Source organism: Flavobacterium gyeonganense, assembly GCF_029625295.1.
GTDB classification, from domain to species: Bacteria; Bacteroidota; Bacteroidia; order Flavobacteriales; family Flavobacteriaceae; genus Flavobacterium; species Flavobacterium gyeonganense.
This window is the reverse complement of the sequence record NZ_CP121112.1, coordinates 1,845,484-1,903,154: the sequence shown is the minus strand read 5'-3', so window position 1 is coordinate 1,903,154 and position 57,671 is coordinate 1,845,484. Positions and strand designations below refer to the sequence as shown.

Below are 57,671 nucleotides of genomic sequence, written 5' to 3'. Positions count from 1 at the left end.
TATAGCAGGCGAATTTACTATTTCAATAGATCAGGTTGATGGAATGCTTACAAATCAAGCTGTTTATTTAGAAGATAAATTAACAAATACTATTAATGATTTAAGACAACATGCCTATACTTTTACTACTGCTACAGGGGTGTTTAACAATAGGTTTGTTTTAAGATATACTAATAAAACCCTAAATACAGATGATTTCGAAGCTGTAAATGATGTTGTATCAATTGGCATTAAGAATCAAATAATTTCTGTAAACTCAACTTTTGAAAATATAGATAAAATTTCTGTTTATAATATTTCAGGTCAGCAATTATTAAATCAGGAAAATATCCGGGATAAACAGTCAATAATTCAGGATTTACCTTCTGCGCAACAAATTTTATTAGTAAAAGTGGTGTTAGAAAACGGAAAATCTATTACAAAAAAAGCATTATTTAAATGATATAGTACTACTCTTTAAAAAATCCGACAAATTGTTTTGTCGGATTTTATGTAAAATCCAGTTTATAAATTATTCACATTTATTTAAAATCAAATTTAAATAGATCGATTTGCCAAGTATATAATATTCTAAAATATTTTTTGAGGTAATCTTTAATTTATTCAAGTTAAATTTTAGTATTGATTAGCAGTACTTTAGGTTGTGTTTTAGTAATGCTAAATTAAGATTTTTAAGTCATAAATGCATTTTTATGATAGTTTATTGAGTAGGAAACGACTTAACCTAATTAACTTAAATATAAATTAAAATGAAAAACATATACATTGCTTTAGGTCTCTTTTTAATTTTTATATACTCATATGGGCAATCGGCAAGTAATTATACTTTTACGTCAATCCAGGGAAATTATATTTCGCTTACAGGTGTTGCCGGAGTAAACGATACTTCAATTCCAGCCACAGCAGATGAAGGAATTTCTAACGCGATAACACTTCCTTTTACATTTACTTTTGCAGGAACAGCTTATACTTCTATAAGGGTTTCTCCTAATGGGTGGATATATTTAGGTTCAGGAACACCGGCTGAATCCAATGATAATACCCAGGCAAATGCAGAAATAAGAAAGCCAATTTTATTTCCATTATGGGATAATTTAAAATGTAATGTTGCACCGCGTTATGTAACAACCGGAATTGCTCCTCACAGAAGGTTTAAGGTAGAGTGGAGTCAGCAAAGCTGGAGTAATGGAGTTGCCGGAGATGTGATTTCATTTCAGTTGTGGTTATTTGAGACAACAAATGTAGTTGAATTTTTGTACAATCAGGGAGCTGTAGCAGCAAATACTGCGTCTTCCGGCGGAGCTTCAATAGGAATATATGATGGTTCCAGCAGATATTTGACATTAAATAATTCCAGCGGGGCACCTGTTGCCCAACCGGATGTTTTTACAACAAACATTAGTACAAAACCTGCAACAGGTCAAATTTATAGATTTACTCCACCAGTTACCGCAGGTTTAGAGGCTAACAATTACTGTTTTTCTGCAAGTTCAAGGACCTATGATAATTTATTGTCGGCTACAGATGTACCGGCTCTGGCTGCAAGTTCAGATGACGTACTTTCGAGTTCGGTTGCTTTACCTTTTACGTTCAATTTTGCAGGAGCTTTTTATTCTAATATAAGGGTTTCCAGTAATGGCTGGATTACATTTGCATCACCTACTCCAACAGCATCACAAAATTATACCAATAATATTGCGAATGCTAATATTATAAAACCGGCATTATTTCCATTGTGGGATGATATTGAACTTACCGTAATTCCAAAATACCAAGTTTCGGGTACAGCACCTAACAGAATTTTTAAACTTGAATTTTCGAAGCAAAAGTGGGATTATGCAGGAGCAACTGATGCCATTTCATTTCAGGTATGGCTGTATGAAAAAAGTAACGTTATAGAATACATTTATAAGCAGGGTGCGGGAGCATTGAGAAATCCAAGTGCTACTATAGGTATATATGATGCCAATGGAAAATATTTGCTTTTGAATAATGTGACCGCAAGTCCAACCACAACTTCAAGTTCTTTTATATTTACGCTTAATGCAAAACCAGCTACAGGACAGGTGTATCGATTTACACCTCCTCCAACAATTTCCTATCCCGGAAATGCTTTTATAGCAACAGGTACGGTAGCAGTTACTCAATCCGGAGATACAGGAGGTACTTATTCCGCAACTCCGTCTGGCTTGTCTTTTGTAAGTACATCAACAGGTGAGGTAAATTTAACAGCAAGCTTAGGAGGAACTTATACCATATCCTACAATGTTGGAGGCTGCGTAACTGCCACTACAGAGATGACAATTTTTCCTTTGTTACCACAGCCTGTAGGAACTGTAGGAGTTGCTTCTTGTGCCAGTGGAAGTGATGGTAGTATCACCATAACTAATATGAACAACAGTGTCAGATTTGTGGCGGCAGATAATGATTACATAGACTTGGGAAGTCAGATACTGTCTAATAGAGCAGCTTTTACTATGGGTGGGTGGATAAAGTTTAAGGCATCTGATATAACAGGCAGAATGAGTTTGTTTGGTCAGAATGATGCAATAGAATTTGGTTTTTCTTCTTCATCAACTTTTGAATTATGGACTTCTGTAACCGGACCTGTTACTGCTTCCTTTACTCCCGCTACATTAGGAAACGAAGCATGGCACCACATCGCAGTTACAGGTGATGGTGCCCGGATAAGGATTTATATTGATGGTATTAGCGTTCCGGTAACAGGGGGTGTAGTGAACACTTCCAATTATGGGGCATCGACTTTTACTACTAAAATAGGAAGCCGGGTTTTTTCTAATACAAATGGAGAAACTTTTACGGGAAGTATTTTAAAAGCAGCATTTTACAGTACTGCTCTTTCTGCATCAAGAATCGAGAGTCTTGCATTTGGTCCTACAGTATATTCCGGTTTTGAGCCGGGTATAATTGCCGGATATAATTTTTATGATGGTTCAGGAACGACTTTAACCTCTACACCTGCGGGATTCAATGGTACATTTCAGAATTCTCCCGAATGGGTCGATCCATATACCTATGCTTGGCAGAGGGTCGGTAATAATACAGTTATTGCCACTACAAAAAACCTAACGGGTTTGACTCCGGGGGATTACAGGGTTACAGTAGCACTTACAGGTGTAAGCAGTCCAAATGCTAAAGTTTTTACAGTTGGTTCAGCTGCAGAAGTTGTCGCAACTGCAGGAACAGGAGCCAATTGTACATCTATTATAACTGCAAATTGGAATGCAGTTGGGGGAACCACAAGTTATGTACTGGATGTGGCTACTGATGCTGCTTTTACTAATTTTGTTACAGGCTATAATGGCTTAAATGTTGGAACGTTTACAACTTATGCTGTAAACAATGTTCCTCCGGGAATTATATATTACAGGGTCCGAAGAAATACAAGTTGTGGTGTAAGTGCTAATTCTAATGTAATTCAGTATCAGACACTGCAGGTTAAAACTCCGGTTGCAACTGCTGCTGCTATATTATCCTGTACCAGTTTTAGAGCCAATTGGAATGCAGTTGACAGCGCTAATGCCTATTATTTAGACGTTTCTACAGATCCTGCTTTTGGCAGTTTTGTTACGGGTTATAATGGTTCAAATATGGGAAATGTAACGAGTGTTGACGTTACAGGGCTGAGTTCTAATACTACCTATTATTACAGAGTGCGTTCAGGAAATGCTTCCTGTGGCATGATGACAGCTTCGTCTAATACTATTTCAATATTAGTTAGTACAGGTCCTACAGCTCCTACTGTAGGTACAATAACTCAGGCCACATGTGCTAATCCAACCGCTAAAGTTGTATTGAATGGTCTTCCGGCCGGTGAATGGACATTACAATTTTCAACAGGCCAGACTTTTTCAGGAAGTGGGACAAGCGTTACTATATCTGACCTTGCTCCAGGAAGTTCCTTTACTGCTGCCGTTAAGACAAATACGTGTTATTCTCCTAATTCAGCTAATATTGTACTGAGTTCTTTAGTGGTTCCAACGTCAATCTGGAATGGTTCTGGCTGGTCAACCCCGCCAACAATTAATAATAATATTGTCTTTGCGGGTAATTATACTTCAACAGAAGATTTAAGTGGGTGTACGTGTACCGTAAATTCAGGTGTTTCAGTTGTAGTAAATTCCGGTCATACTTTTACTATAACCAATGCAGTTACAACCGGAGGAACGCTAACTTTTGAAAACAATGCAAGTCTTGTGCAGACTAATGATATCAGTAATACAGGTGATATTATATACAAAAGAATCTCTGAACCGATGGAAAATTTTGATTTTACATATTGGTCTTCTCCAATAGCCGGTCAGGTACTTAATGTTTTTTCACCCAATACATTGTATGATAAATATTTATCATATAACACCACTCTTATTAAATGGAAACAGGAATCTCCGTTAAGTCCTATGACACCAGGAAAAGGATATATAATCAGAACGCCTAAGGCTGGACTTTGGGCTAATGGAGAAAATGTAGTTTTTCCTTATGCTCAGCGAGTGAGGTTTGTTGGGGTTCCTAATAATGGAAGTATCTTTGCAGAAGAAGTAACTGCTCTTACAGCAACCCGTTACTTTTTGATAGGGAATCCTTATCCATCAGCCGTGGATGCAAATTTATTTTTATCAGCTAATAGTACAATTTTAGGCGGAACTATTTACTTTTGGACACATAATACGCCACTATCAGGTAATGGCTATACAGGAGATGATTATGCTTCTTATAACATAACAGGAGGTGTGGGTACTTCAGCAAAAAGTGACCCTGGCCATAGTGATATTCCTGCTTCGGATATGGGAAGGAAACCTAATGGAAAAATTGCTGCAGGTCAGTCATTTTTTATCGTTTCAAAAGCTCCCGGAACAATTGCTTTTACAAACAGCATGCGTATAGCAGGGAACAATAATCAGTTTTTTAAACAGGAAAAAACCGCAGATTCTGAAAGACATCGTGTATGGCTTGAATTAAGTAATAATAAAGAGGCCTATAAACAAACATTAATAGGCTACATTCAGGGAGCAACTAATAATTATGAAGATCAGTTTGACGGAATTACGCTAGATGGCCATAAATATGTAGATTTTTATAGTATAAATAACGATAAAAAGCTTGTTATTCAGGGCCGGGCATTACCTTTTGAAAATACTGATAGTGTTCATCTGGGGTATAAAACCACAATTTCTGGTAATTTCACAATAGGAATAAATCAGACAGACGGAAATTTATCCACTCAGCCTATATATCTTGAGGACAGACTGACCCAGACTGTACATAATCTGCAATCATCAAATTATATGTTTACTACTGCAGCCGGAACTTTTGATGATCGTTTTGTCCTGAGATACAGCGATTCAAATTTAGGTTCAGGTGATTTAGACAATAATAAAAATAATTTGATTGTTACAGTGAATCGTAAAGTCATTAACATTACATCTTTAAATGATGATAATATCAGTAAAGTCTTTTTATATGATATTTCCGGGAAATTGATTTATAAAAAAGATAAGATAAATAGCAATCAATTTTCAATCACACAGTTAAATGCAGCACAACAGGTTTTGCTTGTGAAAGTGTTTTTGGAAGACGATAACGAACAAACAAGAAAAATCATATTCAGGTAATAAGAATAATTGTTTTTTCATAAAAAAAATCCGATAGTAATCCTGTCGGATTTTTTTATGAACATAATTTATCTTAAAAAGGTTTTTAAGTCTGATAAGAAAATAAATTAATATCAAATAAATTTTAAAAATAGTAAGATTTTACATGTAAATATTTTTTTTATCTAATAAAGGGTTCTTTTTATCGCTTTTTTTTGCTTTTTATCGAATAGTTTAAAATTTGATAAAAAAACCATTCAGAACTGTTATTTTTGTTCTATAAATTAGCCCCAAATAATTTAGTATTTTGTTTTTAATTCTTATGTTTTGATTATCAGAACATCAATCTGTTTACAGGTTTAATACTAATTAAGTTTAGGGTATTATTAGTTGTTATTTGATAAAATTTGTCAAAAAAGCAATTTTAATAGAAATAAGTTTACTTTTTTTAAATTTAATCCGCCCCAAACATGATTAAAAAACTACAAATTCTTATTGGTTTATTTTTTTCAAAACAAAATCACAATATTCCAGAATTTTTATCATTTAACTTGTTTAACAATAATGTTAAATTGGTTTTTTTGCTTTTTTGATGTTTCAGATGGGCTATGGACAGACTTGTAATGTGGTTACTAATTCAACTTTTACAGGAAATGCCAATGGATGGACACTAGGAGGCTCTGGTACAGGCTGGTATTATGAAGCAACCTGGGCTCCAAATGAAATTTATATTGAAAAAGATGGTGCGGTTGATCAGTCATTAAAGCAAAGCGTAACAGGTCTTGTTAATAATTCGTTAACTCTTTCCTTCAAAATCAAGGGACAAAATGCCAATCGTTTGTCAACCTGTCCAACAACTGCTACATTAGTAATAAAATTAGGAGGTGTAACTTACATGACGATTAATAATGCTGCTGGTTCGGTAGGAAGTCCAAATACTCAAATAACAACAGCCAATATTACTACTTCTAATGGGGCCACTTATACACAATCAGGGTTCCCTTTAACAGTTGGGGGTGCAACTTCAGGCATAACTATAACACAAGGTACAATAACACTTACCATTCCATGGAATCCAGCAACCGCAACTACCGCGGATTTAGAGTTTGTTGCTACAACTTCAAGCACAGCCATCGGATCTTGTCTTGCCTGGGGAGGAGATGACTGGTTTTTGGATGATATCATGCTCTATACTTCTAATCCTGTAGCTTATAACATGACTGGAACAAGTATTTGTGAAGGAAATAGTACTACTATTGGTGTTAGTAATTCTCAGATTGGTGTTAATTACCAACTGTACCGTAACGGCTCAATAGCTGTTGGGAGTGCTCTTGCTGGAACAGGTTCGCCTATTTCATTTGGAATCCAAACTGTTACAGGTATTTATACAGCAGTAGCCAGAGCAGGAACTACAGGTTGTACTACACCAATGAACGGAAGTGTTTCAATTAATCCCAATCCGACATTAACAAATGCGACGCAACCTGCGGCACAGCCTGCCGTTTGTGCTGGTTCAGCAGCTACTATTAATCTAACAGGTTTATTACCAAGTACTACTTCGACAATAAATTATACTATTAATGGTGTTGCGCAAACACCAATTACAGGTGTTACTTCTGATGCTTCCGGAACAGGAAGTTTTACAACACCTGTATTAACGATTGGTAATAATGGTCAAATATTGCAAATAACAGCTATTACTAATACAAGCGCGACACCAAATTGTACATCCAGCTTTGCCAGAAATGTAACTCTGGCTGTTAATGCCACACCAACATTAACAGGAGCTTCACAACCAATAGCAACCTGTGTAGGATTTGGGGCTACAATTAATCTAACCGGATTATTGCCAAATGCTACTTCAACGATTAATTATAGTATTAACGGTGCTGCACAAACTGCTGTAACAGGTGTAGTTTCCGATGCTTCAGGTACAGCGAGTTTTAGTACAGTTGCTTTGACAGCAGCCAATAATGGTCAGCAACTACGTATAACAGGTGTTGCGACTACAAATACGACTCCTAATTGTTCTGCTGCTTTTACTCAAAACGTGACTTTATCTGTAAATCCTGCACCAACATTAACAGGAGCATCGCAAGCAGCAGCAGTATGTGCAGGTTCCGGAGCTTTGATAAATTTAACAGGATTGCCAGTAAATAGTACTTCTACCATAAATTATACTATCAATAGTGTTGCGCAGGCTGCAGTAACGGGTATTGTTGCTAATGGTTCCGGTGCGGCAAGTTTTACATCATCAGCTTTAACAGCTGCTAATAATGGCCAGCAGTTGAGAATTACAGAGGTTACTGTTACAAGCAGTACACCTAATTGTTCTGCTACTTTTACCCAAAACGTAACATTAGCTGTAAATCCTGTTTTGACAGCCTCAGTGAGTATTTCTAACTCACCCGCTGGAACTGTTTGTGCCGGAACAAATGTAACGTTTACTGCAACACCAACAAATCCGGGCACAACTCCGGTTTATCAATGGAAATTGAATGGAGTAAATGTTGGAAACAACTCAACAACGTATTCAAATAGTACTTTATTATTAAATAATGATGTAGTTACTTGTGAAATGACTTCGAACGCTTCTCCTTGTTTGGCAGGAAGTCCTGCTACTTCTAATGCCATTACGGTAGCATCTGCAGGTCCAACAACTACAGGGGTTACTGTTTGTACAAGTGATTCCGGATCGTTGAGCTCTTCGACAAATTGTGATCAAACTTTAAGTTCTAGTAGAAGTGCTGGTAATGGAACATCTGTAACAGGTGTTGGTACTTTGGCATGGTCAAATCCGGGGCGTATTACTGCTGATGATAATAGTAATACAAGTGCATCAAGGAATTCTAATGGAACCACAACAACAAATTATCTACAAGCCACAAATTTTGGATTTACTATACCTACAAATGCTACGATTACTGGTGTCACAGTTTCTGTGAATCGATACGCTTCAGCAAATAGCGGTTCTGATTATGTCAGAGATAATATTGTGAGTTTAATAAAGAGCGGGGCAGTTACTTCTACTAATAGAGGTTTTACAACAACTAATTGGATTGTAACAACAACTAATGCTGCATCTTATGGCGGAACAAATGATTTATGGGGTTCATCTTGGAATCCAGCAGATATCAACGCAACAAATTTTGGTGTTGCTTTATCTGCAACTATCACTAGGGGGAGTGGGAGTGGAACTGTAACGGCAAATGTTGATTATATGCAGATTACGGTTACTTATACTGTTCCAGGTTCTATAGATTGGTATACAGCTTCTTCAGGCGGTACATTACTAGGTTCCGGATCTTCTTTTAATCCGGTTGGTGTTGCGGGTTCAGGGTTAGCCAATACAAACACACCAGGAACAACAATTTTTTATGCAGCATGTTCTTCGAGTCCAAGTTGTAGAACACCTACAGCATTTGTTATAAATCCTAGACCATCCGTTACCAATACAACCTTAACACAGACCATTTGTTCCGGAAGAAGTTCTACTGCTGTTGTTCTTACTTCAGGAATTACAGGGACTACTTTTGCATGGACTGCAAGTGCAACAGCTGGAGTTTCAGGATTCACGGCAAGTGGATCAGGAAATATTCCTGTTCAAACGATTTCTACTACAGGAACCACTCAGGGAACAGTTACCTATGTTATTACACCAACAGTTAATGGCTGTTCGGGTACAGCAACTAATTATACCATATTAGTTGATCCTACACCAGCAACACCTACAGGTTCAGAATTTCAAACATTTTGTGCAGCAGGTTCACCAACAGTAGCAAATCTTACCGCCACAGGAACAGGTATAAAATGGTATGATGCACTAATAGGAGGAAATCAGCTGACAGCAGCAACGCCACTAATAAGTGGAAATCATTATTATGCTTCGCAAACTTCAGGATGTGAGAGTACAACGCGATTGGATGTTACGGTAATGTTAAATGCGACACCTGTAATTACACCTAATAAAGTTGATGAAACTTGTCCTTCTTCTAATAATGGAACTATTTCACCTTCGCTTTCAGGAGGGCTGACTAATATTCGATATATAAAATTAACTCAAAAATATGCTGATCATCAGCAAGTTCAGGAAATTCAGGCTTTTGAAATTTTTACTGGCAATAACGTTGCATTAGCTTCAAATGGTGCAACAGCTTCTGCAAGCTCAACTTATAGTAATGTAGCAACTTTTGGCCCACAACGGGCGATTGATGGAGATTATGCAGGATATAGCTTCTGGCATAGTGCATCCACAAATGCAGGAGAATATATTACAGTAGATTTGGCTTCGGCAAAAAACATTGATTATTTACGAATCTATAATAGAAGTGATTGTTGTCAGGACAGAGGACAAAATATGCTTTTAGAATTGTTTGATGCTTCAAATAATCTTGTATATGCAAAAACAATAGATCTTTGGGAGGGAGTGAATGGGGCTCATTATATAGATGTGAATTTGTTAGACGTTTCGTGGTCAGATGCTGCAACTACGTTAAACAGAACAGGATTAGATTCCGGAAGTTATACTTTAAATTATGCAGATGCTGCTGGCTGTTCTGCAAGTATGCCAATAAATATAACATCAGTAAATAATGTACCTACTATAGCTTCAATCTCTGCACCTTCAGCATTTTGTCCTGATGGATCTTTGAATCCTGCAGCACCTACTGTTACGACTAACGGTTCTGCTATTTCAGCTTCTGGCTGGCAATTAGAGACTGCAGTGGGAAGTGGTTCATATTCAAATTTGGTAGTTCCTTATACGGTTTCTTTCGCTGACAATGGAAAAAGAATCAGATATTATGCGACTAATGGGTGTGGAACGACAAATAGTAATAGTGAATCAATAATAGTAAATCAAAATCCAATAGCTCCTACTGTAGGGACAATAATCCATATTAGTTGTACAACAAATACCGGTAGTGTAGAATTACGAGATCTGCCAGCAGGTGATTGGACAATTAATCAAACAGGAGATACTGCTGCAACCTATGGCAATGCGGTTCCTAATACAACAAGCAGAACTATCTCAGGTCTATCAGCCGGGAGTTATACATTCACCGTAACTAATTCTAATGGATGTACTTCTGCAGCTAGTACAGTTACCATTTTTAATAATTCAAATATTTGGAATGGAAGCAGCTGGAGTAGAGGAGTACCGCCAAATGCGACTATGAATGTTATAATAGCTGCAGTAATTCCTAATTCTCCTTTTACAACAAATTTAGTAGGTTGCGCTTTGACAATTAACTCAGGTGTAGTGGCAACAGTACCATCAGGAGTTACATTAACTATAACCAATGAAGTAACAGTTAATGGTTCTTTGACATTTGAGAATAATGCCAGTTTGGTACAAATTAATAATGTCAATAATAACGTTGGTGTCATCACTTATAGGCGAAATTCCCAGCCGATGAAGAATTTCGATTTTACGTATTGGTCATCGCCTGTAGAAGGTCAGACGTTATACAATTTATCGCCTAATACGCTTTGGGACAAATACCAGTCTTATAGTGGAAGTGGCTGGAAAATCGAGACATCAACCAATGTTATGCAGCCAGGAATCGGTTATATCATCAGGGTGCCAAAGCCTTTTGCGTGGCCGGATCCTAATGCAGCCAGCTATGTACAGCCAGTGCAGTTTATAGGCAAGCCAAACAACGGGCACATCACCAGCAGCCAGCATATGGATAAAGGGAAATACTACCTGATCGGGAATCCTTATCCATCGGCCATACATGCAGATGATTTCTTGTTCAGCAATGTAAACAATAGAAATATTTTAGGGGGGACCATCTATTTCTGGACCCACAATACCGCTATTAAGGTTGTCAATTCTAAGCTTGCTTATGTTTCAGATGACTATGCCAGCTACAACCTGACAGGAGGAGTTGCTACTTCAGCTGTAAGTGATCCAGGGTATAATGATAACCCTTCATTGGATACAGGCAGAAAACCGACCGGCTATATAGCAGCAGGGCAATCATTTTTTACGATGGCTGAAGATGGTTCAGGCTATGTGGAGTTCAATAACTCGATGCGTTATGGAGGCACGAATAATTCCCAATTTTTCAAACCGGGCAAAACATCTAAATCCGCAGCGATTGAGAAACACCGCCTTTGGCTTAATCTGAGCAATACGGGAGGTGCATTCAAACAAACGCTGATTGGATATGTTGACGGTGCGACAAATGGTTATGATACAAATTTTGACGGAATGACTTATGACGGCAACAGTTATATTGATTTTTACAGTGTCAATGAAACTTCCAGGCTGACGATCCAGGGACGTGCCTTGCCATTCAGTGATTCAGATGTTGTTCCTTTGGGCTATCGTTCGACAATAGCGGGAGATTTTACCATTGCAATCGATCAGGCAGATGGCAGCCTTTCAAGCCAGAGAGTTTACCTTGAAGACAAGCAGACCGGAACAATAAACGAATTGACGGCGAAAAACTATACTTTTACGACCAAGGCAGGTGCATTCAACAATCGATTTGTACTGCGTTACAAGAACACAACATTAGGAACGGGAGATTTTGAAACGGTTGATGATGCTGTTTGGGTTGTTGCCCAAAACAAAACCATTACAGTAAATTCGACAACAGAAAATATTGATAAGGTGTTTATTTATGATGTTTCCGGAAAAGAGTTGTATAGTAAAGATAAGGTAAGCAATCTTGAATTTGTTCTTCAGAACCAGCCCTTTGCGCAACAGGTTTTACTGGTAAAAGTAGTGCTGGAGAATGGCTACCAGACGACTAAAAAAGTGATCTTTAAATAAAACTACAAACCATAAAACAAAAAATCCGATAGCGTAAGTTATCGGATTTTTTATTTTAATATCATATTAACCACTTTTAATTTTAAAAAACCTTTATGGTTAAAAGTGAATGATTTAATAGATTGAATATATTTTCATGTAGCTTTTTACCTATATAATTTTACATGTATAAAATACCCTGGTTCTACATCGGGTTTATATGCCTTTAATCGAATTTGTCTCATTTCAATTAAAATAAGTTACACAAAGGATTATTTTTGTGGCTTATATGCTTCTTAGTGTGGGTATTAAAAGGTATTTTTTTAATTGTTTTTAAATATTAGAACAGTGAAAAATTATTAGATATACATAATAAGAAGTATTTCCAAGACTAAGTTAATCTTTATAAGCCTATACAATGATTAGAAAATCACTTTTGATGAAACGTTCTTTATTTTTAAAGATTATTGTTTTATTTTTTTCACTCATTACTTCCAAAACATTAAGCCAAACTTCGGTAACAAGAATATATACCGATTGGAACACCTATTTCACATCCAATTCGGCAACTAATGTTGTTGCAAATCAGCCTAATACAGAAAATAATTTGCTTGCCTTTGACTGGCAGGGAAAAACGTATGCAACAGGCGCTAATAACGCTGTTTTGACTGCTAATTCTGTTAGTTTTGTGAATAGCCGTTTCAGAGCTTTAAAAATACAATCTTTACCATATGACCCATCCAGCTACTATTTGCAGGGTTCTAATATTGATGGCTCTTTAACGAATAGGATATTAACTCCTGCTCTTGGAGGAGCTTTATCAACGCCTGCTGAATTAGCTTATAGACTTACAGATGGTATTAATGGATTGGCTTTGGGTACAGGGATTGCAAATATAAAAGCCAATACTTTGGCTGAATTCAAAATAGGTACAAATAATATACAATTGGGAATAATTGGAGATGGTATCCCTGATATTATAGTCAGTCAGGTTGCTCAGCCAAATTCAGTAGTTGACAAATTCAGTTTTGTTAATGCATCAGGAGTTGTTATTGGTAATTCTGTTAACGTAGATTTTACTTCTAGTTCTATTCCGGCAGTTGGAACTTACAGACTGGATTTATTCAATACTAATAACGGAGCACCGGCCGCTGGTTTTAATGCAAATGACACCCGCGATATTCGCTTGCTCGCCTTTGATTTAAGTGCTTTTGGAATTACAGATGCAACTTCCTCACAGATAGATCGTTTTGTAGTTAATTTTTCAGGAAGTTCTGATTGTGCATTTATTGCTTTTAATACAAATTCGTTAAAAATAGCAACTTTAGCTTTAGTAAAAAAAGCGACATTGTTGGGGTGCGGAGTAGGGGGTAAAATTAGGTATACTTTTGAAGTTACCAATACAGGAGATGTTCCGTTAACAAATGTAGTAGTAACTGACCCTATGATTGGTACAATACCAGGTTCTCCTATTGCTTCCTTGGCTGTTGGTGCAACGACAACTTTAACTGCTGATTATACTATTACAGCAGCTGATGTAGCGTTAGGGAGAGTGATCAATTCTGCAAAAGTTACAGCTGTTGATCCTTCAGCGAACACGATCGAAGATATTTCAGGTAATACTAAGGCAGATGATATCCAAACCGTAACTAATTTATTGACACCTCCAACGATAGGGACAATAAAAAACATAACTTGTAATTCATTAGGAACTATTGCTTTAAGCAGTTTACCTTCAGGAGCATGGACTTTAGAAAGAAATTCAGGAAGCGGTACAGTAAGCACTTCTGGTTCCGGATCTACAACGACTGTCACTGGTTTGGCTGCTGGAACTTATACTTTTAGGGTAACGGATAATAGCAGTGGCTGTAAATCACCTTTAACAGCTCCTGCTTCAATTATTAGTCAGACAACGAATACCTGGAACGGAACTGCATGGTCTACAGGATCTGTACCAACTTTAGATCAAAATATTGTTTTCACAGCAAATTATCCTCCTGCTGTCGATCCAAATGTTGATTTATATGGCTGCAGTTGCAGGGTTTCAGGAAGCACAACAAAAGTTATTATAAAAACAGGGCGTACATTGACTATAACAAACGCGGTGACAGTTGATACAGATGAAAATTTAATCTTTGAGAATAACGCGAGTTTAATTCAATTAACCAACGCTGTGAATTCTGGTAAAATTATCTACAAGCGCGATTCCCAGCCGATGAAAAATTTCGATTTTACATATTGGTCATCCCCAGTAGAAGGTCAGACACTATACAATTTATCACCTAATACACTTTGGGATAAATACCAGTCTTATAGTGGAAGTGGCTGGAAAATCGAGTCATCAGCCAATGTTATGCAGCCTGGAATCGGTTATATCATCAGGGTTCCAAAGCCTTTTGCGTGGCCGGATCCCACTGCGGCCAGCTATGTACAGCCAGTGCAGTTTATAGGCAAGCCAAACAATGGTAACATCACCAGTAGCCAGTATCTCCAGACAGGTAAATATTATCTGATCGGGAATCCCTATCCTTCTGCTATTCATGCAGATGATTTTTTAAAGAATGCCCATAATGATCCAATTTTGGGAGGTACTATTTATTTCTGGACCCATAATACGGCTATAAAAATGGTGAATTCAAAGCTTGCGTATGTTTCAGATGATTATGCAAGTTACAACCTGACCGGAGGTGTTGCTTCTGCACCAAGTGATCCTAATCATGCTGTTGGCACACCTGCTGTTGATAACGGTAAGAAACCGACAGGTTTCATAGCGGCAGGACAGTCTTTCTTTGTGAGGGCAGAGGGAACTGCAGAAGGCTATGTGGAGTTCAACAACTCCATGCGTTATGGGGGAACCAATAATACCCAATTTTTCAAACTGGGCAAAACATCCAAATTAGCCGGAATTGAGAAACACCGCCTGTGGCTGAATCTAACTAATACAGGAGGAGCATTCAAACAGACCCTTATCGGATATGTTGAAGGTGCTACAAACAGTTATGATACAAGCTTTGACGGAATAAGTTATGACGGCAACAGTTATATTGATTTTTACAGCATCAGTGAATCTTCTAACCTGACCATTCAGGGTCGTGCACTGCCATTCAGTGATTCAGATGTTGTTCCTTTGGGCTATCGTTCAACAATTGCAGGTGATTTTACTATAGCAATTGATGAGGCTGATGGAAGTCTGGCAAACCAGAAAATTTATCTCGAAGACACACAGACCGGTACAATAAACGAATTGACGGCGAAAAACTATGCTTTTACGACAAAGGCAGGGACATTCAAGAATCGATTTGTGCTGCGATACAAAAATACTACATTAGGAACAGGTGATTTTGAAACAGAGAATGATGCTGTATGGGTTGTGGCTCAAAACAAAACCATTACAGTAAATTCGACTAAGGAAAACATTGATAAGGTATTTATTTATGATATTACTGGCAAGCAATTGTATAGCAAAGATACTACAGGCAGTCTTGATCTGATTATGCAGAATCTGCCTTTCGCTCAACAGGTTTTACTGATAAAGGTAGTTCTGGAAAATGGTTATCAGACCACTAAAAAAGTGATTTTTAAATAAAGAAAAAAGCACAATAACAATAATTAAAAAACCCGATAGCGCAAGCTATCGGGTTTTTGTTTGAAAAAAATATTATTTTTTATCGTTCTTAAAATCACTAAATGTTGGTATTGTAACAGGTTAGTGATAGTTATAAATTGCATGTAAATTCTTATTAATTGTATTTGCCTGATCTTTATAACCCAAATCCTAATATCTTGAAATCAAAATTACACTGCTTGTTTATAATTCTTTTTAGTTTATTGTCTATTTCAAATGAAGCCCAACAGGGTAAACCAGACGTCAGTTTTAATATTTATGATGATGGTTTTAATGGTGATGGTTTTAATAATGCAGTAAGAACCTTGTCACTGCAAACAGATGGGAATTTAATTGTAGGAGGTGAATTTTTGAGTTTTAACGGAAAGCCACTTTCTTATTTGACACGGCTCAAAACAGATGGAACTATAGATGAAGAATTTGATACAGGTTCAGGTTTTAATGGAAAGATATATTCATCTTACATACAAAATGATGATAAAATTGTTATTGGAGGCAATTTTACCAGTTATGATGGAGTTGCTGCAGGCAGATTAATCCGATTAAATACTGATGGCTCGCATGATAGCACTTTTAATACTTCTATAGCAGCAGGTACGGGCATTATAAATCAAATTGCCCGGCAATCAGATGGAAAATTTATAATCGTTGGAAGCTTTACAAAGTATGATGGAATTACTGTAAACAGGATAGCCAGGATTTTACCTGATGGAAATTTAGATGCCACTTTTTTAACTGGTTCAGGTGCTCCTTCGAATATAAATTGTGTTCAGATCCAACCCGACGGGAAGATTATTCTGTCAGGAAATTTTATAAAATTTAATGGTGCCGATGTCAATAGAATAGTTCGATTAAATTCAGATGGTAGTATTGATATCAGTTTTAATATTGGAACTGCTTTTAATGATGAAATCCGCGCAATGTACTTACAATCAGATGGAAAAATTATACTGGGAGGTGAATTTACAGATTATAACGGAATTGCTGCTAACAGGATTATTCGGTTGAATTCAGATGGATCAATCGATTCTGGTTTTCTGTCAGGTACAGGTTTCAATAACGGTACTGTAAATGTTATAAAAGCGGATCTGTCAGGAAATATTATGCTCGGTGGGTCTTTTACAGATTTGTATAATGGAACTGATGTAAACAGATTTATACTTTTAAATCCAGACGGCACAATTAAAACGGACTTCAATGCAGGAGGAGGACCTGGTTCAGCATCAGTATTTAGTTTAGAAAATTCAGATGATGGCAGTTGGTACATTGGTGGGTCATTTTCAGTATTTGATTATTTGAACCAGGGAAAACTGGCTAAAACAGATGCTAGTGGAATTCATGATATTAGTTATCTTTCGGCTGGAGTCGGATTTGATAATTCGGTTTTAAAAGTATTACCATTGCCTGATAATAATACAATGGTTTTTGGTAATTTCTCAAATTTTAACGGAATTGCATGTTCAAAAATTGCCCGTATTTTGCCTGACGGAAATTTGGATAATACTTTTAATTCAGCTCAGTCAGGGGCTAATAATGCTATCAAAACGGCAGCCCGGCAATTAGATGGAAAAATGATTATAGCTGGAAGTTTTACTAGTTACAACAATACAGTCTGCAATCGCGTTGCCCGAATTTTACCTGATGGAAGTTTAGACAACAGTTTTGTTTCCGGAAGCGGTTTTAATGGTCAGGTATATTCGGTATCGATTCAATCAGATGGGAAAATATTAGCAGCAGGTAATTTCACGAAATATAATGGCGTTACATTTGGCCGAATAGTGCGCCTCATGCAGGACGGGACAATTGATGGTAGTTTTAATGCTGCTGTAGGTGCAAATGGAATTGTAGATGCTATCATTGTCCAGCCAGACGGAAAAATCATCTTAGGAGGAAGATTTGATACATTCAACGGTATAGGATATTCAAAGTTAATACGATTAAATGCTGACGGAAGTATAGATAGCAGCTTTTCTATAGGTATTGGGTTTGACAAAAACGTATATGCCCTTGATCTGCAATCCGACGGGAAAATTATTGCGGGAGGTTCTTTTTTAAATTTTAATGGAGTTTCAAAAAAACGAATTTTAAGGCTTAATTCAGATGGGACATTAGACATAACTTTTAACTCCGGAACTGGTTTTAGTAACGCAGATGTTCGAAGTATTTTAGTACAGCCAGACAACAGGATTCTGGTTGGAGGTGCATTTTCAGGAAATTATAACGGAACAGCTTCTTTACGATTATTGCGTTTGTCTTCTAATGGTGTTTTTGACTCCTCATTTTCAGCGAATTTGAATAGTACTTTGTATACGATGGGCTTTACATCTAATCATAAACTGATTATCGGGGGCAATTTTAACTCGGTATCAGGAGTGACAAAACATAGAATTGCCCGTTTGAAATTATGTGTCAATAGTTCAAAATGGAACGGTACGAATTGGTCAAATGGATTTTCTTCAGGCGAAAAGGAATTAACTTTTGAAGAAGATTATTTATTTTCTTCTTCAACAAATGCATGTAGTTGTAATATAAAATCTGGAAAGACAGTGACAATTTCAACAGGAAAAACTTTGGGATTAAACTTTGATTATTCGGGATCCGGAATTCTGACTTTAGAAGATACAGCAGCTTTATATCAATCTGATGATGAAATAGTAAATACAGGTACTATTTATCTTAAACGCAAAACTACACCCATTCGAAAATTTGATTATACTTATTGGTCTTCACCTGTTGAAAACCATAAACTAATCGATGTTTCTCCAAATACATTATTAGATAAATTTTTCTCTTTTGATTTTAATGCAAACAATTGGAAAGAGGAAAATCCATCAGGAAATATGGAATTAGGAAAAGGTTATATTATTCGTGGGGCACAGGATTTCTCAGTTACGGTTCCGGAAAAACATGAGGCAACTTTTAAAGGAATACCAGTTAACGGAAAAATTAAAACAAATGTTGGTAATACAGATAGTTTCAATTTAATTGGCAATCCATACCCATCCGCTCTTGATGCGGATATATTTTTAAAAGACAACAAAGATGTTATCAAAGGAACTCTTTATTTCTGGACGCACAATACACCATTTGCTAATAAATATGTTTCAGATGATTACGCAGTTTACAATCTGTTGGGAGGTGTGGGTACAAGAGCAGCAATCGCTTCTGGTGAAAATGAAACTTTGCCTGACGGAAAAATTGCTTCGGCACAATCTTTTTTTGTTCAGAGTTTAATTGCCGGGGAAGTGAAATTTGAAAATAGTATGCGAGTTATAGAACATAATTCACAGTTTTTTAAACCTGCTAAGATTTCCGAAAAAAAGAAAAAACCAGAAAGAAGCAGAATATGGCTTAACCTTACGAATAAAGAAAGTGCATTCAAACAACTTTTAATTGGTTATATTGAAGGAGCAACAAACGGGTACGATTCGGGTTTTGACGGAGAGTCATTCAATGGAAACAAGTATATTGATTTTTATAGTTTTAATGAAGAAAAAAGCTGGGCTATACAAGGCAGGGAATTCCCTTTTGAAGATTCAGATGAAATAGTCCTGGGTTATAAAACAGAAATCAAGGGAAATTTCACTATAAGCATAGATCATTTGGATCAAACTTTTACGGACCAATCCATTTATCTTGAAGATAAGGACAAAATGATTTTACATGATTTAAAAAAAGAACCTTATGTATTTTCAACTGAAAAAGGAATTTTTAATACTCGTTTTGTTTTAAGATTTACATCTAAAACATTGCATTTAAAAGACATTTCGCCAAATAAAAAAGAATTTGTAATTTATCAAAAGAAGGGACAATTAGTTATAGAATCAGAAGATTCAAAAATTCAAAAAGTTCAGCTTTTCGATATAAGTGGAAAATTGATTTTAGAACAAAATGCCACCCAAAATTCAATAATAATTTCTAATCTGAAACCAGAAAATCAGCTTCTGTTACTTAAAATTCAAACAGCAGACAGCTTAAAGACACAAAAAATAATATATTAATTATTGGTAAAATTAAGATAGAAGAACAATGGAGTCAAAGGTTTTCCTTTTTAAAAAGTCTTTGACTCCGATTATAGATAAATTAAATCAAATTTAAATTCATCTTTTTTTAGTGGATTTAGACAGCTTCTTTTAGTAAATTTTCATGCGTATTCTGAATTGCCTTTTCATTTTTATAGTCAATCCATTTTTGACCTTTGAATTTTCGCATCAAAATATCAAAATGGCGCATGATAAAAACATTATAAGCTGCTTTAGATAAGTTGGCAATGTTTTTAGGAAAAGAGCGTAAGCTCATAGAAAATCCTGGTGTAAGATACTTCATATAGTGCCAGTAACCTTCAGGCATATATAACATTTCACCATGTTTCAGGTTTGTGATGTATCCCTGGGCATTTTTCAGTGCAGGGAATTTTTCATAATCAGGATTGTCAAAATCAATGTCTTCCCTCGAAATTAACGCATGAGGAACCTTATACATATATTTTGACTGATCAGGAGGAAAAATCATACATTGTTTTTCTCCATGAAAATGAAAATGAAGAATATTGGAGTAGTCTATATCAAAATGCATAAACACTTTGGAATTTTGACCGCCAAAGAACAGCATAGGCATTTGCTTGACTAATTTTAAGCCAATATCCGGCCATAAAAAATCATTTTTTAAGACAGGAACATCTTTCATTAGATTGTAAAGAAAAATGCGGTAATTGGTTGGTTTTTTTCAAGTAAATCAATATAATCGCTCATCTTCATAGAAGTATGTGCTTCATTAAAACCATCTTCGTGGTTTACCGGTCTGTCATCGTATAAAGGAACAACTTTATCGCCTGCTATTTGTTTGATATAAGATAATTTCCATTTTTCATAAGCCGGCCAGTCTTCAGTCAGCTCTTCAATAACAACCGGTATTTGATTTTTTACATATTGGGATATAAACTCAGACTTTGAGATTTTCTTTACCCTTTCAATTTGTGTTAATTTCATCTGTTTTAAAATAAAAAAAATGCTTATAGTGTTAGCTATAAGCAATTTAAAAATATTTATTGAGATTTGTTAACTCTATTAATTAAAATTTTGACTTGATTGAAGTATGGTCATTCATTCAACAAGATAGAATAATTCGTGTGAGTTAAATTCTTTTCTGCTCTTCAGTTTGTGTTCTGTTTTTTTCATTCAATTTTTGATTTCCGAAGTTATATTTAAAACCAATCTTAAAACTCTGAGTATCGCTGTAATCAGTAAAATAATTATACTGATTTGCATATTTAGTAATGACTGTTTGTTTTTCTCCACGATAAACATCTGAAAAAATCGCAAAAAGTTCCCATCTGTCCTGAAATATCTTTTTCCGAAATGCAAAATCTAAGCTGGTAGACTGACTAATCGTAAAAGTTCCCTGAACAGATTTAGAGTTGTAATAAAAATTGACTTCGGCGGTAAAATCTTTTTTCTTGTTGAATGTAAATCGGTTATTGGTGCTTCCGTTATACTGCAAACGTTTGTTTTGATACAATTTTTCATCAACTCCCAAAAAGGTATCCTGAGTATAATTGATACCGGCCTGAATTCCGGATTCCCACCAGTCAAAGAAAACTAAATTGGCATTGAATTCTAATCCTAAAGCAGTGTTTTTTTCGATATTAGTAAGATGATAGACAACTGTTGTCGTTTCATAATCCTGATATGAGATTTCCATTGAAGGATTTTTTTCATGTCGGTAGTACAAATCAAAGTTGTATTTGTCTTTTAAAGTATAAGTCAGATTCAGGTTGTGAATGATGGTAGGCTGAAGCTTTGGATCTCCAACAAAATACGAATAGGAATTGTAGTAAGACCTGAATGGGTTAAGCCAGCTGTATTGAGGTCTGCTAATCCGTTTTCCGTATGAAAATCCAATTTGATGGTTTTCATTGGCTTTGTAAAGCGCATAAAAAGTGGGGAAAAGTTTAAAGTATTTTTGCTGGTTTATTTCGGTTACCGTAACCGAATTGCCTTTTAGTTGCGTGTATTCTCCTCTCAATCCCGCTTTTAGTGTCCATTTTTCTATTTCCTTGTTATAGCTTGCGTAACCTGCAAAAATGGTTTCATCATATAAAAACTGGTTAGTTCTGGATGTGTTTTCAATTAATTCGCCATTAATTTCATCTTTAAAAATAAGCTGACTGTCTGCTTTTACTTTTCCAAATTTCATTCCCATCTCGATTCCGTTGTCTTCATTCGCATAATCGGATTGTGCTGAAAAAAGCTGAATTTTTTGAGTGTTGTCGCTTACAAATCGTGTTTGTCGGTAAGGAGGATTATTGGGTAATGAAAATGAAGAGAAAATATCCTGATTTTCATTGTAATAGTAATGCGTATAATCTGAAGAAAAAGAAAGTTTCTCTTTCTCCTTAAATTTATGATCATAAGAGAAATTGTAATCATTATTTCGGGAAGTTTTTTCTCTGTTGTTTTGAGTCACATAAAGCGAATCCAGATTTCTGTTACGGTCATAAATATAAGTGGGCACATTATAAAACCCATGAACATTCGGATTGATAGAACCAGTAATGCCAAAAGAGAGTGTATTTGAATTATCTATTTCATATTCTGAACCCACGCGAAATGAATTTTGTGATGCCGATTTGTTTTTTCTTTTCAGAATGCTTTCCCAAATCGAGTTCGTTTCGCCTGAATTATCCAAATAATGAATGAAATCTTCTCCTTCTCTCACATACGTACCAGTACCAAAGGTATAACGTCCGGATAGCGATAGTTTTTCTCCTTTGTAAATATGGCTTGTAGAGATATTTCCTTTTGCGTAAATAGATTGTGTGTAAGAACTGCTTACCGTTCCTTTATAACCTAATTTTATATTTTTTTCAACCTGATATTTAAAACGGTTGCTCCCTGAGCCTCATATTTAGCCGGCGGATTTGTAATAACTTCTATTGATTTGACATCTTCACCATTTGTATTTTCTAAAAACTGTTTTAATTCATCACCTGTTAAGTAAACTTTTTTGTCATTAATAGTGACCAAAATACTATTGCTTCCGCGAACAATCAGATTGCCGCTGCTCATTGTAGTCACGCCAGGTGTTTTGCCCAGGATTTCCCAGGCATTATTAGTAGAAAGTGACGAATTTTCTACTGTAAATTCTATTCGGTCAATTTTTCTTTTTAGAATTGGTTTTGATGTTGTAATGGTAACATCATTTAGTATTTCTGCATTTTGTTCCAGTAGAATTGGCGTGAGCTGTAGATCTGACTGGACATCAATATTGAGGTATTTTTCAGAATGTCCATAAGAACTGATTTTCAAAATGTATTTTTCTTTTTCAGCGTGTGTTATTTCAAAAAAGCCTTTTTCGTTAGTTTGAGTGCTTTTGTAAAATACCGAATCCTGCTGTTTTAATAAAGAAATAGCAGCAAACTCTACGGGATTATTCTTAGCGTCCAGAATAGTTCCTGAAATTTTGTGCTGTCCAGTTCCGATAAAAGAAAAGAGTAAGAATATAAAAAGATAGTGTTTCATGATGTGATGATTTGTTGGTAGCAAATCTCTGAAACGGCTGCGGAGTATTGGGTTAATAGACGGTTAATGATGAGTTAAAGAGTTTTGGATAGTTTAGTTTCGAAAAAACAAAATAAACTGAACTCCCGATTTTTAAGGCATTCATTTCAGCATTCGGTTAATAAAGGGTTAATCAGTTATTTATTAAAAGCATAAAACAATTATTAAGGTAAATTTGTTTTTGTTAATTGTTACATCATGCAAAACAAAAAGAAAATTGCGTATTTAATCGGGGCATGTATTTTTACTGTAATCGCATTGGCGGCTATTCAGGGCTATTTTATATACAATACTTATAAATTGACCGAAAGGGAAGTAAATACCAAAATCAAAAAGCAGATTGCTGAGTTGGAAGACCATGCTGAATTTGATGCCATAAAAGATAGTTGGATGGAGCAAACCGGCAAATTATCCGAAAGATATGTTTATAAAAAAATAGCAAAAAAAGAATATCTAAAACTTATTCAGATAAATCAGGATTCCCTTTCTGAAGCTATGAAGAGGTATATGGAAAAATTTAAAAAACCAGAAGATTTTGAAATAGGTTACAGTGATTATTTAACCTCTCTGGTTATTTTAAACAATAATATAACGGATTCTGTTTATAATGGTAAACTGTTGATTTTTGATAATAAAGTAAAAAGTACTAATGAGATTTCTTCTTCGATCGGAAAGTGGCAAAATACGAATGAATCAGAATCTGATAATCCGGGTGCTGTAAAGAAAAAATATACACTCATGTTAAAAACAGAACAATTTTACAGTTTTGCGAACTGGCAAAAAACGATTTTGGGTCAAATGGCGGGGTTGTTATTGTTTTCTCTGATCTTAATGTTTTTTGTCGTGTACCTGTATTACCTCTCTATTAAAAATTTAATTAACCAAAAACGGATTGCCGATATAAAAACGGATTTTGTAAACAATATTACACATGAATTTCAGACTCCTTTGGCCACAATGGATATTGCAATCAAAACATTACAGCGAAAGGAAACTCAAATGTCGAATGAAGAATATAAAACAACTTTATCTTTATTGGAAAGGCAAAACAGCAGGCTTCAGAAACTGTTTCAGCAGGTTGCGAATGTTTCAGTTAATCCAGTCGCTGATACAAGTTCTTCCATCGAAATAAATTGTAATGAAATCAAAGAAATAATACATGATTTCACGCTTTCCAAACCTGATATTCTGATTACATGCCAACAGAATCAGGAAACCATAACTATAAAGATAGACCGTTTTCATCTCAATACAATTTTGATTAATCTCTTGGATAATGCTGTAAAATATGGTGCTACGCAAATTGATATTGAAATGAACAGTATTGATAATACATTTTTACTCGGTATAAATGACAACGGAAAAGGGATCTCTCCAAAAGAACATATTGCCATTTTTGATAAGTTTTACAGAGTCGAAAAAGGAAATCTTCACAATACCAAAGGCCTTGGTTTGGGATTGTTTTATGTAAAACAATTAGTGGAAGCATATCGTGGAAATGTAAAAGTAATAAGTGAAGAAAATAAAGGTGCTCTATTTTTAATATCAATTCCGTTATAATGAAACATATTTTATTAGTAGAAGATGATTTTGATTATGCTTCAATTTTGAAACAGTATCTGGAATTTTCAGGATTTAAAGTATCCTGGAAAAAGAACGGTAAAGAAGCTTTGGGATCTCTTCCCGGGACGAAGCCTGATATTTGTATTTTGGATGTAATGATGCCGCAAATGGATGGTTTTACTTTAGCAGAAAAGATAGTGGACCAATTTCCGGATACGCCTTTTGTTTTTTTAACGGCAAAATCATTGAAGGAGGACAAAATCAAAGGGTTGAAGTTGGGTGCAGATGATTATATCGTAAAACCTTTTGAAGTAGAAGAATTAATTTTAAGAGTAGGTAATATTTTAAAACGTTCTCAAAAAAATGAGGAAAAAAATGTTTTAGAGCAGACCTTCGAAATTGGCGCTTATTTTTTTGATTATCGAAATTACTTGCTGAAACATCATGCAATCACACACCGAATTACCGAAAAAGAAGCGCAATTAATCCTTTTTTTATTTGCGAACCGAAATAAACTCATTAAGAGGGAAGAAATTTTAAGGGAAATCTGGGGCAACGAAGATTTCTTTTCAGGCAGAAGCATGGATGTCTTTATCAGCCGGTTACGAAAATATTTTAAAGAAGATCCTGCTATAAGTATCTCAAGCATAAGAGGCCTGGGTTTTGAATTTAAGATTAACAATTAAATCAAATGATTATGAAAATTATTATAGTACTTATTTTTACAGCGATTAGTTTTTTAGCGCACAGCCAGAGTAGGCCAACAGTGCCAAATCCTCCAAAAGTTAAAAAATCAGAAACAAAAACTACGAGTTCCAGTTCATCTGTTTCGGTTCAGGATTCAGATTCATCTTATAGTTTCAAAGCCTCTTTTGATTCTGATAAAAATGATAAAATAAAAAGAATGCTAATGGATCATCTGGATGAGAAATACCTGATTTCTAAAGGTGAAGTTTTGATTTGGAAAAAAACAGATGCAGAAGAAATTATTTATAGCGTCACTTTTAAAAATGGCAGTTTAAAAATGAATGTCGATAAAGAATTGAGTTCCGGAAATGCCGTTAGAGAATTTGAAAAACTCGGAAATAAATTACGTGAGTTGATTTCAAATGATTAAAATAAAAAAATGCTTTTGACAATTGTGTGTCAAAAGCATTTTTATTTATAGGTTGGTAGAAAAAATCTTAAACTTTTGATTTAATCGAATGTTCAACATTTCTTTCAATAGTGTGTCCCGGCCTTGACCATTTTGGTTTTTCCCCAAGAGGAGTAAATTGAGAATCTTCAGCTTCAACTGTTTTAGGCTGTGATACTTTTGTAAAAGGTTTTTGCGGATTCAATCCTAATAACTCGAACATTTTCATGTCTTCATGTACATCAGGATTTGGTGTAGTAAGTAATTTATCTCCTGCAAAAATAGAATTTGCTCCTGCAAAGAAACACATTGCCTGACCTTCGCGGCTCATATTGGTTCTTCCTGCAGATAAACGTACCTGCGTTTCAGGCATTACGATTCGGGTAGTGGCTACCATTCGAATCATCTCCCAGATTTCTACCGGTTTTTCATCTTCCATAGGAGTTCCTTCTACGGCAACCAAAGCATTAATCGGCACTGATTCCGGTTGTGGATTTAAAGTAGAAAGCGCAACCAGCATTCCAGCTCTGTCTTCGATACTTTCTCCCATTCCGATAATTCCACCGCTGCAAACTGTAACGTTAGTTTTACGAACATTTTCAATGGTTTCTAAACGGTCTTCAAAAGCACGTGTTGAAATAACATCTTTGTAATAATCTTCAGAAGTATCTAAGTTGTGATTGTAAGCATATAATCCTGCTTCTGCCAGACGCTGCGCCTGATTTTCGGTAATCATGCCGAGAGTACAGCAAACTTCCATATCCAGTTTGTTGATGGTACGAACCATTTCTAAAACCTGATCAAATTCTTCACCGTCTTTTACATTTCTCCAGGCAGCCCCCATACAAACACGGGATGATCCGCTAGATTTGGCACGTAAGGCCTGAGCTTTTACCTGGCTTACACTCATCAAATCATTTCCCTCAACTCCTGTGTTGTAACGTGCAGCCTGTGGGCAATACCCGCAATCTTCCGGACAGCCTCCTGTTTTGATAGAAAGTAAAGTCGATACCTGAACTACGTTCGGATCGTGTTTTTGTCTGTGAATTGTTGCTGCTTCATACAGCAAGTCCATCATAGGTTTGTTATATATGGCGATTATTTCGTCTTTTGTCCAGTTGTGTTTTGTAACGCTCATTGATACATTGTTTTTGATGCTTCAAAAGTAGTTAAATAGTTCTAATCAACCAATGTTGATTGCTGTAAATGAATATTTGGCAGTTATTTTCAAAAAAGAAACACCCTAAAATCATAGAATTGTAGTTTTTTATGATTTTAGAGTGCGGAATAACTCTTTTTATTTTAAAAAAATTAATCGGCTATGTATTTGTTATTCCAGTATAACATCATCATTAAGGTGACAATGACTGAAGATGCAAGGCCTTCAAATAATAAGCAGATGCAATACGTTGGTACAGATGGGTTTCCTCCAAACATAAAGGTTTCAGATAAAGAAGCAACATAGGCATCTCCGCCTTTTGCATAGCTATAAACTAATAATCCGAAGACGCTCATCGACACACCCACTACTGAAGTAGCCATAGCCGAAACAGCATTGGATACAAAATTAGTTTCTCCTTCATGAAGGTTCATCTGCATGGTTCTGTTTACTCCGTAAAAAATAAACAATACATTCAGGGTACGTAAATAAAATAAATCGGCTAAACCTAATACATTCATCAATAAAAAATAAATGCCTATGCCAAGGAATATTATAGATCCGTTGACAATTTCTTTTGGTAATTTCATGATGGTTATTTTTAAAGAAGTTAATAGTAAATATTTGGTATTCAGTAAAGTGTATTAAATTTACTAAAAAAATAAATAAGATGATTTAAAAATAACTAAAAGTATAGTATTAGAATTTTTTAGCTTTTGCTTATGAACTCTAATGCAGTTTGTTTGTCCAGATTTAACTGTTCTTTCAGCAAATCTACGGATCCAAATTTTTGTTCCTCGCGAAGGTATTTTAGTAGTGAAATCTCCAGTTTTTGTCCATAAATGTCGGCATCAAAATCAAAAAGATTTACTTCGATGGTTTGTTTTTGCCCATTTACAGTTGGATTGAAACCAATATTCATCATTCCGAAAACTTCTTTTTGATCAACAACAGTTTTTACAACATAAACACCATTTTTAGGAATCAGTTTGTAGTCTTCTTCAATCTGGATATTAGCAGTTGGAAAGCCAATTGTTCTTCCCAGCTGCTTTCCTTTTACGACATCACCAGTTAGAAAATAAGTATAACCCAGATATTCATTGGCTAAAGCCATATTACCTTCCTGCAATGCTTTTCTGATTTTGGTAGAACTTACTGAAACATCCTGGATTTCCTGAGCCGAAATTTGTTCAACTTCAAAACCGTATTCGGCTCCAAAAGCGATTAAATTATCAATATTGGCTGTTCTGTTTCTACCAAAACGATGGTCATGGCCAATAATTATTTTATGGATATGGAACTGATCTACTAAAATGGAGTGTACAAATTCTTCAGCAGTTAATCTTGAAAAACTTTCATTAAATGGATGAATAACAAGGTTTTCAATTCCGGTTGCTTCCAGAAGTTTAGATTTTTCCTGAATGGTATTTAAAAGTTTTATTTCTGATTTTTCCTGAAGAACCATTCTGGGATGTGGAAAAAAGGTAAGAACAAGACTTTCATATTGTCCGTTTTCAGTGTTTTGAGTAATTCTTTCCAGAATTTTTTTATGACCAATATGTACGCCATCAAAAGTCCCAAGAGTTAAAATGGTTTTCTTGGTAGAGTGGAAATCGTTTATAGAATGAAAGAGCTTCAAAACAAATTATTTAAGATGCTGCAAATTTATACTATCTATTTTAAATCTGATAGCAACCTGAATTGATTTTTTAATTTGATTCGTTTGGTTTTTTGTGAAAAAGGAGTAATTTGTCGATGCGAAATAAATATCTGTCGAGAATAGAAAAGAATTTGACTTAATTAATTTAATTTTGATTCTCAAAATAACCTCTTGATTATGAAAAAACAGCTACTAATTCTGCTTTCTATTTTTTTCTGTATTACAGTTCATGCACAAACAAATGTTCTTTGGGAGAAAGTGAATTCGGTTTCGGCAAAAAAAACAAGAAACGTTCTTAATCAGGAAAAGCTATATTATAAACTGAATGAGAATCTTTTGATTCAGAAAATTGCAGCTTCAGGCAAGACGTCAAAAAATGCTGTTTCTGAAATCACGGTTCCAAATACTGAAGGTGTTTTAGAACGATTTATGGTTTGGGAATCCTCGAATTTTGATCCCGAATTACAAGCAAAATACCCTGAAATCAGAGCTTATGTGGGTACGGGATTAGATGATAAAACTGCAAAAATTCATTTCAGTATAGCTCCAATAGGAGTTCAGACTATGGTATTCCGTTTAGACAAGGCGTCTGAATTTATAGAGCAAAATCCAGACAATAAGTCAGAATATGTGTTGTTTACATCTAAAAATAAAGATACTTCAAAATTGCTGATTTGTAAAACAAAAGAGGAAACTACTAAAAAAAATTCTGATAAAACAGCAAAAACAGCATCTAATACTAAAACCTTAAAAACACTTCGGCTTGCATTATCGTGTACAGGAGAATACGCTTCGTTTTTTGGAGGTACAAAAGCAGGCGCATTAGCCGGAATGAATGCCACTATGACAAGGGTGAATGCCGTTTTTAATAAAGATTTAGCTGTGCAATTAACTATAATACCAAATAATTTAGATATTATTTATACAAATGCATCAATAGATCCTTATTCTAACGCACCGCAAGGCGCAAAAGGGGCATGGAACTTAGAAGTTCAGCAAACATTAACTACCGTTATTGGCAACAGTGGGTATGATATAGGGCATTTATTTGGCGGTTCAGGTGGCGGAGGAGATGCGGGTTGTATAGGCTGTGTATGTGATAATCCTATTTCTTCGTCAGATGATCAGGCAAAAGGGAGTGCATATACCTCTCCTTCAGATGGAATTCCTCAGGGAGATACATTTGATATTGATTTTGTAGCACATGAAATGGGGCATCAGTTAGGAGGTACTCATACTTATTCTCATTTAATTGAAGGCACAGGGACAAATGTAGAACCGGGTAGTGGTTCGACTATCATGGGATATGCAGGAGTAACAAATGATTATGATATTCAGAATGTTTCTGATGATTACTTTGCCTACGCAAGTATTTTACAAATCCAGAATAATCTTGCTACTAAATCATGCCCGGTTAGTTCGCCAATAAATAATAATCCGCCGGTTGTAAGTGCAGGTTCCGATTATACCATTCCATTTAATACCCCATTTATTTTAACCGGAACAGGCTCTGATCCGGATGGCGATACAGTTACTTATTGCTGGGAGCAAAATGATAGTGCCACCACAACATCCGGAAGTAATAGTATTGCTTATCCGGCTAAACCAGACGGGCCATTATTTCGATCTCTTCCGCCAAACAACTCACCTGTTAGGTATATGCCAAGCTTAAACACAGTACTTCAAAACAGGTTAACCACCACCTGGGAATCTGTTTCGTCAGTCGCAAGAACTTTGCATTTTTCACTTACAGGAAGAGATAATGCAGCTTTAACAATCCCTCAGACTAATACCGATAACATGATTGTTACTGTAAATGCTGCGGTCGGTCCGTTTGCCGTAACCTCGCAAAATACAAATGATATAGGGTGGCAAAAAGGTTCTTTTCAGACCATAAACTGGGATGTAAAGAATACGAATACATTGCCCGGTTCCAATAATGTAAATATTAAATTATCTACAGATGGAGGTTTGACTTTTCCTGTCATTCTTGAAGCAAATACACCAAACGATGGCTCACAGACCATAACAGTACCTTCAGATATTGCCGCTACAAATTGCAGGCTGCTAATTGAGCCAGTCGCTAACATTTATTATGCTTTAAATGCTAGTCCTTTTGCTATAGGTTATACATCAGCAACGACTTGCGATTCTTATAGTTTCGGAAGTTCTTTTACTATACCGTTTGGATCTTCCTTTACTACAAAAACAGTAAATGTGCCTGCTTCCACAGGAATAGTTTCTGATGTAAAAGTCGCAGTAAATGTAACACACGAAAGGTTTTCAGATTTAGAAATTCAAATAGTAAGTCCACTTGGAACAGTCGTAAAATTGTTTGATAAAAATTGTGGCAGCACTAATTCTACTTTAACACTGAATTACGATGATTCAGGAACCGAATTGGATTGTTCTAAAACAACGAGTCAGATGGTTGTGCCTGCAGAATTTTTAAACGCATTCAAAGGGCAAAATCCTCAGGGGACATGGAAATTTGAGGTTCGTGATGCTGTTTCGGGACGTTTCGGAACTATAAATTCGGCATCTGTAACTATTTGCAGTCAGACATTTACTCTCGATGATACTGAATTCGAAAGCGTGGATTTTGCATTATATCCAAATCCAAATAATGGTAATTTTACTGTTCAGTTTAAATGTGACCCTACTAAAGATGTAGAAGTATTAGTACATGATATCCTTGGCCAAAATGTATATGATGAAAATTTTGGTAAAGGAGCTTATTTTAATCAAAACATTCAGTTAAAAAAAGCATCTGCCGGATTATATTTAGTAACCATCATTAATGGCAGTAAAAAAATTGTCAAAAAGATACTGATAAACTAATTTAAGAATTAGCCATTGCCATACATACAATGCTGATTTTTGCTCCTGGGATTTTGAGTAATGCCCGTGAGCAGGCTTCTAATGTGGCACCTGTTGTGAGAACATCATCAACAAGTAAGAAATGTTTATTATGATTTTCTTCTGAAAAATACACATCAAATAAGTTTTCTATTCCTTCTGATCTTCCCAAAAGATTCTTTTTGGATTGGGTTTTAGAATATTTCTTCCGAAACAAAATAGTTTCATTATAGTCGATACCCAGTCCTTTGGACAAAGCATTTCCAAAAGTAGCTACCTGATTATAACCTCTTTCCTTAAACTTCTTTCGATGAAGCGGTACAGGAATTACAACATCAAAAGACGTCTCAAGCTGAATATTTTTTAAATCTTCCACATACCAGTCTCCCAGGACTGTTCCAATTTCTTCGTATCCTTTGTATTTCAGATTGTGTATCAGCTCCTGTACAATTCCTTTTTTGTTGAAATACAAAAATGCCGATGCATGTTCAATGTCAATTTTCCCATAAAATTTCTTGACTGCCTCATTATTAGTATCTAAATGGTATTGAGTAAGAGGCATTTCATGCCGGCAGCTGGTACATATAACATTTTCGTTTGTCATTAAAAGCGAGTGACAGCCGGCGCACACTTTAGGGAAAAAGAGATTTTTTAAAGATTCAAACATTTTGTAATATTATTTAAAAAAATAAATGTAAGATAAAAGTGTCAAAAAATACAATTGATTGCTATTTTTATTCATAAAAAATATTTTAATGCAATTGAAATTAATTTTAAATAGTAGCTTATAGATCCATTTTAAGTGTAAAGGAATATTTAGAAAAGCAAATAAGCAGCCTTTTAATTATAAAAAAAATAAATTTTTATTCGGAAACCGAAAAACCGTGATTGATTACTAAAAATTTAGTAATCAATGGGCAATCTTCAACTATTTTTCTTTTTTTTAAACTCACTTTTTATATTTTTGCATCACTATGGCAAAACAAGAAGATTTATTTAAGAATGTGGTTTCGCACGCAAAAGAGTACGGATTTATTTTTCCGTCAAGCGAAGTATACGATGGACTGAGTGCTGTATATGATTATGCACAAAATGGTGTCGAATTAAAAAAGAATATCCGTGAATATTGGTGGAAATCAATGGTTCAGATGAATGAAAATATTGTCGGCCTTGATGCTGCAATATTGATGCATCCAACAACCTGGAAAGCTTCAGGTCACGTTGATGCCTTCAATGATCCGTTAATTGACAATAAAGATTCTAAAAAAAGATACAGAGCTGATACCTTAGTAGAAGATTATGCTGAAAAGTTAAATCAAAAAGCTCAAAAAGAAATCGAAAAAGCGAAAGCTCGTTTTGGAGATGCTTTTAATGAAGAAGAATTTATTACAACCAATGCACGTGTTGTAGAATATCTTTCAAAAAGAAAGAAATTTTGGCAAGGCTTGCAAAAGGGATGAGTGAAGATCTTCAGGATGTAAAAGCTTTAATTGAAGAATTGGAGATTGCTGATCCTGAAACCGGTTCTAAAAACTGGACAGATGTGAAGCAGTTTAACCTGATGTTCGGAACAAAACTGGGAGCTTCTGCAGATTCTGCAATGGATTTATATTTGCGTCCGGAAACGGCTCAGGGTATTTTTGTAAACTTCCTGAATGTACAGAAATCTGGCCGTATGAAAGTTCCTTTTGGAATTGCTCAAACCGGTAAAGCCTTTAGAAACGAAATTGTTGCCAGACAATTCATTTTCCGTATGCGTGAATTCGAACAAATGGAAATGCAGTTTTTTGTACGTCCGGGAGAAGAAATGCAATGGTACGAGCACTGGAAAGAAACACGTTTGAAATGGCATTTGTCTTTAGGATTAGGAAATGACAATTACCGTTTTCACGATCATGAAAAATTAGCACATTACGCAAATGCAGCTGCCGATATTGAGTTTAATTTCCCATTCGGATTTAAAGAATTGGAAGGAATTCATTCCCGTACTGATTTTGATCTAAAAGCGCACGAACAATATTCAGGAAGAAAACTGCAGTATTTTGATCCGGAACTGAATGAAAACTATGTTCCGTATGTTGTAGAGACCTCTGTAGGTCTGGATCGTATGTTTTTAGCTGTTTTTGCAACATCGTTGCAGGAAGAGGTTTTAGAGGACGGATCGACAAGAACAGTACTGAAATTACCAGCCGTTTTAGCTCCAACAAAAGCAGCAGTTTTACCACTGGTTAAAAAAGACGGATTACCAGAAATTTCTAAAAAAATCATCGAAGATTTAAAATGGGATTTCAATGTAGCGTATGATGAAAAAGATGCTGTAGGACGTCGTTACAGAAGAGCAGATGCTCTTGGAACGCCATTCTGTATAACAGTAGATCATCAAACTATTGAAGACGAAACGGTAACAATTCGTCATAGGGATACAATGAAACAAGATCGTGTAAAAATTTCTGAATTAAGAGATATTATTGAAAACGAAGTTTCGATGAAAAACTGGTTGATGAAAATGTAATTTTTTAATTTTCAATATATTAAATCCCAAATTCTGAATAGGAGTTTGGGATTTTTTTATGCGTTTAACTAAAGTGTTTTTTATTTATGTGGACAGGTATTTCAATATTTTTTATAACTTTAGATGTTCTCTTTTAAGAAAAAATAACTCCAAATTTAAGATTAACCCCAAAATTTAATCCAAAAGCAATGAATTACACCTACATTATTTTAGATGATGATCCGGTAAGTGTTGAAAGAATCAGGACAATAGCAAATGAGTTTTCTGAGCTGAATTTTATAGCTGCAGCAGACAATTATACCGATGGTATAAACCTGATTTTAAAACACATGCCTGATCTGGTTTTTTTAGAAATTGATCCCAAAGATAAAGCCAGCGGACTCTCCCTGACCTTAATTAATGGCTTATTAATGTATTTAAAAGAGCTGCCAAAAATTATTGTCACAACAAAAAGCAAAGATTTAGCGTTTGATTGTATTCAGTACGAAGTAAATGATTATTTTCTAAAACCAATTGAAGCAATTGATCTGGTAAAGTTGATTCATAAATTGAATAAATTATATAACGAGGATGAAGTGCTTCTGGTTCAGAAACTCAAGCCAAAAGAAAAAAACAAAATCAGGAAGAGGGAATTCAAATCAATAAAAATCGAAAATCCTTTATTTTATGTGTAAAGTCATATGGCGATCACCGTTATATTGATTCAAATGAAATCTGTTATTTTCAGGCTGATAATAATTCGACTGATATTCATCTGAAAAATGGAGAAATGATCACGGCTTTTAAAACCTTAAAACATTTTGAAACCGTTTTGTCAAATCCATTTATCAGAATTCATAACAGTTATATAGTAAACAGAAATTATATTTCGAGGATCCATACAGGGAACTCCTTATGTTATATTAAAAAAACGACTATAAAACTACCGTTTTCAAAATCTTACAAAGCAAATGTTGATTTCATAATTAGTGAATTTGCCAATGAAAATTATATAGAAACTTAAAATAAAACCATCTGCCCTGATTTGCTGTCCATTCACTAATGAACGGATAGCATTGACCATAAATGCCTTTTTTTGAGGTGATTGTTGCGCTTTACTGTTTAGTTTTACCAAAGAATTCCGAACAAAACGGGATAAAAAAAGTAAAAAAGTATAACAATATAAAACTCGACAATCATGAAAAAATTAGCTTTAACAACTGGATTATTTTCTTTAGTAATGGTATTAACTTCTTTTAATACTTCTGCAAAAACTACTAATGATATTATAGTAAACAATACAACAATTGGTATTGATGGAAATCAGTCAGCAGGACAAAGCAGAAAAGTGGATATGATGGGTTCTGATTTATCAAATCAAAAACTAAGCATTGACGGAAATCAGTCAGCAGGACAAAGCAGAAAAGTAGATTAATTAGCTGTAATTCATTTAAATATAGAAAGGACCGTCTAAATTAGACGGTCTTTTTCTTTATGTCTAATGTATAGTTTTGTATTTTTGAGTAAATTTTAAGACAGAATTGAAAAAAAACTATCTGATATTACTTCTATTTTTTATTGGCTGTACAAAGCAAAATGAAAACACTCGTGTATCCAGTCAGTCAAGAGATAGTCTTGATTTGTATTTGTCATTGGCTAACGAATACAAACTACCCGTCGCGATAAAGCAAAAGTACAATCAAAAAGCTTTTGAAGTGATTATGAGCCAGCCCGATGATTCAATGAAAAGGGTTAATCTTTTCAAGGTGGCCAATCGTTATTTTAATATGAGAGATTGGAATAACTATAATAAAACCGTTAAAATTGTCTTAGAAAAAGCTGAAAAAGCAAAGGATTCGGTTTCAATGTCTAAAGCTTATATTTATTTAGGGGATTATTACAGCTCTCAAACATCTTCAGACAGTGCATTTGCCTTTTATTATAAAGCAGAAAAACTATATTTAGCAAGTAATGACTACTATAATTTAGCTAAAACAAGACTTAGCAAAGCTTTACTGCAATATAACGAAGGAGATTTTTACGGCAGTGAGAAGGCTATTTTCAATGCCTTAAGAGTCATTAGGCGAAAAAACAATAATGATATTTTATATGAGGCTTATAACCTGCTGGGAATTCTATACAATGAATTGGGCGAGTATGAAAAGGCGATTGAATTTCATAATAAAGCGATTGCTAGTATAGATGATAAGATCATTCCGGCTGAGTTCCAGTCAAAAGCAACGTCATTAAACAACCTTGGATTCGTATATCAAAACCTTAACGATTACAAAAAAGCTAATTTTTATTTTCAGGAAGGATTAAAAGAAAAAAACCTCTTTAATCAAAAACCTGAATTGTATGCCATTCTGATGGATAATTTAGCGTATTCGCAGTTTAAATTAAATCAAAGCAAAGAGCTTCCTGGTTTATTTTACAAAGCGCTTAAAATAAGGGATAGTTTAAAGCTGACAGCAGGTATAACAGCGAGTAAAATGCATTTATCAGAGTACTTTGCAGCAAAGAAAGATACGGCTAAAGCTTTACACTATTCAAATCAGGCACTTATAGTTTCAAAACGCACTAAAAATTATCGTAATGTACTGGCCGCTTTGAAGCAGTTATCTTTAATTCATCCCAAAAAAGCTTCAAAATTTTCAGAAGATTATATTCGCATAAATGACAGTCTGCAAATGGCTGAACGTAAAATGGGGGATAAATTTACACGAATAGAATATGAAACAAATGAAATAAAAAGCGAAAATTCGAGTTTAGAAATACAGAACAGGACTTTGGTGTATGTTTTTTGTGTTCTTTCGCTGATAGGTTTGTTTTTATACATTTACAAAACACAGCAGGCAAGAAACAGGGAATTGCTTTTCAAGCAGCAACAGCAAATTGCAAACGAGGATATCTATAATTTGATGATTTCGCAGCAAAACGCAATCGAAACCATGCGAATCAGGGAAAAGAAAAAAGTAGCCCAAGAGCTGCACGATGGAGTTTTAGGAAGAATGTTTGGTGTCAGGATCAGTTTAGACAGCCTTGATAAATTAGATGAAGAAACTGCTGCTGATAAAAGAAAAAAATACCTGCTTGAGTTAAAAGAAATAGAACAGGACATACGGGAAATTTCGCATGATCTGAATAAGGAAAAATCCGGGTTGATTAATAATTTTGTTGCGATTTTAGAAAAGCTGTTTCAAAACCAGACCAATACATTCAATACCAAACTGGTTTATAATATTGATTCTAATATCAAATGGGACCTGGTAAGCAATGTCGTCAAAATTAATTTATACAGAATAATTCAGGAAGCACTTCAGAATTGTAATAAATATGCAAGGGCGAAAACAATTACTGTTGAATTTAAAAGCGAAATCAATTATTTAGTTTTATCAATATCCGATGATGGAATAGGGTTTAATGCCCATAAAACCAAAAAAGGAATTGGGCTGCAAAATATAATTTACAGAACAGCAGAATGTGACGGAAATGTCGAAATAAACTCGACAAAGGGTGAAGGAACTGCTATTTTGGTAAAGATACCAATAGATCAAAAAATAAATAAAATTCATAATGAAAGCTGATTTACCACCATCGCTTAAGCAAACAAGCAATATTTTAATTGTAGACGACCATCCGTTTATTATTGAGGGTTATAAAAATGCTATAACACGTTATAATCCGGAAAGCTATGAATTTTTGATTTCGCAGGCCAAAGATTGTAAATCGGCTTATGAAATTATTACAAACCCTGAAACTATTCCTTTCGATATTGCATTTTTAGATATCAGCATGCCCGCTTATGATGAAAAAGAAATTTTTTCAGGAGAGGATATAGCAAAACTAATTCTGGAATACATGCCAAACTGCAAGATTATCCTGCTGACCATGTATACCGAATTGCTCAAAATTAAAACCATCATCCGTACTATACAGCCCAATGGCCTGATTATTAAAAATGACCTGACATTTGATGAATTGCTTTTTGCTTTTGATAAAGTAATTAAAAGCGACAAATATTATAGCCAGTCCGTTCAGAAAATGCTCAACCAGTCACTTCATAATGCTATTGAAGTTGATGAATTCGATAAACAGATTTTATTTCATTTGTCTAAAGGAACTTCTGAAGAAGAAATGCCGCATTATATTCCTATTTCTATCAATGCCATAAAAAGACGAAAAAAAGGACTTAAAGAGCTTCTCAAAATAAAAACGGATTCAGACGATGATTTGGTAAAAGAAGCCAAAAACAAGGGACTTTTTTAAAGTAAAATCCAAAAAAATAAAAATTCCAAATTCCAATATTTTGTAGCGTTGGAATTTGGAATTTTTTTATTTGAAATTTTTAAAATTACTCACTCATGGCATCCCAGCCTCTTGCTTTTAAAGCGATTTTAGTATTCGCTCTTGTCACCAGATGAATTCCTTCACTTTCATCTGTCATGTGGCCAATTATGGAGAAGTTTGGATTTCCTTTTATTTTGTCAAAATCATTAATATCGATTGTAAACAGCAGTTCATAATCTTCACCGCCATTAATAGCAACAGTTGTGCTGTCAATATTAAATTCTTCGCAGGTCGAAATAAACTGAGGATCGAGTGGCAGTTTGTCTTCGTATAAGTTACAGCCCACTTTTGACTGCTTACACAAATGAATGATTTCAGATGAAAGTCCGTCAGAAATATCAATCATTGAGGTTGGTTTTATTTCAAGAGCATGTAAAAGCGTCCGGACATCTTTTCGCGCTTCCGGTTTTAATTGTCTTTCGACCAAATAAGTGTAAGGATCTAAATCCGGCTGATTGTTTGGGTTTACCTGAAAAACCTGTTTTTCGCGTTCCAGCACCTGCAATCCCATATAAGCGGCACCAATATCTCCGGTTACAACCAATAAGTCGGTTTGTTTAGCTCCGCTTCTGTACACGATTTCATCCGCATCAGCTTCACCAATTGCTGTGATACTTATGATTAGCCCTTTTTGAGATGAGGTCGTGTCTCCGCCAATTACATCTACTTTATACTCATTCGCAGCGCGTGTAATCCCTTCAAATAATTCTTCTAAGGCTTCTAGTGGAAAGCGGTTAGAAACGGCTACAGAAACCGTTATTTGCGTTGGTTTTGCATTCATGGCACAAATGTCAGAGACATTCACTACAACAGATTTGTATCCTAGGTGTTTCAATGGCATGTAAGCCAGATCAAAATGCACGCCTTCAATTAGTAAATCGGTTGAAACGACTACTTTTTTATCCTTGAAATCAAGGACAGCTGCGTCATCGCCAATGCTTTTTAAAGTCGACTCTTGTTTTACATCAAAATTTTTGGTTAAATGTTCTATTAAACCAAACTCGCCTAATTGCGCTATACTGGTACGTTGTGGGTTTTTATCTTCGATCATGTTTCTAAAGTTCCAAAGTTTGTAAGCTGCAAAGGTACAAAGTTGATGGTGGAATAACTATAAACGGAGCCCGATTATTGATTTATCAAAATGAGTAAAATAATCAAAATAGAGAAATGGATAATCAATGAACTTAAATGCTCCTTATTGAGAAATGTTTTTATCAAATTAACTATTGTAAATATTCCAACTACAAATGGTGCCAACAAAATTAATATTGCATTTGGTCCAGGCGCACAGATTCCACTAGGGAGTACATAAAAAAGAATGGATGCGATTAAAACGTAAACTAAATAAAATGCCAAAGTTTTTAAGCTGTTTTTTTGGCTGGCAGTTAGATTTTTAAAATTCATTTTTCAATACTGATTTTGAGTACAGGATTATAATATTTATTTTTTCAGTTTCAAATCACTAAATACTTCTTTAAACATTTCACCGGGATCAATATCAATGGCCAAAGCAATCAAATACAATTCATCTGCTCTGAGTTTTGTTGATTCATTTGAAGTCAATTGAGACAATCGGGCCTGACTGATTCCGGATCGTCTGGAAACCATTGCTCTATTCACAGATTTCTTGGTAAGATATAGTCCTAAAGGAGTCATAAGATTTCGAATTTATATCCGTAAATATAGTTTGATTAAAGAAAAGTATAGAATATCTAAATTTTTATCTTGTATTTATATAGAATATCATTATATTTGTTTAGAAAGTCTAAAGAATTATTTTTAAAGCTTACATTATGAGTAGAAGGTATACTAAAGCCGATTTGGAACAAATCGTTTCTGTGCAATTGGAAAATTTAAATGCGATGCATGATTTATTAAATATCATGAAACATCAAAATGAACTACTTAATAATGCTAACAATAAATTGAAAGATGAAATCACTAATTTTAAACAGAAGGTATATCCAACTCGAAAAAGAAATTCTTAATTCAGTGAAGACTTCATAGAATGATCAGACTTTTAAAAACTTCCTTTTTTTAAAGAAGATTTCGGAGGATAAGAGTTGGTATTAATTAATTTCCCTTTTTAGAATTTGCCAATTCATCTCAAATGTAAAACTAACTTTTCATTAAGTCAATTAATTGTCTAAAATCTATTGTAGCGAGTGTTAGCTATAGTTTATCAAGTTTGAAATAACTTTTGTACTTCGTAATTCATGTAATGCACAATTTGCGTTTGAAATATGGTTTTATATAAAATTGCTTGAGAAAATCCAGTTATGAACATTTTTATATGCTTAAACTGATCCTGGTCATCAACTTTTAGGAAGTTTGTATTACATTCATAAGTTGTATTGTTATAAGTATAAAATTTATTAGGGAAAAATGATACTAAATTTATATTACCTCCATTGGAAACGAATTCTGATTTATCTGATTCCGAAAAGTTCTTGGTTGCAAAAGTATAGTTACTTAATCCTTGATCTACTATAAGAATTAAATTATGCCAATATATTTTTGGAATCCCCTTATAGATCTCATCATAATCAATTTTTTCCAGTTCGAATTTTAAGTTCTTACAAACTAAAAACGAAATTGGGGAATTATATTCGTCGCCATATATTACTTTTAATTTTGGTTTTCCATTGATGTTTTCAGAAAGTTTTTTGTTCTCAGCAAGTTTTCTCAAAGCACTTTTAAATTGAGCTTTGTTCAAAGTAGATTTAACTTCTCCAATCGAAATAACACTTTCAATTGAAAAAAACTGTGCTAAATTATTCTCTAAAACTGGAAAATCTAAATTATCATAAACAACAACGTCACATTGAGTACTTACTTTTTCATTTGAGGTAATTACAAAGCCATCTGACACTTTAAACTTAGTCAAGACTTGTAACAAATCTTTTAGTGCATTTTCTCTATATTTTCCATATTCTGCCGGATGGATAAGTTTCTCGTTAAGTTTAAAAATAGAATTGCTGTCTTCTCCAAAAGTAGATACAAAGTTTTCAATCTTTCTCAATAAAATAGTATCAAATATTTTATTTCCCATGTTGATTTGAATTATAGCTAATTAACGTATGTCCGTAACAAAATAGTAACAAACTACTAAAACTGGATGCATACACGAAGTTTTTACTTCTTCCAAATATAAAAAAATAACAACCTCAAACTTACAAAAATGTTCTTGTGCCCGCGTGAAGGATGGGAGCAGGTTACCGAAGTAACGCGGACAGCCTGACAGCATGCCGGTAAGAGGACGAATAACCGCAAAGCATGTTGGGCCTCTTGCCGGGATGGTGGCACGCCCAAATGATTATCGTTTCATGCTAAAATGAGCGCCAGATGGGGTTGCTAATATTCATACTAATTCAGTTGTGTTCTTAAAAACTAATTTAATTAGGTGGTAAATTAGTTTTTTCCATCTTCTCTATAAAAAGGTTAATTTCTTTCAGGTTGTTATTCTTCAGCTTGAATGAATAAAATAGTTTTTGCTCTATTATTTTAGAAGATTTAATGGGTGTTTTAATTAAATTTTTGTCTAACTCTTCATCACATAAATGTTTAGGAACTATACTAAATCCGCTATTATTTTTTAAAGCTTCTATTATGTCCAGATAAGAGGGTAAAATATATCTTGGGACTATTCTGGGACTAGTATTAAATCTGGAATCCCAGAATTTTTTTATATCATTTTGGTTATTGTCATAGGTAAACCAGGTTTGTTTTTGAAGCCATGTGATGAATTGCGTATCATTTTTTTCAATATTCTCCGGAATAACAATAGAATTGGAGCAAATTAATTCTAACTCTTCATTCTTTAGGTATGTGAATTGATGGTCGTAAGTATCGTGTTTTTTTATTCCGACCAATAATTGAATTTTTTCCATTTCAAGAGCTTCGATCAATTCTTTTTCATTTCCAAATTGGATCACTATATACATGTCAAAAGTATAAATATGATGTATTAACTCTTTCCTGAAAAAGTCTGTAGTACAGCCAATTGTTATGGCAGATCGTTGTTTTTTTGCTCTTTGACCTGAATAATATTCTACTTTTTCTAATTCACTTAATGGATTGTTGATTTGTGAATATAAAAATTTTCCATATTCGGTAGGTGCTAATTTCCGGGTAGTTCTTTCAAATAGTTTTTTTCCAATATGGCTTTCCAGGGCAGATAAATGTTTGCTAACTCCAGGCTGGGTCATATTTAATTTGATTGATGCTTCTGTTATATTCTTGCATTCATATATAGCGCTGAATGTTCGCAGCCATTCCAAATTAATCATAACATATATTATAAATAGGTAAACAAAAATAATTAAAATTATTAATGTGTTGACTCTATATTTGTAAAAAAATAGAACAAATGACAAAAACATTAGTAATAAATTACACCCCTAGAAATGGCTCATACACAAAAATTTTATTTAATGAATTTGTGGAACTGGCAAAAGGAAAAACAGAAATTAAACATTTAAATTTAACTGAAACGCCGCCAGAATTATTATTAGAAAAAAATTTGAATTTAATAATGGAATGGAACATGGGTAAAAGAGAGTTTTCGGAAACAGAACTCTTAACGCTGTCTAATCATCACAAACTTATAGAGGAAGTTATTGCTGCTGATCATATTGTATTGGCTTTTCCAATTTACAATTTTACAATGCCAGCAACAGTAAAGGCCTGGATAGATGCTATTGTCGTTAGTGATAAGACATTTTCTTTTAGCCCTGAAACAGGCTTTAGTGGTCTTTGTAAAGATAAAAAAGCTTTATCAATAGTAGTCAGTGGATTCGATTATAATAATTCCGGTACCATCAAGGAATTTGCTTCATCTACACTAAAACAAAATTTTGATTTTATGGGTATCTCTTCAGAACAGATTTCAGCTTTTGGGGTTGACCAAAATAGAGACCAATTAAATTCAATTCTTGAAAATGCAAAATTGGAAATAAAAACTTTGATTGACAGATGGTTTCCAAATTAATACTACTATTTCAGCATCTCGCTCAGTTAGCATCTTATGGAGGTGAATATTCTCGTTTTTACTAAAATAGTATAAAACAGGTTAATCTCCTAAATTTGCAAATTGTGCGAGACGTGTATCTTGAGTATTTTTTATTTTGAAAAAGCTAATCTAATATAAAATGCTTTTTTACATTAAATTAGAACTTCTACTTATATGTTTTAAGTATCTGAATATTTTCGTCAAGATTCTGATTTTTGAAGTTATAAGCGCTAACTTGTTTATATACGATACAAGCATTCGTATATCTACCGAAATTTAGGTGTATATGTTTGTATTAACTAAGGCCACTGCCATGGCGGTTAGCTGTAGTTTTTTTAAATTATTGGATAAAATTGTGAATTCAAATTTATTGTTACATCAGGGAAATTTTCTTTAATTATTTTGAGGATATTTTTGTCAAGTAATGAAGTCAGAATCACCGTTTGACTATTATTTGTAACAACCTCTATATAATAATATCCAGTCATATGTGCAAGTCTGCTATAGTGACTTATTCCTAACGTAGAAGGACAGCCAATTGCGTTTATTGTTTTGATTGAATCTTTGTATATGTAATCTCCATCGAAAATAATTTCTGAGGAGTTAATTACGACATTTTTACCTTTATTGTATTTCTCATAATTTGAATGTAAATATATTGTTGGGATGAAATATAAGATTAGATAGAAAATAAGCAATCCTAAAAATATAGCAATTGAAGGAAAAACAAATACAAAAATGAGGCAAAGAGGTACCCATATAATAGTCACAAAGATTAAATCCTGAAGTGCTTTAAACTCCGATTTTGTATTTATTTTGAATGAAGTATGATTTTCCATAAAATTACTGCCAACGTTCTGGTACTACAATGGGTTTGGGACTAAATTAAGCCCTATTTTCGGATTTGACAAATCATTCAGGTATAAAACCAACTTTCCATTAAACCAAATGCCCAAATCCGTTGTAGTGGCTGTTAGGTACAGGCTATTTATCGCTTTTTAAATCATTAACATATTTGGATGATTTTCCATTCCAATAACAGTTTATGCATCTGTCATTTTCAAATTTGTGCTCACAATTTTTCTTTCCATACAAATAAAATGAGCATTCAGGACATAAAGAGGTCATTTCTGATGATTCTGAAAAATAAAGACTTTTACATTCGTCACATTTTTGAGTTTTACTATTCATGTAAAGATTCCCTTTTTAAATTTATAACAGTATTTACACTTTTAATTAATCCGATTGAAGCTTTTCCTGTTTCCATTTGAAAATCAATTTGTTCTCCGTAAATATCAATAATTCTAAAGATTGATAATTTTGGTTTATTTACAGTGCCTTTAAAATCTCCAAAAATAACATCATCAATTGATTCAAAATCTATTGATTTAAGAATGTTATTTTCTACCTCTAAAATTTGACGAGTTGTTATTAAAGTATGTTTAGTTTGGCTTTTTATTTCGAAGATTGGAAGCTCATTTTTATCCAATTCAAAGTCAATATACTTATTTTCAGTTTCTGCTGAAATTTTAGAATATTCCCAAGTATCAATATCCATCGCAGAACGTTTTATCGACGCAATTGTTATATTTTGAATAGAGATGTCTTTTTTCACTTAAGTTCTTTTAGCATGTACCTAACGTTCTGGCACTACAGCGGGTTTGGGATTAAATTAAAGCCCTATTTTCGGATTTGCCACCCGAGCGATAGCGAACAGGCGAAGCAAATCATCCCAAATACCAAACCATCTTCCGATTGAGCCAATTGCCCAAATCAGTTGCAGCTGCTATAGGCAGGTAATTTATGTTCGGTTAATTAAAATTTTACTTTTATTATTCTCTGCATAATTTCTATACAAATCTTTTAATAATCCATCAGGATAGCTTGAAAATTCTCTATCCATTTTTTCCATCAAACTTTCAGTTTTTTCATCTGAACTATCGAAAAACCAACTACCATTTTTTGGTAATAGTTCGACTGCTTGTCTAATTATTTCAGAAGATTTTACAGCTCCAATCTCATTTAATGCATTTACAACTTCTTTAGAATATTGTGGATACCATTCTTGCAAAAAACTGAGAATAGAATCAGCCTGTCCTGCGTTTTCTATATGCATACAAAGAAATAAATTCAGTTCAATTGAGTTAAGTTTTTCAGGAGATTTTTCGTTTTTATTTATTAGAATTTCGTGTAACGCTATAGAAAAATCTGAATTGTCCTTTAATTGAAAGAGTGAATCAAAATCTTGCTCTAAAACAATTTTATCTCTAAGTATCAATTGACTTTTTAATTCTTCAGTCATCCAAGAAAGTCCGCTATATTTATTGCTTTGTTGCATAATTTACTAGTTCTAATTCGAGTCTGAGTTTTGCTTGCTTATAACGTTCTGGCGCTTGGTTCCGAACTTCGTAATCGAGTTCTTTCGGTTAAGATAAAATTTCTTGCGAAATGTAAACGTGAATTTACTACAAAATTTGCAATCTCACCAAACGCCTGTTGAACTAAACCTTCGGTAGCACTTACCGTGATTTTGTACCTTACGAATATAATTAAATTCGGTAAGATATGACTACAAAAAAAAGAATGTTGAAGAATTAAGAGAAAACAAAATTCTCAACCAGGCTAAACGAGAAGTTCCAGGATTTGAGGAACTCATCAATCGTTTTGAACGTACTATTTCGGTATTGGGCAGAAGTCAAAGTACTTTTAATAATTATTCTCGACATGTTGCTTCTATATCATTGTATTTTGGGAAAATCCCAACGGATTTAGATCCTGAACAAGTACAAGATTACTTGTTTTACCAGCAGAAAAAGTCCAAAACCCCTTCACAAACTTATTTCAAACATTGTGTTTATGGTCTTCGCTTTCTTCTAAAATCAGAAGGCTTGCCTTATGAGTACTTGGGTTTACCGTCCATAAAACACGAGAAAAAACTACCCGTTGTTTTGAGTAAAGAAGAAGTTTGGGGCATGCTTCAAGGGGCTAAATTACTCAAACATCGCATTCTTATTGGATTGCTTTATGGTTGCGGATTGCGTTGTATGGAAGCACGTTCTGTACGATTACAAGATTTAGATTTCGATAGAAAGCAACTCAAAGTAGTGCAAGGCAAAGGCAAAAAAGACCGCTATGTTCCTTTATCGGTTCATTTAATACGAGGGCTCAAAAAATATATCGAAGCCGAAAAACCACAAGATTACCTTTTTAATGGGCAACCTTTGCCTAATGGAGCAGGAGGTGATTTTGACAATCGGTATTCGCAACGAGGCGTGCAATGGGTAGTGAGGCAAGTGGCCAAGGCATCTGGTGTCAAAAAAGAGGTTCACACGCACACACTTCGGCATAGTTATGCCACGCATTTACTCGAAGATGGCATGGATATTATAACCCTCAAAGACCTTTTAGGACACCAAAACCTAGAAACCACTTTGGAGTATTTACAGATTGCCCAACTCGAGAGCCAACGCATCTTTAGTCCACTGGATACCCTTTTCGAGAAATGCCACCGGAAGTAGCCGATGTACTGCGAAATATTGCCTCAAAAATCGAAAACTACGGCTTGAATACTTGGCAACTGCACACGCTTTCTGCCATCAAAAAATGTCGAACGGCCGATTTGGGCGGTCATATCGATGGGTGTGATGAATGTGGAAATCTGACCATTAGTTACAACTCTTGCAGGAACAGACATTGTCCCAAATGTCAGGGTAACAAGCGAGAGGATTGGATGGAAGCCCGAAGTACAGAACTCTTGCCAGTGCCATACTTCCACGTGGTTTTTACCTTGCCCGACAGCATTAATTCCTTGGCAATGCATCAGCCAAAAATGGTGTATGACACCCTGTTTGAAGCGACTTGGGAAACGCTTCAAAAATTTGGCAAAGCCAAAGAAATACAACTGGGAATGATTGCTGTTTTGCACACCTGGGGACAGCAGTTGAGCCTTCATCCGCACCTGCATTGTATTGTGCCTGGCGGAGGAATCGATAAAGACGGACAGTGGAAAAACAGCCGAACGGACGGCAAATTCTTGTTTCCCGTAAAAGCTTTATCGAAAGTGTTTAGGGCAAAATATTGCCAGAAACTCAAAGCAAAAGAGCCCATAAAATACGAGCAAATCCGGCAGCATTTATGGCAGAAGCCTTGGGTAGTTTTTACCAAAAAGCCTTTTGGAAGTCCCAATTCGGTGGTGGAGTATCTGGGGAGATATACCCATAAAATCGCCATCAGCAACCACCGAATCAAAAGCATTGACAACGAAAACGTGACTTTCGATTACAAGGATTACCGAGTGGCGGGAGTCAAAAAGCAAATGACATTGACCCACGGCGAGTTTATCCGTCGGTTTTCGTTGCATATTTTGCCCAAACGCTTTGTCAAGATTCGTCATTATGGCTTTTTGAGCAGCACTTGGAAGCGTGGGAAGCTAAAGCTTTTGCAAGCAAAACTCCAAGTAAAGGTCTTGGAAAAAGTAGCAAAAAAAACATTTTTGCCCAAATGTCCGTGTTGCAAAACGGGCAATTTGCACCCAATAGCGGTTTTTGACCAACGAGGCCCACCTGCTTGGTATCTTGGCGGATGCCAAAACCCAATTCCCCGTGAAAGTTAATTTTACGGGTAAGGGAACTTATGTCCTAAGGTGAAGGAAAACACGAGAAAAACCAATGAAAATCTACTCCAAAAAAAAGAGGCTCAGTTGCCTCTTGTAACTCTCTCTCAAAACTTTACGATAACTCCATAGTGTTGACGGCAGGTACTCCGGTTCCCTTCAACAGGAGTTTCATTGTTCGGCTTGCAGCCGCAACGAAACTCTAGCTGTTGTAGGCAGTTTTTATTTATGGAAGTAGATAAAATTCACTTTACTATTTACCTTAATTCCTTTTTTTGTTGCAGAAATCCATTTTATGTTTTTTACAAATTCTTCAGCTTTTTTTCTGAAATAATTTTCAAATTTTAAGTTTTCAGGATTTTGAAAAGTGACATCGGTTTGAATGTTTTTAATTTCACCATTTTTCATCAAAACAAAGCTTACGTCAGTACTTGAAAAATATTTCCCTGTTTTGTATTTATAACCTATAGGATACTTGAATACTTTTGAAAAATCCATGTCAGGTTTATGGAAGAAGTCTCTATAGTTTTTCGTGCCGGGATACCTCGAAATTGTGTCACATTCTTCAAAATCAAAAATGATATTTGGATGATTTTCGGCATACTGTTTCTCGGCTAAAACTCTAATAGAATCAATAAATTTTTTTCCATGTCTTTTTTCAATTTCATTTCTCATTATAGAAATGTAGCAATTTCTTGTAAATCCTTTGGGCGGGGCTATACAACTTGTCATTGCTGAATCTATCTCTATTTTGTATTTTGATAATATCTGCCCCATTTCTTTATTACTACGATACATTTCAGTCATTCCATTAAAGAAATAGTACACAGTTTTACCGTTTTTAATATCATTAAGAGCACGTTTTTGTTCATTAATACAAGTAGTATCAATGACTTTGATCTTTCCATTTTGTGCTTTATACATTTCGTCTTCGTTATGGACAACGATAGAATCATTTGTGTTGCTTTTTTTAGTCTCAACCTTTTTATTACAAGCTAAAATTAGAAGAAAGCAGAATGATAAAATTAAATGTCTCATTAAATTCTGATGTTAAAATTGCCACCAACTTATTTATATGCGAAACAAACATTAGCCTATCTATCCAAATTTAGGTGTATATGCGAATGTTTGTTTCGTATTATTTCTCTCAATCTGGTGCTCGTTTGTAACGAGTATCTGTTTACTTATAAAAACTAAACAAAGCGTTTGTAACGCGGCTATTTAAATAAATTGTCTATAATCTTTAATGGACTTTTGAGTTAATAACCGCGTTACAAACGCTACGATTTTATCTTTTAATTTATGTGGGCATTCGTTACAAACGAGCACCAGATGGGGAGCTAGAGAGGTAATTAATTTTTTACTAATTTTTTTATTTGGACTCCTTCAGGTGAAAATATTTCAAATAAGTATGTTCCACTTGCTAATTTTTCAACGGATATTTCTTTATTTATATCGGAATGAGTTGATATTAATTGACCGTTTAAATTATAAATGTTGATTTTTGTAACTTCCTTGTTTATAGTTATTTGGTTGGTAAAAGGATTTGGATACACGATAATGTTGCTTCCTAAATGGAAATCATTGTTTGATAAATTAGAGCAATTACTTCCGTTTTTAAATCCATAAACTTTAAAATTATCAAGATACTTAACATTTCCCCACCAACCTCCAACGAAGTGAATATTAATATCATTTGTTTGGTTAAAAAAGTAGTTAAAACCTTCTCTCGTATTTGTAACTTTTAAAATAGGATTTGAATTACCGTTAACTCCAATATCATATATTTTGGAAGAGATAGAAAATTTATTTGTTGCAATTTTTGTTAATTGAAATGTTAATCTATACCATTTACCATCAGTAAAATTTGCCCCAAATACTGGAGCAACATATGTTGAATTTGGATTAGATAATCCATAAAGGTATAGACTGTTTTCGGATAGTGTTGTGCTTAATATTGATTCTCCCGTGTTTTTAGCTATAAATATACCAACAGAATTAGAACCAAATCCCACAGGCCCAGTTGGATAAGTTTCAACTTTATAGTCAACTGATATTATCATAGATTCAGTGTCAATTCCTTTAAATTTGGAACAAAGTTTTAAGGGGCGGGTTGCTTCTCCTTGTAGATTTGTTTTTAAATAGTATCCATTATTTCCATCGGAAACTTGAGTATAATCATTTGGATATGGCTGGATAAATTTATTTACTAAATCATTATCGGTTGTTGATGTCAAATTATTAAAGTTAATTTCTTCATCAACTAATTGAGCATTAATTTTTGTAAAAGTGAATAATAGTAATAAAATTAAAGTAGTTTTTTTCATTTTGATTTGTTTATTTTCTTTTGAGTTTGAGCCGACGCCTAAGTCGTATATTGGCTACAAAAGTAACCCTATTTACCTAAAATTGGGCTGTATACACGAAGTTTTTACTTTTCCCCCTTTTGACAATACCTTGTTGAACTAAACCTTCGGTAGCACTTACCGTGATTTTGTACCTTACGAATATAATTAAATTCGGTAAGATATGACTACAAAAAAAAGAATGTTGAAGAATTAAGAGAAAACAAAATTCTCAACCAGGCTAAACGAGAAGTTCCAGGATTTGAGGAACTCATCAATCGTTTTGAACGTACTATTTCGGTATTGGGCAGAAGTCAAAGTACTTTTAATAATTATTCTCGACATGTTGCTTCTATATCATTGTATTTTGGGAAAATCCCAACGGATTTAGATCCTGAACAAGTACAAGATTACTTGTTTTACCAGCAGAAAAAGTCCAAAACCCCTTCACAAACTTATTTCAAACATTGTGTTTATGGTCTTCGCTTTCTTCTAAAATCAGAAGGCTTGCCTTATGAGTACTTGGGTTTACCGTCCATAAAACACGAGAAAAAACTACCCGTTGTTTTGAGTAAAGAAGAAGTTTGGGGCATGCTTCAAGGGGCTAAATTACTCAAACATCGCATTCTTATTGGATTGCTTTATGGTTGCGGATTGCGTTGTATGGAAGCACGTTCTGTACGATTACAAGATTTAGATTTCGATAGAAAGCAACTCAAAGTAGTGCAAGGCAAAGGCAAAAAAGACCGCTATGTTCCTTTATCGGTTCATTTAATACGAGGGCTCAAAAAATATATCGAAGCCGAAAAACCACAAGATTACCTTTTTAATGGGCAACCTTTGCCTAATGGAGCAGGAGGTGATTTTGACAATCGGTATTCGCAACGAGGCGTGCAATGGGTAGTGAGGCAAGTGGCCAAGGCATCTGGTGTCAAAAAAGAGGTTCACACGCACACACTTCGGCATAGTTATGCCACGCATTTACTCGAAGATGGCATGGATATTATAACCCTCAAAGACCTTTTAGGACACCAAAACCTAGAAACCACTTTGGAGTATTTACAGATTGCCCAACTCGAGAGCCAACGCATCTTTAGTCCACTGGATACCCTTTTCGAGAAATGCCACCGGAAGTAGCCGATGTACTGCGAAATATTGCCTCAAAAATCGAAAACTACGGCTTGAATACTTGGCAACTGCACACGCTTTCTGCCATCAAAAAATGTCGAACGGCCGATTTGGGCGGTCATATCGATGGGTGTGATGAATGTGGAAATCTGACCATTAGTTACAACTCTTGCAGGAACAGACATTGTCCCAAATGTCAGGGTAACAAGCGAGAGGATTGGATGGAAGCCCGAAGTACAGAACTCTTGCCAGTGCCATACTTCCACGTGGTTTTTACCTTGCCCGACAGCATTAATTCCTTGGCAATGCATCAGCCAAAAATGGTGTATGACACCCTGTTTGAAGCGACTTGGGAAACGCTTCAAAAATTTGGCAAAGCCAAAGAAATACAACTGGGAATGATTGCTGTTTTGCACACCTGGGGACAGCAGTTGAGCCTTCATCCGCACCTGCATTGTATTGTGCCTGGCGGAGGAATCGATAAAGACGGACAGTGGAAAAACAGCCGAACGGACGGCAAATTCTTGTTTCCCGTAAAAGCTTTATCGAAAGTGTTTAGGGCAAAATATTGCCAGAAACTCAAAGCAAAAGAGCCCATAAAATACGAGCAAATCCGGCAGCATTTATGGCAGAAGCCTTGGGTAGTTTTTACCAAAAAGCCTTTTGGAAGTCCCAATTCGGTGGTGGAGTATCTGGGGAGATATACCCATAAAATCGCCATCAGCAACCACCGAATCAAAAGCATTGACAACGAAAACGTGACTTTCGATTACAAGGATTACCGAGTGGCGGGAGTCAAAAAGCAAATGACATTGACCCACGGCGAGTTTATCCGTCGGTTTTCGTTGCATATTTTGCCCAAACGCTTTGTCAAGATTCGTCATTATGGCTTTTTGAGCAGCACTTGGAAGCGTGGGAAGCTAAAGCTTTTGCAAGCAAAACTCCAAGTAAAGGTCTTGGAAAAAGTAGCAAAAAAAACATTTTTGCCCAAATGTCCGTGTTGCAAAACGGGCAATTTGCACCCAATAGCGGTTTTTGACCAACGAGGCCCACCTGCTTGGTATCTTGGCGGATGCCAAAACCCAATTCCCCGTGAAAGTTAATTTTACGGGTAAGGGAACTTATGTCCTAAGGTGAAGGAAAACACGAGAAAAACCAATGAAAATCTACTCCAAAAAAAAGAGGCTCAGTTGCCTCTTGTAACTCTCTCTCAAAACTTTACGATAACTCCATAGTGTTGACGGCAGGTACTCCGGTTCCCTTCAACAGGAGTTTCATTGTTCGGCTTGCAGCCGCAACGAAACTCTAGCTGTTAGCAGACGTTATTCAATAATTGGATATTTAAAATCTTCCCAAGTAAAAATCTCTTCTTCAAGTAAATCAGTTTCTAAAGTTCCCCATCTGCTTCTATTTCCAAACCCAAAAAACCATTCATCTACTTCAATTAGTTTATCATCTTGGTCATAATTATTTTTACCTTGCTTTTTTGATTTCCAAAAGAAATTATAAGTCCCCATAATTTCAGTTTCCAATTGAATTTTTGCAGTATCAAAATCAATTTGCCTCAAGATATTTTCAAATTTTTGAATAAACTCAGTCCAATGATATTCAATCTGCTTATATGTTGCACCGAATGAAATTACAGGGTCTTCGTAGTATGTAGGATTTGAAATACCTTGTCCAAACATTTCAGTTCTAAACATCCACTCCTCATTTCCCAAGTTTTGAATAACTTCTCTAGCACTGTTAAGATTATTATTTATTATTATTCGTCCGTGTACAATTGATTGAAATCCCATAGTCTTTGTATTAATCTCTACTAACTCGTTTATATGCGATGCAAACATTCGCATATCTACTCAAAATGGATGGATACACGAAGTTTTTACTTTTCCCCAAATATAAAAAAATAACACCCAAACTTACAAAATGTTCTTGTGCCCGCGTGAAGGATGGGAGCAGGTTACCGAAGTAACGCTCCCGATAGCTATCGGGATGGTGACACGCCCAAATGTTTATCGTTTTATACTAAAATGTGCCCTGAAAACCTGAGGTGTTCCGTTTAGCGTGTAAAAGACCTGAAACCAGTAATCGGTAGAAGGAAGCGGGTCGCCATTATAGTTGCCATCCCAGCCAGCTCCGGAAGGTTTGATCTGTTTAATGGTTTTTCCGTAACGGTCGAAGATATTGATCACGGCATCGGGCTGAAAAGCGAGATCGGGAATGTTCCAGGTGTCGTTGTGTCCGTCGTTGTTGGGAGTGAAGAATTTAGGATATTTGAGCACATTAATAATTAAAATCTGGTCGTCGCAATTTCCTTTGACATCTCGTACGGTAATAGCATGCTCTCCCGAAGCAACATCATAAAAAACGTTGCTGGTTTGAAAATTGCCGTCATCAAGCTGGTATTCATAGCTTCCAAAACCATTGTGCAGTGTTACGGTAACATCGGTATTTTCCCGAAAAGAGTCGGTCATGTTAATGCTTGCAACTGCGGGACTTGATTTTTTGACAACAATCGTAGCAGGATTGTAACCGCAGTCATTACCAACATCGGGCGTATTTTTGGTGATTTGAAGGGTATAAGTTCCTTCTTTGGCAGCGATATAATTTGGACCTGTACTTACTTTATTGCCGGCTAAATACCAGTCAACAGTATAAATCGAGGGATTAAGTCCTGACTTTAATTCTGCGGAACGCTGAGTAGTGCCTGTTTGAAAATCGACGCAGATTATTTCGTTTCGTAACTCCAGATTTTTCAATGGATACACTGTAATATAAAAATCATCCTGAGCAGTACAATTGGGGTTTGTTGCCGCTGCGGCGTAAATATACATTTGCTGACTTGCGGTTATTTGCTGTCCGGCTAAATAGCGTGTTCCGGTTGCATTTGGTCCGCTGTAATAATTCCCAATAGCTAAAGGCGGTAATGTATAACTTCCACAAATGGTAACATCAGGAGTGCTTGTAAGCACAGGAGTTGCTGAAATGCTGACTAAAAAGTTCTTTTCGCTTGTGCATGTCAAACGATTTCCTGAAACGGCATAAACATATATTCTTTGAGATGTTGTTAAAACAGTTCCGGCCGGAATAACTGTGCCTTTTCCTCCGGGCTGTGGGTAATAATTACCTAATAGCAACGGTGGCAGGGTGTAGCTGTCGCAAGCATTAACATCAGCAAAATTACCAACATCTATTCCGTTGTAATTCACCCTGAAAAAAGTTTCATTACTGCAGCTTGTAAAATCAACCCATTCATTATAGATGTAAATAGTTTGATTGGTATTTATGAGCGTGCCTTCGGGAATTTGGGTTCCCTGGCCGTGCAGTCCTCCAGTTGCAGTATAATATTTTCCGTTTTTCAATACAGGAAGTTTAAAAGCTGTACAAGTAACCACATCTGTAAAACTATCGACCAAAGGACGTTTTCTGATTTCGACCACAAAACTATGTTCATTGGTACACTCAGGGCCAACTGCATAAATATAAATGGTCTGTGTTGTGGTGATGACATCTCCTGCTTTTAAGGCTGTTCCTCCGCCGTTGGTTTTGGTAAAATACTTTCCATTTACTAAAGGAGGCAGGACATAACGGTCGCATTCCAGTCTATTCGATGGTGTATCTACCAATGGCAGTGTTTTTATGTTGATTTCGTATTTTAAGTTATCGGTACAATTAGGAGAAGTTGTGGTATTGGCATAATAATATACGGTTTGCGAAGTGGTAATATTGGTTCCCGCCGGAATATTTTGACCCTGTCCAGCCGGAGCAGTATAATAACCTCCTACAGCTACAGCCGGTAAAATATAATTTCCGCATCTTGTAATTGGAACAAAGGCAGAAGATTTTATAATATCTATTTTAAAGGAATGTTGATTGGTGCATCTTCCGTCATTTGCAAAAACATACACTGTCTGACTTGAGGTTATATTGGTTCCGGCATTTAAACGTGTTCCTGTACCTCCTGTTGCTGTATAATAATTTCCATTTGTCAGAGCAGGAAGCGTATAGGAGTTACATGTGACCACATTGCCCGGTTTGTCCACTAAAGGCAAAGGATAAACCACAAATGATAAAGCTTCATCACGACAAACAGTTCCATTGATTTGGGCATAATAATAAATAGTCTGACTTGTGGTATAAATTGTTCCTGCCGGAATAGAGTCTCCTTGCCCTCCTGTAGCAGTAAAGAAGCCACCTGCGGCTACACGTGGAACTGTATATTGGCCACAGGCTTCTTTTTTAAAACTAAGTTCGTATATCAGGATTACATTAAAAGAAGTCTCATTGGTGCAACCGTTCGCTGCAGATCTGTTGAAAATATAGTAGGCTCCACTTTTGGTAATAATATCCCCGGAATTCAGTTTAGCACCTGTTCCATTTGGTCCCGTATAATATTCCCCGGATGTAATTGGGGGTAAAGTGTAGCTGTTGCAGGCTACTACATCCGGAATATCATCTACTGTTGGAAGAGAAAAAATGTTTATATTAAAATTGACAGTAGCAAAACAAACCGAACTCGAAATGTTTTCAACTCGCACCCAAATCGTTTGTGGTGTTTGTGCTGTTGAAGTGTTGAAGGCTTTTGGATCTGTTATGTTATTCGTTGCACTGTTTGCGGCTGCCTGGCTGGTGTAATATCTGATTTTGTAATCCGAAGGGTTCTGCCCGTTTAGTATGGTACTTTCCTGAGTAGTTAAATCTACAATAATTCTTCCTGAAATGTTGTTGCAAACGCTAATGTCAGAAGGTTTTACAATGTTGATAGGAGGGGTTACAAGCAAATCGAAAGAGATTACGTTATTACAGAAAAAACTATTGTTATTTACAGGTACCGCTTTGATATAAATAGTCTGGTTTCCGGAACTTGTAAAAGAGTTTAACTGGTTTTGTGGTATCACCGGACCGTTTGCATTGGCTGACGTTAAAGAATCAAAATAATAAATAGCATATTTAGCTGGGTCAATACCCAAAGCAGCTACATTATTCTGGGTTAAATTGTATTGGTAGACGCCGTTTGTATTGTAGCAGGCAATCAAATCTTTGGGAGATTTAATGACTAAATCTTTAATCACTACTTCGTCTTTAATAACACAGCCTGAAAGTGTTGCTGTAAGTCCGTATGTTCCGGCTTGATTAAGCGTTAAAGTACTGCTTGTTTCCCCGGGAATTACAGCTCCGTTGAGAGTCCACACATAATCATAATTGCCCACAAGTCCAGATTGCAGTGTGATAGTTTCTCCCTCGCAAATAATTCTGTCAGGACCTAAATCCATTGTCGTTATAAAACTGCCTCCTTTTATAAAAACTGCCGAATCATAATTACTGTCGTTATAATCTCCAATGGCAAGTTTTATGCTGTATGTACGATTTGGAATTACTGATGAAGAGGCTTTCAAAACCTTGGTTTCTCCTCTCATATTGATAGCCGAAACTGTGGGATTGGTTACATTATAACGGTCAAATAAATTGGCGTTGGCAGACAAACAGGCAGAATTATACTGCTGATCCCGAATATTTTTAACGGAAACGGGTGTTGTTGTGCCCGGTACTACAGCAAGATTTTTAGAGATTCCAGTAGTTAAATCGGTGAGGATAAAGGCAAAAACATCACTAAAGCCGCATTGAAATTCGCCATATTCATTCGAAGCAAAAAGAAAATCAAAACTAAAATTACTCGACAAAGGGGTGAAATCAAACTGAAGATAACTCACATCAGTAATGGGTACAATTTGTCCGTTTTCATTACTAATATTCTGCAAATCGGGATCATTATTATTATTTAACCTACTGCTTTCA

38 protein-coding genes and 2 pseudogenes (2 of these 40 only partly in view) are annotated in these 57,671 nt (G+C 35.2%); 22 read left to right on the top strand and 18 right to left on the bottom strand.

The window, feature by feature from the left end:
* The 5 genes from P5P89_RS08215 to P5P89_RS08195 form a co-directional block, all read left to right on the top strand.
* A protein-coding gene (locus P5P89_RS08215; RefSeq protein WP_278011495.1) for a T9SS sorting signal type C domain-containing protein crosses the window boundary here: on the top strand, nucleotides 1-442 show its 3' portion. 380 nt of this gene lie to the left of the window's left edge; 442 of the gene's 822 nt are visible here — the last part of the coding sequence; the start codon falls outside the window, past its left edge; its stop codon occupies nucleotides 440-442.
* 307 nt (nucleotides 443-749) lie between these two features.
* Nucleotides 750-5,633 (top strand): LamG-like jellyroll fold domain-containing protein, encoded by a 4,884-nt coding sequence (locus tag P5P89_RS08210; RefSeq protein ID WP_278011494.1) that lies wholly within the window; start codon nucleotides 750-752, stop codon nucleotides 5,631-5,633.
* Between the two features lie 580 nt (nucleotides 5,634-6,213).
* Nucleotides 6,214-12,396 (top strand): T9SS sorting signal type C domain-containing protein, encoded by a 6,183-nt coding sequence (locus P5P89_RS08205; protein ID WP_278011493.1) that lies wholly within the window; start codon nucleotides 6,214-6,216, stop codon nucleotides 12,394-12,396.
* A 397-nt stretch (nucleotides 12,397-12,793) separates the two neighbouring features.
* Nucleotides 12,794-15,961, top strand: a complete 3,168-nt coding sequence (locus tag P5P89_RS08200) for a DUF7507 domain-containing protein (RefSeq protein WP_278011492.1) — start codon at nucleotides 12,794-12,796, stop codon at nucleotides 15,959-15,961.
* A 197-nt stretch (nucleotides 15,962-16,158) separates the two neighbouring features.
* Nucleotides 16,159-20,001 (top strand): calcium-binding protein, encoded by a 3,843-nt coding sequence (locus tag P5P89_RS08195; RefSeq protein WP_278011491.1) that lies wholly within the window; start codon nucleotides 16,159-16,161, stop codon nucleotides 19,999-20,001.
* 118 nt (nucleotides 20,002-20,119) lie between these two features.
* On the opposite strand, the pseudogene P5P89_RS08190 reads toward P5P89_RS08195, so the two are convergent.
* The 3 genes and pseudogenes from P5P89_RS08190 to P5P89_RS08180 all read right to left on the bottom strand — a co-directional run bounded on the left by P5P89_RS08190 (nucleotide 20,120) and on the right by P5P89_RS08180 (nucleotide 23,520).
* A pseudogene (locus P5P89_RS08190) lies at nucleotides 20,120-20,988 on the bottom strand (cupin-like domain-containing protein).
* 145 nt (nucleotides 20,989-21,133) lie between these two features.
* Nucleotides 21,134-22,717, bottom strand: a complete 1,584-nt coding sequence (locus tag P5P89_RS08185) for an outer membrane beta-barrel family protein (RefSeq protein WP_278011490.1) — start codon at nucleotides 22,715-22,717, stop codon at nucleotides 21,134-21,136.
* Nucleotides 22,718-22,854: 137 nt separating this feature from the next.
* Nucleotides 22,855-23,520, bottom strand: coding sequence for a carboxypeptidase-like regulatory domain-containing protein (locus P5P89_RS08180; protein WP_278011489.1), 666 nt, complete (start codon nucleotides 23,518-23,520; stop codon nucleotides 22,855-22,857).
* Nucleotides 23,521-23,757: 237 nt separating this feature from the next.
* On the opposite strand from P5P89_RS08180, the gene P5P89_RS08175 reads away from it, so the two are divergent.
* From P5P89_RS08175 to P5P89_RS08165, 3 genes are read left to right on the top strand one after another with little or no spacing between them, the layout of a single operon-like run.
* Nucleotides 23,758-25,119: a sensor histidine kinase gene (locus P5P89_RS08175; protein WP_278011488.1), complete on the top strand. Its 1,362-nt coding sequence runs from the start codon at nucleotides 23,758-23,760 to the stop codon at nucleotides 25,117-25,119.
* Nucleotides 25,119-25,808 carry a response regulator transcription factor gene (locus tag P5P89_RS08170; RefSeq protein WP_278011487.1) on the top strand — a complete coding sequence of 230 codons (690 nt, stop codon included), beginning with the start codon at nucleotides 25,119-25,121 and terminating at the stop codon, nucleotides 25,806-25,808. Before P5P89_RS08175 ends, P5P89_RS08170 begins: the two co-directional genes overlap by 1 nt.
* A gap of 11 nt (nucleotides 25,809-25,819) precedes the next feature.
* A complete protein-coding gene (locus P5P89_RS08165; protein ID WP_278011486.1) occupies nucleotides 25,820-26,239 on the top strand; it encodes a hypothetical protein in 420 nt (139 codons plus the stop codon).
* A 67-nt stretch (nucleotides 26,240-26,306) separates the two neighbouring features.
* Here P5P89_RS08165 and bioB read toward each other — a convergent pair whose 3' ends face one another.
* The 3 genes from bioB to P5P89_RS08150 all read right to left on the bottom strand — a co-directional run bounded on the left by bioB (nucleotide 26,307) and on the right by P5P89_RS08150 (nucleotide 29,055).
* Entirely contained in the window at nucleotides 26,307-27,395 is a 1,089-nt protein-coding gene (gene bioB / locus P5P89_RS08160; RefSeq protein ID WP_278011485.1) for a biotin synthase BioB, read from the bottom strand.
* 173 nt (nucleotides 27,396-27,568) lie between these two features.
* Nucleotides 27,569-28,006: a hypothetical protein gene (locus P5P89_RS08155; protein ID WP_278011484.1), complete on the bottom strand. Its 438-nt coding sequence runs from the start codon at nucleotides 28,004-28,006 to the stop codon at nucleotides 27,569-27,571.
* A 119-nt stretch (nucleotides 28,007-28,125) separates the two neighbouring features.
* Nucleotides 28,126-29,055, bottom strand: a complete 930-nt coding sequence (locus P5P89_RS08150) for a bifunctional riboflavin kinase/FAD synthetase (protein ID WP_278011483.1) — start codon at nucleotides 29,053-29,055, stop codon at nucleotides 28,126-28,128.
* Between the two features lie 198 nt (nucleotides 29,056-29,253).
* On the opposite strand from P5P89_RS08150, the gene P5P89_RS08145 reads away from it, so the two are divergent.
* Nucleotides 29,254-31,917 (top strand): zinc-dependent metalloprotease, encoded by a 2,664-nt coding sequence (locus tag P5P89_RS08145; RefSeq protein ID WP_278011482.1) that lies wholly within the window; start codon nucleotides 29,254-29,256, stop codon nucleotides 31,915-31,917.
* Nucleotide 31,918: 1 nt separating this feature from the next.
* On the opposite strand, the gene P5P89_RS08140 is transcribed toward P5P89_RS08145, so the two are convergent.
* Complete coding sequence (locus tag P5P89_RS08140) at nucleotides 31,919-32,602, bottom strand: ComF family protein (protein ID WP_278011481.1); 684 nt, start codon at nucleotides 32,600-32,602, stop codon at nucleotides 31,919-31,921.
* Between the two features lie 307 nt (nucleotides 32,603-32,909).
* On the opposite strand from P5P89_RS08140, the pseudogene P5P89_RS08135 reads away from it, so the two are divergent.
* The 6 genes and pseudogenes from P5P89_RS08135 (at nucleotide 32,910) to P5P89_RS08110 (ending at nucleotide 38,695) form a co-directional block, all read left to right on the top strand.
* Nucleotides 32,910-34,447: pseudogene (locus P5P89_RS08135) on the top strand (glycine--tRNA ligase).
* Between the two features lie 188 nt (nucleotides 34,448-34,635).
* Nucleotides 34,636-35,121: a LytR/AlgR family response regulator transcription factor gene (locus tag P5P89_RS08130; RefSeq protein ID WP_278011480.1), complete on the top strand. Its 486-nt coding sequence runs from the start codon at nucleotides 34,636-34,638 to the stop codon at nucleotides 35,119-35,121.
* A complete protein-coding gene (locus tag P5P89_RS08125; protein WP_340696543.1) occupies nucleotides 35,079-35,450 on the top strand; it encodes a LytR/AlgR family response regulator transcription factor in 372 nt (123 codons plus the stop codon). Before P5P89_RS08130 ends, P5P89_RS08125 begins: the two co-directional genes overlap by 43 nt.
* Nucleotides 35,451-35,624: 174 nt before the next feature.
* Nucleotides 35,625-35,861 (top strand): hypothetical protein, encoded by a 237-nt coding sequence (locus tag P5P89_RS08120; RefSeq protein ID WP_269233836.1) that lies wholly within the window; start codon nucleotides 35,625-35,627, stop codon nucleotides 35,859-35,861.
* A 106-nt stretch (nucleotides 35,862-35,967) separates the two neighbouring features.
* Nucleotides 35,968-38,013, top strand: a complete 2,046-nt coding sequence (locus P5P89_RS08115; protein ID WP_278011479.1) for an ATP-binding protein — start codon at nucleotides 35,968-35,970, stop codon at nucleotides 38,011-38,013.
* Nucleotides 38,003-38,695 carry a response regulator gene (locus P5P89_RS08110; protein WP_278011478.1) on the top strand — a complete coding sequence of 231 codons (693 nt, stop codon included), beginning with the start codon at nucleotides 38,003-38,005 and terminating at the stop codon, nucleotides 38,693-38,695. The genes P5P89_RS08115 and P5P89_RS08110 overlap by 11 nt, the downstream gene beginning before the upstream one ends.
* An 85-nt stretch (nucleotides 38,696-38,780) precedes the next feature.
* Here P5P89_RS08110 and thiL read toward each other — a convergent pair whose 3' ends face one another.
* A complete protein-coding gene (thiL, locus tag P5P89_RS08105; protein ID WP_278011477.1) occupies nucleotides 38,781-39,827 on the bottom strand; it encodes a thiamine-phosphate kinase in 1,047 nt (348 codons plus the stop codon).
* Between the two features lie 90 nt (nucleotides 39,828-39,917).
* Here thiL and P5P89_RS08100 point away from each other — a divergent pair, with 90 nt between their 5' ends.
* Nucleotides 39,918-40,088, top strand: a complete 171-nt coding sequence (locus P5P89_RS08100; protein ID WP_278011476.1) for a hypothetical protein — start codon at nucleotides 39,918-39,920, stop codon at nucleotides 40,086-40,088.
* 128 nt (nucleotides 40,089-40,216) lie between these two features.
* Here the strand turns inward: P5P89_RS08100 and P5P89_RS08095 are convergent, their stop codons facing one another.
* On the bottom strand, nucleotides 40,217-40,432 hold the full coding sequence (locus P5P89_RS08095) for a helix-turn-helix domain-containing protein (protein ID WP_007807654.1): 216 nt from the start codon (nucleotides 40,430-40,432) through the stop codon (nucleotides 40,217-40,219).
* Between the two features lie 137 nt (nucleotides 40,433-40,569).
* Between P5P89_RS08095 and P5P89_RS08090 the strand changes: the two genes are divergently transcribed.
* Nucleotides 40,570-40,764 (top strand): hypothetical protein, encoded by a 195-nt coding sequence (locus tag P5P89_RS08090; RefSeq protein WP_278011475.1) that lies wholly within the window; start codon nucleotides 40,570-40,572, stop codon nucleotides 40,762-40,764.
* A gap of 194 nt (nucleotides 40,765-40,958) precedes the next feature.
* On the opposite strand, the gene P5P89_RS08085 is transcribed toward P5P89_RS08090, so the two are convergent.
* Nucleotides 40,959-41,828: a DUF6602 domain-containing protein gene (locus P5P89_RS08085; RefSeq protein ID WP_278011474.1), complete on the bottom strand. Its 870-nt coding sequence runs from the start codon at nucleotides 41,826-41,828 to the stop codon at nucleotides 40,959-40,961.
* Nucleotides 41,829-42,171: 343 nt separating this feature from the next.
* The gene (locus P5P89_RS08080; RefSeq protein ID WP_278011473.1) at nucleotides 42,172-43,065 is read right to left on the bottom strand and encodes a LysR family transcriptional regulator; all 894 of its coding nucleotides are present in this window, start codon (nucleotides 43,063-43,065) and stop codon (nucleotides 42,172-42,174) included.
* Between the two features lie 80 nt (nucleotides 43,066-43,145).
* Between P5P89_RS08080 and P5P89_RS08075 the strand changes: the two genes are divergently transcribed.
* Nucleotides 43,146-43,766 carry an FMN-dependent NADH-azoreductase gene (locus P5P89_RS08075; RefSeq protein ID WP_278011472.1) on the top strand — a complete coding sequence of 207 codons (621 nt, stop codon included), beginning with the start codon at nucleotides 43,146-43,148 and terminating at the stop codon, nucleotides 43,764-43,766.
* Between the two features lie 356 nt (nucleotides 43,767-44,122).
* Here the strand turns inward: P5P89_RS08075 and P5P89_RS08070 are convergent, their stop codons facing one another.
* From P5P89_RS08070 to P5P89_RS08060, 3 genes are all read right to left on the bottom strand, one after another.
* The gene (locus P5P89_RS08070; protein WP_278011471.1) at nucleotides 44,123-44,626 is read right to left on the bottom strand and encodes a PH domain-containing protein; all 504 of its coding nucleotides are present in this window, start codon (nucleotides 44,624-44,626) and stop codon (nucleotides 44,123-44,125) included.
* A gap of 344 nt (nucleotides 44,627-44,970) precedes the next feature.
* On the bottom strand, nucleotides 44,971-45,345 hold the full coding sequence (locus P5P89_RS08065) for a hypothetical protein (RefSeq protein ID WP_278011470.1): 375 nt from the start codon (nucleotides 45,343-45,345) through the stop codon (nucleotides 44,971-44,973).
* 243 nt (nucleotides 45,346-45,588) lie between these two features.
* Nucleotides 45,589-46,125, bottom strand: coding sequence for a DMP19 family protein (locus P5P89_RS08060; RefSeq protein WP_278011469.1), 537 nt, complete (start codon nucleotides 46,123-46,125; stop codon nucleotides 45,589-45,591).
* Between the two features lie 346 nt (nucleotides 46,126-46,471).
* On the opposite strand from P5P89_RS08060, the gene P5P89_RS08055 reads away from it, so the two are divergent.
* Both P5P89_RS08055 and P5P89_RS08050 read left to right on the top strand, forming a co-directional pair.
* On the top strand, nucleotides 46,472-47,305 hold the full coding sequence (locus P5P89_RS08055) for a tyrosine-type recombinase/integrase (RefSeq protein ID WP_278009934.1): 834 nt from the start codon (nucleotides 46,472-46,474) through the stop codon (nucleotides 47,303-47,305).
* The gene (locus P5P89_RS08050; protein WP_278009935.1) at nucleotides 47,290-48,399 is read left to right on the top strand and encodes an IS91 family transposase; all 1,110 of its coding nucleotides are present in this window, start codon (nucleotides 47,290-47,292) and stop codon (nucleotides 48,397-48,399) included. The genes P5P89_RS08055 and P5P89_RS08050 overlap by 16 nt, the downstream gene beginning before the upstream one ends.
* A gap of 222 nt (nucleotides 48,400-48,621) precedes the next feature.
* Here P5P89_RS08050 and P5P89_RS08045 read toward each other — a convergent pair whose 3' ends face one another.
* Complete coding sequence (locus tag P5P89_RS08045) at nucleotides 48,622-49,437, bottom strand: hypothetical protein (RefSeq protein ID WP_110347319.1); 816 nt, start codon at nucleotides 49,435-49,437, stop codon at nucleotides 48,622-48,624.
* Nucleotides 49,438-49,751: 314 nt separating this feature from the next.
* Nucleotides 49,752-50,726 carry a T9SS type A sorting domain-containing protein gene (locus P5P89_RS08040; RefSeq protein ID WP_278011468.1) on the bottom strand — a complete coding sequence of 325 codons (975 nt, stop codon included), beginning with the start codon at nucleotides 50,724-50,726 and terminating at the stop codon, nucleotides 49,752-49,754.
* A 321-nt stretch (nucleotides 50,727-51,047) separates the two neighbouring features.
* On the opposite strand from P5P89_RS08040, the gene P5P89_RS08035 reads away from it, so the two are divergent.
* Complete coding sequence (locus tag P5P89_RS08035; RefSeq protein WP_278009934.1) at nucleotides 51,048-51,881, top strand: tyrosine-type recombinase/integrase; 834 nt, start codon at nucleotides 51,048-51,050, stop codon at nucleotides 51,879-51,881.
* Nucleotides 51,866-52,975, top strand: a complete 1,110-nt coding sequence (locus P5P89_RS08030) for an IS91 family transposase (protein ID WP_278009935.1) — start codon at nucleotides 51,866-51,868, stop codon at nucleotides 52,973-52,975. The genes P5P89_RS08035 and P5P89_RS08030 overlap by 16 nt, the downstream gene beginning before the upstream one ends.
* Nucleotides 52,976-53,194: 219 nt before the next feature.
* Here the strand turns inward: P5P89_RS08030 and P5P89_RS08025 are convergent, their stop codons facing one another.
* Both P5P89_RS08025 and P5P89_RS08020 read right to left on the bottom strand, forming a co-directional pair.
* A complete protein-coding gene (locus tag P5P89_RS08025) occupies nucleotides 53,195-53,671 on the bottom strand; it encodes a hypothetical protein (RefSeq protein ID WP_278011467.1) in 477 nt (158 codons plus the stop codon).
* Between the two features lie 216 nt (nucleotides 53,672-53,887).
* On the bottom strand, nucleotides 53,888-57,671 hold the 3' portion of the coding sequence (locus P5P89_RS08020; protein ID WP_278011466.1) for a T9SS type B sorting domain-containing protein. The gene runs 272 nt beyond the window's last position; only the last 3,784 of its 4,056 coding nucleotides appear in the window; its start codon lies beyond the right edge, outside the window — the gene reads right to left on this strand; the stop codon is at nucleotides 53,888-53,890.

Coding starts and splice junctions, on each gene's coding strand:
- P5P89_RS08030 (WP_278009935.1), top strand. CDS start 51,866: ATGCCACCGGAAGTAGCCGATGTACTGCGAAATATTGCCTCAAAAATC.
- P5P89_RS08210 (WP_278011494.1), top strand. CDS start 750: ATGAAAAACATATACATTGCTTTAGGTCTCTTTTTAATTTTTATATAC.
- P5P89_RS08060 (WP_278011469.1), bottom strand. CDS start 46,125: ATGCAACAAAGCAATAAATATAGCGGACTTTCTTGGATGACTGAAGAA.
- P5P89_RS08045 (WP_110347319.1), bottom strand. CDS start 49,437: ATGAGACATTTAATTTTATCATTCTGCTTTCTTCTAATTTTAGCTTGT.
- P5P89_RS08110 (WP_278011478.1), top strand. CDS start 38,003: ATGAAAGCTGATTTACCACCATCGCTTAAGCAAACAAGCAATATTTTA.
- thiL (WP_278011477.1), bottom strand. CDS start 39,827: ATGATCGAAGATAAAAACCCACAACGTACCAGTATAGCGCAATTAGGC.
- P5P89_RS08120 (WP_269233836.1), top strand. CDS start 35,625: ATGAAAAAATTAGCTTTAACAACTGGATTATTTTCTTTAGTAATGGTA.
- P5P89_RS08065 (WP_278011470.1), bottom strand. CDS start 45,345: ATGGATATTGATACTTGGGAATATTCTAAAATTTCAGCAGAAACTGAA.
- P5P89_RS08050 (WP_278009935.1), top strand. CDS start 47,290: ATGCCACCGGAAGTAGCCGATGTACTGCGAAATATTGCCTCAAAAATC.
- P5P89_RS08165 (WP_278011486.1), top strand. CDS start 25,820: ATGAAAATTATTATAGTACTTATTTTTACAGCGATTAGTTTTTTAGCG.
- P5P89_RS08205 (WP_278011493.1), top strand. CDS start 6,214: ATGGGCTATGGACAGACTTGTAATGTGGTTACTAATTCAACTTTTACA.
- P5P89_RS08040 (WP_278011468.1), bottom strand. CDS start 50,726: ATGAAAAAAACTACTTTAATTTTATTACTATTATTCACTTTTACAAAA.
- bioB (WP_278011485.1), bottom strand. CDS start 27,395: ATGAGCGTTACAAAACACAACTGGACAAAAGACGAAATAATCGCCATA.
- P5P89_RS08095 (WP_007807654.1), bottom strand. CDS start 40,432: ATGACTCCTTTAGGACTATATCTTACCAAGAAATCTGTGAATAGAGCA.
- P5P89_RS08100 (WP_278011476.1), top strand. CDS start 39,918: ATGAGTAAAATAATCAAAATAGAGAAATGGATAATCAATGAACTTAAA.
- P5P89_RS08080 (WP_278011473.1), bottom strand. CDS start 43,065: ATGATTAATTTGGAATGGCTGCGAACATTCAGCGCTATATATGAATGC.
- P5P89_RS08200 (WP_278011492.1), top strand. CDS start 12,794: ATGATTAGAAAATCACTTTTGATGAAACGTTCTTTATTTTTAAAGATT.
- P5P89_RS08155 (WP_278011484.1), bottom strand. CDS start 28,006: ATGAAATTACCAAAAGAAATTGTCAACGGATCTATAATATTCCTTGGC.
- P5P89_RS08085 (WP_278011474.1), bottom strand. CDS start 41,828: ATGGGAAATAAAATATTTGATACTATTTTATTGAGAAAGATTGAAAAC.
- P5P89_RS08090 (WP_278011475.1), top strand. CDS start 40,570: ATGAGTAGAAGGTATACTAAAGCCGATTTGGAACAAATCGTTTCTGTG.
- P5P89_RS08145 (WP_278011482.1), top strand. CDS start 29,254: ATGAAAAAACAGCTACTAATTCTGCTTTCTATTTTTTTCTGTATTACA.
- P5P89_RS08070 (WP_278011471.1), bottom strand. CDS start 44,626: ATGGAAAATCATACTTCATTCAAAATAAATACAAAATCGGAGTTTAAA.
- P5P89_RS08180 (WP_278011489.1), bottom strand. CDS start 23,520: ATGAAACACTATCTTTTTATATTCTTACTCTTTTCTTTTATCGGAACT.
- P5P89_RS08075 (WP_278011472.1), top strand. CDS start 43,146: ATGACAAAAACATTAGTAATAAATTACACCCCTAGAAATGGCTCATAC.
- P5P89_RS08025 (WP_278011467.1), bottom strand. CDS start 53,671: ATGGGATTTCAATCAATTGTACACGGACGAATAATAATAAATAATAAT.
- P5P89_RS08170 (WP_278011487.1), top strand. CDS start 25,119: ATGAAACATATTTTATTAGTAGAAGATGATTTTGATTATGCTTCAATT.
- P5P89_RS08140 (WP_278011481.1), bottom strand. CDS start 32,602: ATGTTTGAATCTTTAAAAAATCTCTTTTTCCCTAAAGTGTGCGCCGGC.
- P5P89_RS08175 (WP_278011488.1), top strand. CDS start 23,758: ATGCAAAACAAAAAGAAAATTGCGTATTTAATCGGGGCATGTATTTTT.
- P5P89_RS08130 (WP_278011480.1), top strand. CDS start 34,636: ATGAATTACACCTACATTATTTTAGATGATGATCCGGTAAGTGTTGAA.